At 46.6% G+C, this 57,671-nt stretch carries 46 protein-coding genes, 2 tRNA genes and 1 other annotated feature (2 of these 49 cut by a window edge); of the genes, 14 read left to right on the top strand and 34 right to left on the bottom strand.

Annotated features, from left to right (window positions below; translation table 11 throughout):
• Window positions 1-138, top strand: the final stretch of a protein-coding gene (locus QWZ05_RS15915; protein ID WP_264878010.1) for a U32 family peptidase. It extends 741 nt beyond the left edge of the window; the window shows 138 of its 879 coding nt (coding positions 742-879); its start codon lies off the left edge, out of view; it ends in the stop codon at window positions 136-138.
• A gap of 85 nt (window positions 139-223) precedes the next feature.
• On the opposite strand, the gene QWZ05_RS15910 is transcribed toward QWZ05_RS15915, so the two are convergent.
• The 6 genes from QWZ05_RS15910 to QWZ05_RS15885 form a co-directional block, all read right to left on the bottom strand.
• The gene (locus QWZ05_RS15910) at window positions 224-1,555 is read right to left on the bottom strand and encodes an MATE family efflux transporter (protein WP_264878009.1); all 1,332 of its coding nucleotides are present in this window, start codon (window positions 1,553-1,555) and stop codon (window positions 224-226) included.
• A gap of 67 nt (window positions 1,556-1,622) precedes the next feature.
• A complete protein-coding gene (locus tag QWZ05_RS15905; RefSeq protein WP_264878008.1) occupies window positions 1,623-2,036 on the bottom strand; it encodes a MarR family winged helix-turn-helix transcriptional regulator in 414 nt (137 codons plus the stop codon).
• A 131-nt stretch (window positions 2,037-2,167) separates the two neighbouring features.
• A complete protein-coding gene (nlpI, locus tag QWZ05_RS15900; RefSeq protein ID WP_290299384.1) occupies window positions 2,168-3,073 on the bottom strand; it encodes a lipoprotein NlpI in 906 nt (301 codons plus the stop codon).
• A 173-nt stretch (window positions 3,074-3,246) separates the two neighbouring features.
• The gene (gene pnp / locus QWZ05_RS15895; RefSeq protein WP_264878006.1) at window positions 3,247-5,364 is read right to left on the bottom strand and encodes a polyribonucleotide nucleotidyltransferase; all 2,118 of its coding nucleotides are present in this window, start codon (window positions 5,362-5,364) and stop codon (window positions 3,247-3,249) included.
• A gap of 316 nt (window positions 5,365-5,680) precedes the next feature.
• Window positions 5,681-5,950 (bottom strand): 30S ribosomal protein S15, encoded by a 270-nt coding sequence (gene rpsO, locus QWZ05_RS15890; RefSeq protein ID WP_164649023.1) that lies wholly within the window; start codon window positions 5,948-5,950, stop codon window positions 5,681-5,683.
• Between the two features lie 185 nt (window positions 5,951-6,135).
• On the bottom strand, window positions 6,136-8,286 hold the full coding sequence (locus QWZ05_RS15885; RefSeq protein WP_290299380.1) for a metallophosphoesterase family protein: 2,151 nt from the start codon (window positions 8,284-8,286) through the stop codon (window positions 6,136-6,138).
• A 302-nt stretch (window positions 8,287-8,588) separates the two neighbouring features.
• Between QWZ05_RS15885 and mtnN the strand changes: the two genes are divergently transcribed.
• The 4 genes from mtnN (at window position 8,589) to QWZ05_RS15865 (ending at window position 11,868) form a co-directional block, all read left to right on the top strand.
• Complete coding sequence (gene mtnN / locus QWZ05_RS15880; protein ID WP_264878004.1) at window positions 8,589-9,284, top strand: 5'-methylthioadenosine/S-adenosylhomocysteine nucleosidase; 696 nt, start codon at window positions 8,589-8,591, stop codon at window positions 9,282-9,284.
• 19 nt (window positions 9,285-9,303) lie between these two features.
• Window positions 9,304-10,254 carry a cobalamin biosynthesis family protein gene (locus QWZ05_RS15875; protein ID WP_264878003.1) on the top strand — a complete coding sequence of 317 codons (951 nt, stop codon included), beginning with the start codon at window positions 9,304-9,306 and terminating at the stop codon, window positions 10,252-10,254.
• 61 nt (window positions 10,255-10,315) lie between these two features.
• Window positions 10,316-11,173, top strand: a complete 858-nt coding sequence (btuF, locus tag QWZ05_RS15870) for a vitamin B12 ABC transporter substrate-binding protein BtuF (RefSeq protein ID WP_264878002.1) — start codon at window positions 10,316-10,318, stop codon at window positions 11,171-11,173.
• 68 nt (window positions 11,174-11,241) lie between these two features.
• Window positions 11,242-11,868: a TRIC cation channel family protein gene (locus tag QWZ05_RS15865; RefSeq protein ID WP_264878001.1), complete on the top strand. Its 627-nt coding sequence runs from the start codon at window positions 11,242-11,244 to the stop codon at window positions 11,866-11,868.
• A 90-nt stretch (window positions 11,869-11,958) separates the two neighbouring features.
• Here QWZ05_RS15865 and deoD read toward each other — a convergent pair whose 3' ends face one another.
• From deoD to QWZ05_RS15815, 10 genes are all read right to left on the bottom strand, one after another.
• Entirely contained in the window at window positions 11,959-12,678 is a 720-nt protein-coding gene (gene deoD / locus QWZ05_RS15860) for a purine-nucleoside phosphorylase (protein WP_264878000.1), read from the bottom strand.
• Between the two features lie 80 nt (window positions 12,679-12,758).
• Window positions 12,759-13,979, bottom strand: a complete 1,221-nt coding sequence (locus QWZ05_RS15855) for a phosphopentomutase (RefSeq protein ID WP_290299375.1) — start codon at window positions 13,977-13,979, stop codon at window positions 12,759-12,761.
• 40 nt (window positions 13,980-14,019) lie between these two features.
• The gene (gene deoA, locus QWZ05_RS15850; protein WP_290299373.1) at window positions 14,020-15,348 is read right to left on the bottom strand and encodes a thymidine phosphorylase; all 1,329 of its coding nucleotides are present in this window, start codon (window positions 15,346-15,348) and stop codon (window positions 14,020-14,022) included.
• A gap of 102 nt (window positions 15,349-15,450) precedes the next feature.
• Complete coding sequence (deoC, locus tag QWZ05_RS15845) at window positions 15,451-16,227, bottom strand: deoxyribose-phosphate aldolase (RefSeq protein WP_290299369.1); 777 nt, start codon at window positions 16,225-16,227, stop codon at window positions 15,451-15,453.
• Between the two features lie 206 nt (window positions 16,228-16,433).
• The gene (locus QWZ05_RS15840) at window positions 16,434-16,604 is read right to left on the bottom strand and encodes a XapX domain-containing protein (protein WP_164649033.1); all 171 of its coding nucleotides are present in this window, start codon (window positions 16,602-16,604) and stop codon (window positions 16,434-16,436) included.
• 295 nt (window positions 16,605-16,899) lie between these two features.
• Window positions 16,900-18,162, bottom strand: coding sequence for a NupC/NupG family nucleoside CNT transporter (locus QWZ05_RS15835; RefSeq protein ID WP_264877996.1), 1,263 nt, complete (start codon window positions 18,160-18,162; stop codon window positions 16,900-16,902).
• A 216-nt stretch (window positions 18,163-18,378) separates the two neighbouring features.
• Window positions 18,379-19,152: a TatD family hydrolase gene (locus QWZ05_RS15830; RefSeq protein WP_264877995.1), complete on the bottom strand. Its 774-nt coding sequence runs from the start codon at window positions 19,150-19,152 to the stop codon at window positions 18,379-18,381.
• Window positions 19,142-19,210 (bottom strand): DUF5363 family protein, encoded by a 69-nt coding sequence (locus QWZ05_RS22420; RefSeq protein WP_494338389.1) that lies wholly within the window; start codon window positions 19,208-19,210, stop codon window positions 19,142-19,144. The genes QWZ05_RS15830 and QWZ05_RS22420 overlap by 11 nt, the downstream gene beginning before the upstream one ends.
• A gap of 90 nt (window positions 19,211-19,300) precedes the next feature.
• Window positions 19,301-20,074 (bottom strand): peroxide stress protein YaaA, encoded by a 774-nt coding sequence (yaaA, locus tag QWZ05_RS15820; RefSeq protein WP_290299365.1) that lies wholly within the window; start codon window positions 20,072-20,074, stop codon window positions 19,301-19,303.
• 95 nt (window positions 20,075-20,169) lie between these two features.
• Window positions 20,170-21,612, bottom strand: a complete 1,443-nt coding sequence (locus QWZ05_RS15815) for an alanine/glycine:cation symporter family protein (RefSeq protein WP_264877992.1) — start codon at window positions 21,610-21,612, stop codon at window positions 20,170-20,172.
• A gap of 768 nt (window positions 21,613-22,380) precedes the next feature.
• Here QWZ05_RS15815 and QWZ05_RS15810 point away from each other — a divergent pair.
• On the top strand, window positions 22,381-22,560 hold the full coding sequence (locus tag QWZ05_RS15810; protein ID WP_264877991.1) for a DUF3545 family protein: 180 nt from the start codon (window positions 22,381-22,383) through the stop codon (window positions 22,558-22,560).
• A gap of 98 nt (window positions 22,561-22,658) precedes the next feature.
• On the opposite strand, the gene QWZ05_RS15805 is transcribed toward QWZ05_RS15810, so the two are convergent.
• The 3 genes from QWZ05_RS15805 to nfo all read right to left on the bottom strand — a co-directional run bounded on the left by QWZ05_RS15805 (window position 22,659) and on the right by nfo (window position 25,239).
• Complete coding sequence (locus QWZ05_RS15805; RefSeq protein ID WP_264877990.1) at window positions 22,659-23,210, bottom strand: hemerythrin domain-containing protein; 552 nt, start codon at window positions 23,208-23,210, stop codon at window positions 22,659-22,661.
• Between the two features lie 105 nt (window positions 23,211-23,315).
• Entirely contained in the window at window positions 23,316-24,011 is a 696-nt protein-coding gene (ung, locus tag QWZ05_RS15800; RefSeq protein ID WP_264877989.1) for a uracil-DNA glycosylase, read from the bottom strand.
• A 355-nt stretch (window positions 24,012-24,366) separates the two neighbouring features.
• Window positions 24,367-25,239, bottom strand: coding sequence for a deoxyribonuclease IV (nfo, locus tag QWZ05_RS15795; RefSeq protein ID WP_264877988.1), 873 nt, complete (start codon window positions 25,237-25,239; stop codon window positions 24,367-24,369).
• Between the two features lie 326 nt (window positions 25,240-25,565).
• On the opposite strand from nfo, the gene grcA reads away from it, so the two are divergent.
• On the top strand, window positions 25,566-25,943 hold the full coding sequence (gene grcA / locus QWZ05_RS15790) for an autonomous glycyl radical cofactor GrcA (RefSeq protein WP_264877987.1): 378 nt from the start codon (window positions 25,566-25,568) through the stop codon (window positions 25,941-25,943).
• Window positions 25,944-26,214: 271 nt separating this feature from the next.
• On the opposite strand, the gene thrC is transcribed toward grcA, so the two are convergent.
• From thrC to thrA, 3 genes are read right to left on the bottom strand one after another with little or no spacing between them, the layout of a single operon-like run.
• On the bottom strand, window positions 26,215-27,495 hold the full coding sequence (gene thrC, locus QWZ05_RS15785) for a threonine synthase (RefSeq protein ID WP_264877986.1): 1,281 nt from the start codon (window positions 27,493-27,495) through the stop codon (window positions 26,215-26,217).
• Entirely contained in the window at window positions 27,492-28,460 is a 969-nt protein-coding gene (thrB, locus tag QWZ05_RS15780; RefSeq protein ID WP_264877985.1) for a homoserine kinase, read from the bottom strand. The genes thrC and thrB overlap by 4 nt, the downstream gene beginning before the upstream one ends.
• A 1-nt stretch (window position 28,461) precedes the next feature.
• A complete protein-coding gene (gene thrA / locus QWZ05_RS15775) occupies window positions 28,462-30,921 on the bottom strand; it encodes a bifunctional aspartate kinase/homoserine dehydrogenase I (RefSeq protein WP_264877984.1) in 2,460 nt (819 codons plus the stop codon).
• Between the two features lie 30 nt (window positions 30,922-30,951).
• Window positions 30,952-31,071, bottom strand: a sequence feature (Thr leader region).
• A gap of 332 nt (window positions 31,072-31,403) precedes the next feature.
• On the opposite strand from thrA, the gene QWZ05_RS15770 reads away from it, so the two are divergent.
• Window positions 31,404-31,868 carry a hypothetical protein gene (locus QWZ05_RS15770; protein WP_264877983.1) on the top strand — a complete coding sequence of 155 codons (465 nt, stop codon included), beginning with the start codon at window positions 31,404-31,406 and terminating at the stop codon, window positions 31,866-31,868.
• A 47-nt stretch (window positions 31,869-31,915) separates the two neighbouring features.
• Here the strand turns inward: QWZ05_RS15770 and QWZ05_RS15765 are convergent, their stop codons facing one another.
• A complete protein-coding gene (locus QWZ05_RS15765) occupies window positions 31,916-32,413 on the bottom strand; it encodes a putative 4-hydroxy-4-methyl-2-oxoglutarate aldolase (protein ID WP_264877982.1) in 498 nt (165 codons plus the stop codon).
• Window positions 32,414-32,445: 32 nt separating this feature from the next.
• A complete protein-coding gene (locus QWZ05_RS15760) occupies window positions 32,446-32,838 on the bottom strand; it encodes a DUF3293 domain-containing protein (RefSeq protein ID WP_264877981.1) in 393 nt (130 codons plus the stop codon).
• Between the two features lie 331 nt (window positions 32,839-33,169).
• On the opposite strand from QWZ05_RS15760, the gene arcA reads away from it, so the two are divergent.
• The gene (arcA, locus tag QWZ05_RS15755) at window positions 33,170-33,886 is read left to right on the top strand and encodes a two-component system response regulator ArcA (RefSeq protein ID WP_264877980.1); all 717 of its coding nucleotides are present in this window, start codon (window positions 33,170-33,172) and stop codon (window positions 33,884-33,886) included.
• Window positions 33,887-33,999: 113 nt separating this feature from the next.
• Here the strand turns inward: arcA and QWZ05_RS15750 are convergent, their stop codons facing one another.
• The 3 genes from QWZ05_RS15750 to mnmL all read right to left on the bottom strand — a co-directional run bounded on the left by QWZ05_RS15750 (window position 34,000) and on the right by mnmL (window position 37,811).
• Window positions 34,000-34,446 carry a hypothetical protein gene (locus tag QWZ05_RS15750; RefSeq protein ID WP_264877979.1) on the bottom strand — a complete coding sequence of 149 codons (447 nt, stop codon included), beginning with the start codon at window positions 34,444-34,446 and terminating at the stop codon, window positions 34,000-34,002.
• A complete protein-coding gene (arcB, locus tag QWZ05_RS15745; protein WP_290299354.1) occupies window positions 34,443-36,797 on the bottom strand; it encodes an aerobic respiration two-component sensor histidine kinase ArcB in 2,355 nt (784 codons plus the stop codon). The genes QWZ05_RS15750 and arcB overlap by 4 nt, the downstream gene beginning before the upstream one ends.
• Before the next feature lie 75 nt (window positions 36,798-36,872).
• On the bottom strand, window positions 36,873-37,811 hold the full coding sequence (mnmL, locus tag QWZ05_RS15740) for a tRNA modification radical SAM protein MnmL/YtqA (protein ID WP_264877977.1): 939 nt from the start codon (window positions 37,809-37,811) through the stop codon (window positions 36,873-36,875).
• Window positions 37,812-38,369: 558 nt separating this feature from the next.
• Here mnmL and gltB (QWZ05_RS15735) point away from each other — a divergent pair.
• The 5 genes from gltB (QWZ05_RS15735) (at window position 38,370) to QWZ05_RS15715 (ending at window position 51,030) form a co-directional block, all read left to right on the top strand.
• Window positions 38,370-42,908, top strand: a complete 4,539-nt coding sequence (gene gltB / locus QWZ05_RS15735; RefSeq protein WP_290299352.1) for a glutamate synthase large subunit — start codon at window positions 38,370-38,372, stop codon at window positions 42,906-42,908.
• The gene (locus QWZ05_RS15730) at window positions 42,908-44,377 is read left to right on the top strand and encodes a glutamate synthase subunit beta (protein ID WP_264877975.1); all 1,470 of its coding nucleotides are present in this window, start codon (window positions 42,908-42,910) and stop codon (window positions 44,375-44,377) included. Before gltB (QWZ05_RS15735) ends, QWZ05_RS15730 begins: the two co-directional genes overlap by 1 nt.
• Before the next feature lie 313 nt (window positions 44,378-44,690).
• Window positions 44,691-49,154 (top strand): glutamate synthase large subunit, encoded by a 4,464-nt coding sequence (gltB, locus tag QWZ05_RS15725; RefSeq protein ID WP_290299349.1) that lies wholly within the window; start codon window positions 44,691-44,693, stop codon window positions 49,152-49,154.
• A 19-nt stretch (window positions 49,155-49,173) separates the two neighbouring features.
• On the top strand, window positions 49,174-50,586 hold the full coding sequence (locus tag QWZ05_RS15720; RefSeq protein WP_290299347.1) for an FAD-dependent oxidoreductase: 1,413 nt from the start codon (window positions 49,174-49,176) through the stop codon (window positions 50,584-50,586).
• Between the two features lie 15 nt (window positions 50,587-50,601).
• Window positions 50,602-51,030 carry a DUF1499 domain-containing protein gene (locus tag QWZ05_RS15715; RefSeq protein ID WP_264877972.1) on the top strand — a complete coding sequence of 143 codons (429 nt, stop codon included), beginning with the start codon at window positions 50,602-50,604 and terminating at the stop codon, window positions 51,028-51,030.
• Between the two features lie 118 nt (window positions 51,031-51,148).
• Here QWZ05_RS15715 and truB read toward each other — a convergent pair whose 3' ends face one another.
• The 7 genes from truB to QWZ05_RS15680 form a co-directional block, all read right to left on the bottom strand.
• Window positions 51,149-52,099, bottom strand: coding sequence for a tRNA pseudouridine(55) synthase TruB (gene truB, locus QWZ05_RS15710; RefSeq protein WP_264877971.1), 951 nt, complete (start codon window positions 52,097-52,099; stop codon window positions 51,149-51,151).
• Complete coding sequence (rbfA, locus tag QWZ05_RS15705; protein ID WP_264877970.1) at window positions 52,099-52,515, bottom strand: 30S ribosome-binding factor RbfA; 417 nt, start codon at window positions 52,513-52,515, stop codon at window positions 52,099-52,101. Before rbfA ends, truB begins: the two co-directional genes overlap by 1 nt.
• A 117-nt stretch (window positions 52,516-52,632) precedes the next feature.
• Window positions 52,633-55,320 (bottom strand): translation initiation factor IF-2, encoded by a 2,688-nt coding sequence (gene infB, locus QWZ05_RS15700; protein WP_264877969.1) that lies wholly within the window; start codon window positions 55,318-55,320, stop codon window positions 52,633-52,635.
• A 21-nt stretch (window positions 55,321-55,341) separates the two neighbouring features.
• Window positions 55,342-56,829, bottom strand: a complete 1,488-nt coding sequence (gene nusA / locus QWZ05_RS15695) for a transcription termination factor NusA (RefSeq protein WP_264877968.1) — start codon at window positions 56,827-56,829, stop codon at window positions 55,342-55,344.
• A 39-nt stretch (window positions 56,830-56,868) separates the two neighbouring features.
• Window positions 56,869-57,324 carry a ribosome maturation factor RimP gene (gene rimP / locus QWZ05_RS15690; RefSeq protein WP_264877967.1) on the bottom strand — a complete coding sequence of 152 codons (456 nt, stop codon included), beginning with the start codon at window positions 57,322-57,324 and terminating at the stop codon, window positions 56,869-56,871.
• A gap of 208 nt (window positions 57,325-57,532) precedes the next feature.
• Window positions 57,533-57,609: transfer RNA gene (locus QWZ05_RS15685), tRNA-Met, on the bottom strand.
• 55 nt (window positions 57,610-57,664) lie between these two features.
• Window positions 57,665-57,671 (bottom strand) — tRNA-Leu (locus tag QWZ05_RS15680) (it continues 77 nt past the right edge of the window).

Genomic DNA, 57,671 nt, shown 5'->3' with positions numbered 1-57,671 from the left:
CCACTTGGCGTGAGCACCTTCTCAGAGCTTGAGCAGTTCCGTAACAATGAAACAGGTCAACATCCACAGAAGATCGCAGACCGCCAATGTAATGGCTATTGGCACCAATTAGCGGGGCTTGATGTGAAAAACATCTAAAGTGAAGAGCACTTGCTCACCTGTATTTAATGTTAAGAGCCTCATCATGAGGCTCTTTGTCTATTTAACTATTTGAATAGGGGCATTAAGCTGCCACTGGCTTATAGAGCAATGTCCGTTTTACATCTTTCCACAGCATCCACCCCACCACGCAACTTAGAGCAATATTCGATAGCGGGAAAGCTAGCCAGATCCCAGTCACGCCCCAAATCTTTGGCATGATATACAAAAATGGCAACTGAATAAGCATATTGCCGATGGTCACAAACATCGCTTTGCTGCCTTTGTTTATCGCTTGATAATATGCGCCTGCAACCACTAAAAATCCGTCAAGAAACAGCGCAAACATATGTAAACGAATTCCCATTACCGCCCCATCTAAAAGCGCCTGATCTTCGCTATTAAAGATTGCGACAAACTGATACGGGAATGCATTCAGTACAACGACAAACAGCACACCCAACACCACTGAAGTGGTCATCGCAACTCTCAGCAAGGTTCGTATATTTTGTTGGTTTCCGGCGCCGTGGTTATAACTCACCAATGGCTGCATACCATTAGCGACACCTTCTGCTGTTAGATAATAGACAGTAACGATGTAGCCTAAAATCGCATAGGCTCCAATGAGCACCGGGCTACCATAGCTAGCGAACAGACCATTGTGTAGCGCTACCATCATTGACCCATAGGCGTACATGAAGAAGCTTGATGTACCAATGGCTGCGATCTGTGGAACAATCGGCCATTCAATTCGTAGGTCACGCAATGATATTTTCAAGGTTGCCCGACTCGAGAAAAAGTAACACACGCCAAGTACCGTCACGATCATTTGTGCGAGTGCAGTCGCTATCGCTGCCCCTTGAAGCTCCCACCCTAGCCAGGCAATAAAGAGGTAGTCGAATAGGATGTTGGCTATGGCACCAATCACCATGAGCAACGTGGCAAGGTTGGGACTATTATCGTTGCGCAATAAAAAAGGCACAGCGATCGATCCCAGCGAAAACACACAGCTATAAATCAAGATCGAAACATACTGCCAACCAAGGTCAAATACCCGTCCTTGTGCCCCCTGCAGACGCAAGAAGTCATCCGCCAAGAAGTGCAAGCTCACGGCGATAACAGGAGAAATCAGCACCAGTAGCATTAGTCCTGTGACCAAAATACGCTTGGCTTGCGGCGTATTGTTTTCGCCCTGTTTAATTGAGGCCAATGCGCCAGTACCAACCCCCACCAGCATGCCAAGCCCTAAAATAGTGCCTATCAACGGCCAAGCGACATTGATACCTGCTAAACCATCAGCCCCAACATATCGACCGATAAAAATACCATCCACCACTTGATAGAGCCCGTTAACCAGCATGGCTGCAACAGTCGGAATGGTATAGCGCCAAAACTGGCGTGTGACTTGTGAACTCATAACGTATTACTCTGTTAGCAAGGCTAACTAAATGGATAAATGTTGATAGTGAATATGTACAGTGCGGCTAGCTGAGGGATTTTTTCAATAAGACTTCCAACTGCTGCGCTTCACTATGAGTCAGCTTCGCTCGGATTTTCTGTGCGATATCGCGGTAGACGACATTCTCTAGTGCCCAACTCTCTATCACCTCACTGCTCAATACAATCCGCTTTGAACGAGCATCTTCAGGACAAGATGCCCGAGCAACTAGGCCCTTCTTTTCGAGCTTTGCCACCATATTCGATGCAGAAGGCTTAGTCACGCTCATCTCAAGCGCTAGGTCTGTTATGCGAACCCCTTCAGCCCCAGATTCTTTAACCACTCTTAAGTAATCAAACTCGTTGAAGCTCAAGTTTAGTAACGCATCTTGCGCGGCATAGCGTCGCCAAGCTTTTGCGCTGTAACTTTCTAATTCGATCAGCCTTGCTTCTAAAGACATTGACTAGCCACCTTTGTTAGTTAGGCTAACTATATTAATTATCTATCTTTTAATTGGCAATTATTATTTTACATATATCAAAAAACCGCCCTGAGGCGGTTTTTGTAGTAAGCAGAGTATGTTGCTCACGTTTAATTTACTTGCGCTTGTTGCTGCTCTTGACGCAGCTGATTATAAATCCGTCCAAGCTCTAAGAAAGAGTAGCGATGTTCAACATATTCATACACATTGAACGACATCGCTAGCTTGTAGAGCGAGATCGCATCAGCATACTTTTTCTCTTGCTGGTAGCGTTTCGCTAAATAGAAATACGCTTCCGTCAGCTGTTCGGCTAACACCATGTTGTCAGTGCTAGTTGAGTAAATCACCTTAAAAGCTTGCTCTTCTGAAACTTCATTGAGCATCAAGGCAACAAGCACCCAACCCCACTGTTCATCACGATCTTGATAACGCGCCATCAGCTCTGCACGCGCCTGCTCAGGTTCAACTTCACTTTTGATGATGTAAAGCCACAAAGCACGGAAAGAGTCATTCGGGTCTTCATCAAAGTGGGCTTGCATATCCTCAAGAGCGAGATCAACTCGCCCACCGTAATAGAGTGCAATCGCGCGGTTACGCGTTGCATAGCTATTAGTCGGATCAAGCTCTAACGTCGAGTCAAACGCTTCGTATGCAGCATCAAACTCGGCAATCTGAGTGTAGTACACACCAAGCAGATTAAAGATATCTGGCTGAGCTGGGTTGAGGCTCAAAGACTGATTGAAATCTAAACGAGCTAAATCACGCAAGCCTACACTGTCGTAGTAGTTACCACGCTCGTAAAGCATTTTCGCGCGAACCTCATCGCTCAAATCAGCACGAAGTAGCAGCTGACTTAATCGAGCTATCTGCACCTCTTGCTGGACACTCGCCTGTAACGGCACAGCCATCGGAGGGTACATCCACTGGCTTTGATTCTCGCTCTCCGACTCCATTGACGCACAGCCGCCAAGTAGCGCTAGCGCAACGCCTAATGTCGCCGTTTTAAACCATTTCACGTAGAAAACTCCTTGTATACCCGAAAGCCATAATGCCGATTAAGCATAGCAGAGCTTCCATCATCAAAACCGAGCCTAAGCTGGTGTGGGTACGATTAAAAAAAGGGGGCATCAATGCCCCCTTTTATATCACGCTTGAGTGCGTTCGGCTAATTTAGCCGACACTCAATAACTTATTCTGCGTCAGCTGCTGGTGCTTCAGTAGACTCAACCGCTTCTTTCATGCTTAGACGTACACGGCCTTGACGGTCAATTTCAAGAACTTTAACTTTCACTTCTTGACCTTCAGTTAGGTAGTCAGACACTTTCTCTACACGCTTGTCAGCGATTTGAGAGATGTGTACTAGACCGTCTTTACCTGGAAGTACAGTCACGAATGCACCGAAGTCAGCTAGGCGAGCAACTTTACCTGTGTAGATACGGCCCACTTCAACTTCTGCAGTGATCTCTTCGATACGACGGATTGCTTCTTTCGCAGCTGTACCTTCAGTTGCAGCAATCTTGATTGTACCGTCGTCTTCGATTTCGATAGTTGTACCTGTCTCTTCAGTTAGAGCACGGATAACTGCACCACCTTTACCGATAACGTCTTTGATCTTCTCAGCGCTGATCTTCATAGTGTGAATACGCGGAGCGAACTCAGAGATATCTTCACGAGCACCAGAGATAGCTTCATCCATTACAGATAGGATGTGCTTACGTGCACCTTGCGCTTGGTTAAGAGCAATTTGCATGATCTCTTTAGTGATACCTTCAATCTTGATATCCATCTGAAGTGCAGTAATACCAGTGTTAGTACCTGCTACTTTAAAGTCCATGTCACCTAGGTGGTCTTCGTCACCAAGGATGTCAGAAAGAACAACGAAATCGTCGCCTTCTTTAACAAGACCCATTGCGATACCCGCAACAGAAGATTTAATTGGTACACCAGCGTCCATAAGAGCTAGAGACGTACCACATACAGAAGCCATTGAGGAAGAACCGTTAGACTCTGTGATTTCTGATACAACACGTACAGTGTATGGGAACTCGTCTACTGATGGCATTACCGCAGCAATACCACGCTTAGCTAGTTTACCGTGGCCGATTTCACGACGCTTCGGAGAACCGACAAAACCAGTCTCACCTACACAGTATGGAGGGAAGTTGTAGTGTAGTAGGAAGTGATCTTTACGCTCACCCGTTAGCTCGTCAATGATTTGAGCATCACGCTGTGTGCCAAGAGTCGCCGTAACAACCGCTTGAGTTTCACCACGAGTGAATAGTGAAGAGCCGTGTGTACGTGGAAGAACACCTGTACGTACGTCTAGCGCACGAACCATGTCTTTTTCACGACCATCGATACGTGGGTTGCCCGCAATGATGCTGCGACGTACCACTGTCTTCTCTAGATCGTGGAAGATAGTGTGGATTTCTTTCGTGTTTGCTTCTGGATCTTCAGCAAGCAGAACATCGTTTACTTCACCTGCGATAGCGTGGATACGGTCGTAACGCGCCATCTTTTCAGTGATTTGGTAAGCTTCTACTAGTTTAGCTTCTGCAAGTTCTGCAATCTTGTTTACAAGCGCAGTATTCTCTTCTGGAGCAACCCAATCCCATGCTGGAGTAGCAACTTCAGCTGCAAACTCGTTGATTGCGTTGATCACAACTTGCTGTTGTTCGTGACCAAATACAACTGCAGATAGCATCTCTTCTTCTGTTAGGTTGTCTGCTTCAGACTCAACCATAAGAACAGCGCCTTCAGTACCAGAAACAACAAGGTCAAGCTTAGATGTTTCTAGCTCTGTGTTGCTTGGGTTAAGAACGAGCTGCCCATCGATGTGACCAACACGTGCTGCACCGATAGGGCCGTTGAACGGGATACCAGAGATAGCCAGTGCTGCTGAAGTACCGATCATTGTTACCATGTCAGGTTGAACGTCTGGGTTTACAGACATTACTGTCGCGATAACTTGTACTTCGTTTTTGAATGCGTCTGGGAATAGTGGACGGATTGGACGGTCGATTAGACGAGCCGTTAGCGTTTCACCTTCAGAAGGACGACCTTCACGCTTGAAGAAACCACCAGGGATTTTACCTGCCGCGTAAGTACGCTCTTGGTAGTTTACTGTTAGAGGGAAGAAGTCTTGACCTTCAACCGCTTCTTTTTTACCAACTACAGAAACGAATACTGCTGTATCGTCCATAGTAACCATAACTGCAGCCGTAGCTTGACGTGCAATAACGCCAGTTTCTAGAGTAACTGTGTGGTTACCGTACTGGAACGTTTTAACAACTGGTTTTTCGAACATTGTTATTCCTTGTGTCTAGGTTCACGCCGTGTTGCGAAACCTAAAAAGAGTGGATTAAGACTCAAGGCATTACGAATTAAACAATCTAGAGTTTAGTTTCTAACTCCCAACCCAAGGGCTAAGTTATCGGTGAGAAGCTGGAAACTAAATTCTATGACTGGCACATATGGCAATTGTAATGCAATGAGCTAATTGAAAATCCTAATCAGGATTTGCCGCCCGTAGTATAACGGCATAAATGAGGTTTGGCTAAATTTAGACAACAAAAAAGGGGCTATAAGCCCCTTTTTTACAAACTATTCTATGCAGACGCTGATTAGCGACGTAGGCCTAGACGTTTGATTAGCTCTTGGTAGCGACCTAGATCTTTACCTTTTAGGTAGTCTAGAAGCTTACGACGGCTAGAAACCATACGTAGAAGACCACGACGGCTGTGGTGATCGCCTTTGTGAGCTTTGAAGTGACCTTGTAGGTGGTTGATAGAAGCTGTAAGTAGAGCTACTTGAACTTCTGGTGAACCAGTGTCGCCTTCAGTGCGCGCGTATTCTGCAACGATTGCTGCTTTAGTTTCTGCATTCAGAGACATAATTCTCTCCTAATAAGAGTAAGGTTAATATTTGTACCGCCAATCTCTGATTCAGCCGGTACGAGGAGCGCGAATTATATGCGAACCCTCTAGGGTTAGCAACCGCTATTTGATTGCAGATAACGAATAAAGCCAGTCACGTTAGACTGGCTTTGAGTTCAACACTTTATTAATACAGTGTCGAATTATAAGCTATCGCGATCGTAAACTGTTTTCAGGTCGTACAGTTCACCTTTTTCAACATCAATCAAGAAGTTGTCAGACGCTTGACCCGTTGCGAAGCGGTCAATCACGTAGAACAGCGTCCCAAAGCGCACTTTGAACACATCGCCCACAGTGGTGTCACCCGCGTCTTCATCTTCAAGCGAGACATCAATTTCCATCTCAGAAAGCGTCTCACTCAATAGCTTATACTGAGTCAGGCGGTCTGCTTCAATGTCACGGAAAGCCAGCTCATCTGCATTACGTAGACGGTAGAAATCTTCCGCTAGGTCTCTACCATTCCATAGAGCAAAGTGAGCCAGAGTTAACCCCTCACTACGAGCCAAGTCACGCGCTTTAAGCTTAGCAATTGCCCATTCGCGCATAAACTGCTCAAGGGTCTCTTCGCTATCGGTTAATTCAACGCAAGGTTCGATATCAGAGATTTCGCTTAGTGCATAGCGTAGCTGACAAACCGAAATATCAGTTTCAAGCTGAGATAGCGTCAACATTTGGTCACCATCCATGTTAAACAACATGGTTTTAATGTCTTCTGGCCACTCCTTTGGAAGGAAGCGAAGACGTGTTAATTCACGAATATGCCAGTCAGTCAGCTCATAATAGGTTTCAGCCGTTAGGATATCTGCATTCCAACGATCTTCTTTATCAATTGCTTGCAGGTGCGCTTGCTCTTCAGCGTAGTGCTCAAATAACTCGTCAAAGCGTGGCACGTCTTCGATGATAGCGGTTTCTACTTCCACTTGATTATCCGGCTTAACTTCCAAGATTTTATAAGCTGGGATATAGCCCGCCAATGACGGCGCTTGAATATTAAACAGGGTGTAAGTTTCACCATCGATAGCATACTGCTTCATACCCGTGTCGTTGAAGTGCATGTGACCGCCTACGTGAATGCTCAAACCCGTTTGTGCCAACGCTTTACTCGTATCATCTTCAGGCTCACGACCCAACTGGAAGTTGCCTTCACCGAAGATATCTTCAATCTCTTCAGAGGCTCCGTTGTAGAAATCTGTCATTGGAAAGTGACTGAATGAGAATAGAACTTTGTTCTGCTCTTTAGCCGCTTTAACCGTATCTTCGATCCAGTCGATAACGTGTTTTTTATGCGTTAACATCATGTTGTAGCCCGCATTTGAACTGCCATCGAAATCATTGCCGTCAGTTGAACCTTCACCCGAGCCCGCTTTTGGCTTGTAAACATTGGCATCAATCGCCATCAACCACAGACCTTCTACCGGCTCAACCAGATAAGTGGAGTCTGGAATATAAGAACAATCCGTAAAGTCATCTTCTTTGTATTCACCACCAGAGCCTTGGTGACAAATCTCATACTGACGCTTTTCAAAGGCGGCTTCTTCTTGAGCAAGTGCGAGTGAGTAGTTTTCACGCGCTTCATCTGAGCTATAAGGCGTTTCGAAGTAAACATACTCAGGCTGAGGGAAGAAACCATGGTGACCTAAGATATCCATAATCTCAAAGTAACCCCACTCCTGCATCTCATCGGTACAGATGGTTTGCATTTCGCTATCATCAACATCTTCATCAGTACAGACCTTATGCCCTGTAGAGAAAATACGGATTTCTTTACCATCTTCACCAAGGAAACCACCGTCTCCACCGCTAGTTGGACCACCTTTACCTGCATCAATCGTAAATGGACGAACAGGGTCGTGGTTACCCGGCGCAGCAAAGAACTCAAGGCCGTGCTTTTCACGGTATTCATCAAAGATACTAACGAGACCACGCATATGGATAGGCTGACCGTCATCGCTAAAGTCACCAGGAAGTGCAACATATTTAATTCCACGAGCAACCACGTCATCGAGAGCCGCTATGATGGCAAAGTAGTTTTCGTTAAATAGACGAGTCGAGTTCATCTGTGCCTGCATGGTACGAATAGTGGCATTCTTACCAGAAATACTGTTAGGCAAGCCGTCAAATGACCCGTCTTCAAACACACCATAAACATCATGAAAATGGATGTCTGGCATAAACGCAACTTTTAGCCCCTCAAGAGGTACTGCTGGTGATTGGTCATCATTACTTGATTCAGAATTGCAGCCTGCAAGTGCTAATGCACCTAAAACGGCAAGAGATACAGCTCTTAATTTCATCTTACTTCTCAGTGGTGAAGGATAATTGAGGGGCAAGGTAGATGGAATAAATGACACTTTTGTTAAGCAAGTATTTCAACTTCTAGCACGTAACTTACGGTGTGATTTTGCTTCACAAAAAATTGCTGTACGCTGAAACGAGATAACACGCCCCCAAAGAAATACACTCATACTTTCAGCATTTTAGTTACCATAAACCAACAACTACTATTGATTTACGTGAACAACAATAGAACTCAATTGGCCTTCTCTGGTATTCTTACCCTCACTATTATTTCATCCCAGACACTTGGAACCCCAATATGAAAATCGGCATCATCGGTGCGATGGAACAAGAAGTTTCTATCCTAAAAAACGCGCTTATTAATCTTGAACATGCAGAAAAAGGCGGCTGTTCTTTCTTCTCAGGTGAGTTGAATGGCGTTGATGTGGTACTACTGCAATCTGGTATCGGTAAAGTAGCTGCGGCGGTAGGTACTGCAATCCTTCTAGATGAATATCAACCAGATGTTGTTATTAACACTGGCTCTGCAGGTGGTTTTGATTCTACGCTGAACCTAGGTGATGTGGTTATCTCAACAGAAGTTCGCCACCATGATGCGGACGTAACGGCTTTCGGTTACGAAATTGGTCAAATGGCTGGCCAACCTGCTGCATTCAAATCAGATGAAAAGCTGATGAAAATTGCAGAGCAAGCCTTGCAGCAAATGGAAGACAAGCACGCCGTTCGTGGCCTTATCTGTACGGGTGATGCCTTTGTTTGCACACCAGAGCGCCAAGCCTTCATTCGCACTCACTTCCCAAGCGTTATCGCGGTTGAGATGGAAGCGGCTGCCATTGCTCAAGCCTGTCATCAGTTCAACACACCATTTGTCGTGGTTCGCGCTATCTCTGATGTAGCAGACAAAGAGTCACCAATGAGTTTCGAAGAGTTCTTACCGCTTGCGGCGCAAAGCTCTTCTGAGATGGTGATTAAGATGGTTGAATTACTCAAGTAATCTCCTGAAGAAGGTTGTCATGGAAGACGTTATCGAACAGCTATATGGCAATGGGATGGTGCTCATTATGTGGGGCGCCATCGTATTACAACTGCTCGTTCCTATTCCTCGGCAAAGCCACCCAATGGAACTGTGGCGCCGCTTTGCCGTACAGCTATCAGACAAAGTAAACAGCACCAACCCAAACCAAGCGATGCTCGCGGGGTGGCTGTCTGTAATGCTGATGCTGCTCCCTGCCGTCACCATACTCATTGCTCTGCAACCTTTGGTTTGGCAAAACGAGTTATATCAACTCGCACTACTGTTACTCGCTCTCGATTGGCGCAACTCAGACGCCTTGATACGTCAACTCAGCCTAGCTATGGCCAATGAGGACAAAACCCAGGCTCGTCAATTGCTAAAGCCGTGGGTAAACCGTGAAACCGATTCCCTCTCCCTACTTGGACTTGGTAAAGCTGGCGCTGAAACCTACTTGCTCGCAATGGGGCGTGGTGTGATTGCTGTGCTTTTTTGGTATTGCTTACTCGGCGGCATTGGCGCATTTATCTATCGCTTGACGGTGGAACTGGCTCGAGTCTGGTCTCCCTCACGGCAAAATTATTTCGCGTTTGGCCGTGCAGCAACGCGCTTGACCGCTGTGCTTGATTACATCCCGCTCAAGCTGTTTAGCCTTTTGATTCTGTGTGGCCACCGCGCCAAACAGAGCGTTGCACTTCTTCAGGTTCAGCATAAATCTTGGCCATTGCCCGGCCCAAGTTGGTTATTGATCTCAAGCGCAGCTAAGTATGAACTGTCACTCGGTGGGCCAGCAATTTATGATGCGAGAAAAAGTGTCAGAGCCAAAATTGGCGGGCGCATTGCCCCTGCCGCCATTCACTTATCGCAACTACGCCAGCTAATTTTCTCACGCCTTATCATTTGGATTCTGGGCTCTAGCTTACTCTTGAGTGTGATTCATCAGGGGCTGTGACGTTAGCAGCAACCGCTCCCCCTCAGCTTGATAAAGAGCCCTGAATGCTATTAGGACTATTATGTTTAAGATATTGTTATGCTTCTCCCTTTTCTACCTGCTTGTTCCGCTTCAAGTATTGGCTCAACAAGATGAAGCAAACCCCAACGCTGCGCAGCGAGTTATTTCCCTTGCCCCCTCTTCCACTGAGCTAGCATATAGTGCAGGTTTGGGCGATAAATTATTGGCCGTTAGTGAATACAGTGATTACCCTGAGCAAGCCAAAGGCTTGGAGCGCGTAGCGAACTATAAAAGCATTAATGTAGAGCGTATCGTGGCACTCAAGCCGGATCTCATTCTTGCATGGCGTGCAGGCAATCCTCAAAAGCCATTAGAGCAGCTTAAAGCGCTTGGTTTTACTGTCTATTATACGGATAGCAAAGCCATTGAAGACATTCCTCGTGTGATTGCCGAACTTAGCCAATATTCAGAGAACCCTGAGGTTGGCATTAAAAAAGCCGAGAACTTTACTCAACAGTTACAGTCCATCAAAGCGCACAACCAACAGCAGCAGCCTGTTCGCTATTTTTATCAACTCAGCGCCGCGCCTATCATCACCGTATCAGATGGCAATTGGCCTGCCGAAGTCTTTGCGCTATGTGGTGGAGAAAACATATTCGCTCACAGCAGTGTCCCCTACCCACAGGTCGGGCTAGAGCAAGTTGTTGTTGCGCAGCCTGAAGTGCTTTTTACGTCCTATCACGACATTTATGATGTTGCGCTGTGGAAACCTTGGGAGAACCAAGTCCCAGCGGTCAAAAATCAGCATATTTGGACACTCACTGCGGACTGGATCAACCGCCCAACAGAAAGAACTTTATTAGCGATAGAGCAAGTTTGCCAATATCTGGATCAGGTGCGCAGAAAACGTTTGCCATAGCGCTTTTCTAAGCTCCTTAAACTGCGTACAATCCGCCTCATTCTCTGTTAGTTATTATGTTCACAGCTATGGACACTCTACTTTTGTATACAGTAGATCTGTTCGGAACTGCAGTCTTTGCAGTCTCGGGAGTTCTACTAGCGGGACGTCTGAAAATGGATCCTTTCGGCGTGATTGTACTAGGAAGTGTAACGGCGATCGGTGGCGGCACCATTCGAGATATGGCGCTGGGTGCAACCCCGGTTTTTTGGATTGGCGATACCACCTATCTGACCGTCATTTTGGTGACGTGTATTCTCACTATGCTAGTGGTGCGCAGACCGAAAAGGCTTCCTTGGTGGGTGCTTCCTGTCAGCGATGCGATTGGTTTAGCGGTGTTTGTGAGTATTGGTGTTGAAAAAGCATTGATGTTCCAAGACTCTTACATGGTGGCGATCATCATGGGGGTAATCACTGGCTGCGGCGGCGGCATCATTCGTGATGTACTCGCCCGTGAGATACCAATGGTGCTTCGAAGCGAAGTTTACGCCACTGCGTGTATTTTAGGTGGTATGTTCCACACAGGTGCTTTAGCGCTGGGTTACGACACAACCACCGCGTTAGCTGCCGGCGTGAGTTCTACACTGATTATTCGCCTAGGTGCAATTCGTTGGCACTTATCTCTGCCAACCTTTGCCATTAAGCCGCAAAACTAGCCCATCCAAATACGACAAAGCCCGAAAGTTCTCACTTCTCGGGCTTTGTTTTATCTAAGCTTTAATCACTCAAAGCATCACTAGATAAGATTACTCTTCATCACCAAGAAGAACAGAATCTAGTGCAATTTCCATCATCTCATTGAATGTGGTTTGACGCTCATCAGAAGTGGTTTGTTCGCCACGTTTGATGTGGTCCGATACAGTACAAATAGCCAGAGCTTTAGCACCATATTCCGCTGCGATACCGTAGATACCTGCCGCTTCCATCTCTACACCTAGGATGCCGTATTTGTCCATTACGTCGAACATTTCTGGATCTGGTGTGTAGAACAACTCAGCTGAGAATAGGTTACCGATTTTCACATCGATACCGCGAGCTTTTGCTGCTTTTTCTGCGTTACGAACCATGTCGTAGTCAGCGATAGCCGCGAAGTCATGATCTTTGAAACGAATGCGGTTTACTTTAGAGTCGGTACATGCACCCATACCAATCACAACATCACGCAGATTCACATCGTCACGCACTGCACCACAGCTACCTACACGAATGACTTTCTTGACACCAAAATCTTTGATCAGTTCTGTTACGTAGATTGAGCATGAAGGGATACCCATACCGTGACCCATTACAGATATCTTACGGCCTTTGTAAGTACCTGTGTAGCCAAACATATTACGTACGTCACAAACTTGAACAACGTCATCGAGGAAAGTTTCAGCAATGTATTTTGCACGTAGTGGGTCGCCCGGCATTAGAACAACGTCAGCGAAAGCACCCATTTCTGCATTAATGTGAGGAGTAGCCATTATTTATTCCTTTATTTCGATTCTAGTTTTCTAGAGAGTAAGAATTTATAGGTGTGAGGCCAGCGCCTCACACGGGTGATTTATAGAAAGTTTTTACCGTAGTCCATTGGGCTTGTACCGAAGTAAGACGCCAATGTTTGACCAATGTCTGCAAAGCTGTCACGCAAACCTAACGAGCCTGCCGGTACTTTTTTACCGTAAACAATCACTGGGATATGCTCACGAGTGTGATCCGTACCCGGCCAGGTTGGGTCACAACCGTGGTCTGCCGTCAGAATTAATACATCATCATCTTGCATGATGTCTAACACTTCATTGATGCGACCGTCAAAGTACTCCAGTGCGCCAGCGTAGCCTGCAACGTTGCGGCGGTGGCCATAAGCTGAATCAAAGTCTACAAAGTTTGTGAACACTATCGTGTTGTCACCCGCTTTTTGAATCTCTTCAAGCGTTGCTTCAAATAGCGCTGGAATGCCTGTCGCTTTCACTTTTTTGGTGATACCACAGTTGGCATAGATGTCTGCAATTTTACCGATAGAAACCACTTCACCTTGCTTTTCATCAACAAGTTTCTGTAGAACAGTCTCTGATGGCGGCTCGACTGAAAGGTCGCGGCGGTTACCTGTGCGCTCAAACTGGCCTTTACCTGCCCCGACAAACGGACGCGCAATCACTCGGCCAATGTTGTGGTCTTCAAGCTCCTCGCGAGCAATCTGACAAAGCTCTAGCAAGCGTTCAAGACCAAACGTCTCTTCATGACAAGCAATCTGGAATACAGAGTCTGCTGAGGTATAGAAGATAGGTAAGCCGGTGCGCATGTGCTCTTCACCAAGGTCGTCCAACACCTGAGTACCTGATGCATGACAGTTGCCCAGGAAGCCATCAAGACCAGCACGAGAAAGAATGCGGTCAGTGAGCTCTTTCGGAAAGCTGTTCTCTTTATCGGTGAAGTAACCCCAATCAAACAGCACTGGGACACCCGCGATCTCCCAGTGACCTGATGGCGTGTCTTTACCTGAAGAAAGCTCTGCTGCATGACCATAAGCACCAATCACCTCTATATCGTCACGAAGACCTGGGGCGAGACGACCCGTAGACTCTTTGTGCGCCATAGCCAAACCTAGCTTTGATAGGTTGGGTAGTGTTAATGGGCCTGAACGCTCATCGTTATCTGCGCGACCTGCAGCGCACTCATCCGCAATGTGTCCCATTGTATCTGAGCCCACATCACCGAACTTATCTGCGTCACCAGCAGCGCCGATACCAAACGAATCAAGAACTAAAATAAACGCTCTTTTCATAACATTATCCTTAGAGCTGGCTTAGCCAACTCAGCAAAATCTATACGTCTTCGGCACGAATTTGTCGATAAACGTCAGGAGTGGGCTGATATTCACCGCCTACCACAATAGCGGCTTTCAGTGCCTGTGCCGCCTCTTGCCACTGCGCTTCGGTGCGTGCGTGAATGATAGCTAATGGCTTGTTCTCATCGGCAACTTCGCCTAGGCGAATAAACTGATCGAAACCCACGGCATAATCGATGCTATCTGTCGCAACGCGGCGACCGCCCCCCATGCCAACCACTGCCATACCAATCGCACGTGTGTCCATCGCACTCACGACGCCCACTTGGTCAGCAAATACAGGCTGAATGATGTCAGCTTTCGCTAGGTAGTTGTCGTAGTTCTCGATAAAGTCGTCTGGACCACCAAGGCCCGCAATCATCTTACCGAAGCACTCTGCCGCTTTGCCGTTATCCAACACCGCTTGCAATTTGTTACGTGCAACGTCACTGTTTGAAGCCAGTTTAGCCAGTACCAACATCTCTGCACAAAGAGCCATGGTCACTTCGTAGAGACGAGGGTTACGGTATTCACCCGTTAGGAACTGAACCGCTTCACGAACCTCAAGCGCATTACCAGCCGAAGAGGCCAACACTTGGTTCATGTCGGTTAAAATGGCGGTGGTTTTTGTGCCTGCGCCATTGGCGACTGCAACGATCGAACGCGCTAGCTCTTCAGAGGCTTCGTACGTTGGCATGAAAGCACCTGATCCCACTTTGACATCCATCACTAGAGACTCAAGGCCAGCGGCCAGTTTCTTAGATAGAATGGAAGCGGTGATCAAAGAGATGTTGTCTACGGTTGCCGTAATATCACGCGTGGCATAAACACGCTTGTCTGCTGGAGCAAGATCGCCAGTTTGACCGATGATCGCCACACCAGCATCTTTCGTTACTTCACCAAACACCTCGTTGGTAGGGGTAATATTGTAGCCAGGAATCGACTCTAGCTTATCCAGTGTTCCGCCAGTATGACCAAGGCCACGGCCAGAAATCATTGGTACAAAACCACCACATGCTGCCACCATTGGGCCAAGCATAAGAGAGGTCACATCACCCACACCACCGGTAGAGTGTTTGTCGACAATAGGGCCACCAAAGTTCATGTGGTCCCAATCAATCACCATGCCAGAATCACGCATTGCACAGGTCAGTGCGATACGCTCAGGCATCGTCATTTCATTGAAAAATATCGCCATTGCAAACGCTGCAATTTGGCCTTCTGAGACGCTGTCGTTAGCGACGCCTTGAATAAAGAATTGAATCTCTTCGTCTGTGAGGACTTCGCCGTCACGTTTTTTACGAATGATTTCTTGAGGTAAATACATCAGTGCCTCCCACGTAACTCGTGGATGTAGAATCAGAGGTTCTATCGCAAATAAGCGATAGAGAGGGGAAAACTCCCCTCATCAGAACAAACGTTATTGCTATTAGTAAGCTGAAGGATCAGCCGTTTCGTCTGTTACATTTAATGTATTTAGAAGGTTTGTTAGCAAGCTAGACGCGCCAAAACGGTAGTGACGAGCATCAACCCAGTTGTCGCCTAGGATCTCGTCAGCCATTGCTAGATATTGCGCAGCATCTTCTGCCGTGCGAACACCACCAGCAGGCTTAAAGCCAACCGTTTCAGCAACGTTCATATCACGAATTACTTCAAGCATCATGCGTGCATATTCTGGCGTTGCGTTTACTGGCACTTTACCTGTTGATGTCTTGATGAAGTCAGCGCCTGCTTCGATACAGATTTGAGAAGCTTTCTTGATCAATGCTTCTTCTTTAAGTTCACCTGTTTCGATGATCACTTTCAACAACACATCACCACACGCTGCTTTACACTGCTTAACCAGTTCAAAGCCAACGTTTTCATCACCCGCAATCAGTGCACGGTATGGGAATACTACATCTACCTCGTCGGCACCGTAAGCCACCGCTGCTTTTGTCTCTGCAACGGCAATGTCGATGTCGTCGTTACCATGAGGGAAGTTAGTTACCGTAGCGATGCGTACATCTGGTGTACCTTGTTCGCGTAGTGTTTTCTTCGCAATAGGAATAAAGCGTGGGTAAATACAGATAGCTGCAGTGTTGCCAACTGCTGTTTTTGCATCGTGACACAGTTGAATTACTTTCGCGTCTGTATCGTTGTCATTCAGCGTAGTTAGGTCCATTAGTTTTAATGCACGTAGTGCTGCTGTGTTTAAATCGCTCATTTCTATCTCCGATCAATATTCAAAATTAGTTCAACAGTGCCTATTGAGTATAGGTAGGACCTGCTGATAATGATGAACGGACTTGGTTCCTTGAAGACTTGGCTCACAACTTGATTATTTCTGTGTTCACCAATTGATTTCCTTTTCACCGCACAGGGCATGTTTGCTTTCTGTGTGGCACTACAATCTAAGATTGCTGTGTCTGTTTAGCCAAAGAATCGTTCCACGATCCATTGGTATGAGATACCGCCAAGATAAACCCCGACGATCCCCATCACACCAGAAAGCACTGGTGGAGCAGGAATAGGCAGTTTAATCGCTGTAAAGAGTACTCCCACAACAAATCCAGCAACGGTAGCAAGGATAATTTCGTTCATTTGTATCACCTGTTTGTTTCCATACTCATAGAGTATAGAGTTTTGTTGCTCGACTGTAGTTTGACGTAAAAAGCAAACGGTTTGTATCTCAAAAAAATATCACTTAAACCATTTGAGCTGAAGCCTTTTCGTATAAGGCCTCAGGACGCAAACGTTTAACTAATACACACGTCATTTTTGTGGTTTACCCCCACCTAAACTCAGTGTCTAGACCCCATAAACAAAAAAGCCCCGCAGCACGCTAATGCTACGGGGCGATATTTAAATGGCGTCTATATAATCTATCTCTACTTGATTAGAAAGATAGGAAGAAGCCAGCAATGGTTGCTGCCATCAAGTTAGATAGCGTACCAGCAATAACAGCTTTAACACCCATACGAGCGATGTCGTGGCGACGGTTAGGAGCTAGGCTACCTAGACCACCGAGTAGAATCGCAATAGAAGATAGGTTAGCGAAACCACATAGTGCAAATGCGATGATCGCTTGAGTCTTCTCAGACATAACTTGACCAGTTGCAGCGACTACTTGAGCATTTTCACCAACGTATGGTACAAAGTTTAGGTATGCTACGAATTCGTTTACAACCGTCTTCTGACCGATGAAAGAACCAGCGATTGTTGCTTCTTCCCATGGCACACCGATAAGGAATGCTAGTGGAGCAAAAATCCAACCTAGAAGAAGCTCTAGCGTTAGGTGTTCCATACCGAACCAACCACCAACGCCACCAAGGATGCCGTTAATTAGAGCGATTAGACCGATGAATGCTAGTAGCATTGCACCAACGTTTAACGCAAGTTGTAGACCAACAGACGCACCGCCAGCTGCAGCGTCGATAACGTTAGCAGGCTTGTCTTCGCCGCCGTCGATGTCATCGCCTAGATCGTCATTTGGCGTGTCAGTTTCAGGTTTGATGATCTTAGCGAATAGTAGACCACCAGGTGCTGCCATGAATGATGCTGCAACTAGGTACTCTAGAGGTACACCCATAGAAGCGTAACCTGCTAGTACACCACCAGCAACAGAAGCAAGACCACCACACATTACAGCGAATAGCTCAGATTGAGTCATACGCGGTACGAATGGACGTACAACAAGAGGTGCTTCAGTTTGACCAACGAAAATGTTTGCTGCTGCAGACATAGATTCCGCACGTGAGGTACCTAGTGCTTTTTGTAGACCACCACCAAGAACTTTGATGACCCACTGCATGATACCTACGTAGTAAAGTACAGAAATAAGTGCAGAGAAGAAGATTAGTGTTGGTAGTACTTGGAAAGCAAAGATGAAACCGATACCGTCAACAGAGAAGTTAACTAGGCTACCGAATAGGAAACCTGTACCGTCTTTACCGTAGTCAATAACGTTCTGTACACCTGCTGAGAAACCAGCAAGTAGGTCACGACCCCAAGGTACGTAAAGAACGAAACCACCGATTAGGAATTGGATAGCGAAAGCGCCACCAACAGTTCGTAGATTAATAGCTTTGCGGTTGTCAGACAGTAGTAGCGCGATGCCAAGTAGCACTGCCATACCAACCAGGCTCATAAACAGGCTCATAGTTTATGATTTCCTTATAGGTTATTTATTAGGCGTATTAGATAATGAAGCTCAAAAGCGGGGCAATTATACTCATCCCTGAAGGTATAAAGTAATGCCACCCTCACACTTTCTGAGAAGATTCATGACACACTCACTCAATATTGTGACACAGATCACGCAAACGTTTAAATGAGCATTCTGTCGATACAGAATATTTCGAGAAAATTCACATTTTCAAAACAGAGAAATGGAATTTTGCCAGATTTTTTGCGCAATCGTTTGCCTTTCGATTTGCTTAAGCTCTGAAAGTGTGCTGAGGATCACAGGTAATCGTTTAGGATGGTTAGGCTGACCCTGAAAATGATTAAGTGGCATGTCAGGTGCGTCAGTTTCAAGCAAAATACCTTCAAGAGGTAACCGTCTGATTGCATTGCGGGTTTTATTCGCCCTAGGATAAGTAATTACTCCACCTACGCCAATCAATATACCTTTTTCTAACAATTGCATCGCTTGCTGATAGCTGCCAGAAAAGCCATGTAACACACCACCATTGTGAATGGGAAATTGCTTTAGATTGCGCAACAGATCGTTATACGCCTTGCGGCAGTGCAACAGAACCGGAAGGCCAAGTTCGTTAGCTACCTGAATATGCTGTTGAAGAATTTGTTGTTGCAAACCCAACTCAACACTCACTAAAGCATCGAGGCCACACTCGCCTATCGCGATAGGTTTGACTGAGGTTTGGTGATAATAGGCGATCAGGTCATCAACCTGCTGTGTGGTGTTTTGATTAAGAAAATATGGGTGACAACCGAGTGCCCAGTCGATCTCGTTGTGATGCGCGGAGAGCAGCTCAAGTCTGTGCCAATTCTCTTCACCAATCGCAGGGATCAGTATTCGTTTAACCCCAACCTCTACCGCCTGACGTAACTGCGCATCAAAATCGTCGGCAAATACGTCAAAATCAAAGTGACAATGGGTGTCAAACAGGGGCGCCTCACTCGTCATGGGCAGGATCTTTCCTATGTGGCACACAGCTGCGTTTATTTTCTGGGGTTAATCCCATCGATGCGCACCAACGATCGTATTTGCCCAGCCACTTCTTCAACCATTGCCACATAGCGTTCACCTTTTTGTCAGCGAGTTGTGTTGAGTATTACTGCTCTTCGCGTTTAAACACCAACTCTTTGTCACTGCTCTCTTCTTCACTGAAGTAGTAACCTGCGACATCAAACTGCGTTAATGCTTCAATTGAGTCAACTTTATTATCAATAATATAGCGCGCCATCATGCCACGTGCCTTCTTGGCATAAAAACTAATTACTTTGTATTGACCGTTCTTACAGTCCTTAAAGACTGGCGTGATCACCGTGGCATCGAGCTGCTTTGGCTTCACCGCTTTGAAGTACTCATTCGATGCTAGGTTGATAAGTACGTTATCACCTTGCTCGCTAATCGCCTCGTTCAGTTTGTTAGTAATGATGTCACCCCAAAACTGATACAAGTTGGTGCCGCGCTCGTTGGCTAAACGCGTGCCCATCTCTAAGCGATACGGCTGCATGAGATCCAATGGCTTCAAGAGGCCATACAAGCCCGACAACATACGCAAGTGCTTCTGCGCATAATCAAAGCCATCGTAATCCAAACTTTCCGCTTCAAGACCGGTGTAAACATCCCCTTTAAACGCCAATATCGCCTGACGTGCGTTCTCTTGGGTAAACGTCTCGCTCCATTGCTCAAAACGCGCTACGTTCAGCCCTGCTATTTTGTCACTCACCTTCATAAGGGCAGAGACATCGCTTGGAGTGAGCTTGCGGCACTCTTTGATCAGCTCAGCAGAGTGCTCAACCAACTCCGGTTGAGTATAGCGCTCTGTCGCGAGCGGGGATTCATAATCGAGCGTTTTCGCTGGAGAAACAACAATAAGCATGACAAGACTTCCTTTATAATCTTTTTTGCTAGAGTACAAAAAAAGCCATGCAATGTCTGCATGGCTTTATCAATCGTTTTAATCGTTAATAGTGATTAAGACTGCTGTTTCTCTTTGGTGTTGTCCCAAATACCGTCTTCTAGCTGAGAGCGAAGCTCTGGGTATTCGTTGGCATCAAAGGTCGGTACTTTACCTTCAGCAAGCTGCTTGTTGTAGTCTTTTGCTAACTTCACCACGATACCAGACAGCAATAGAATCGCCACCAAGTTCACGATAGCCATTAGACCCATAGACACGTCTGCAAGCGCCCAAACCACTGGCAGTGAAGCCAATGCACCAAACATAACCATACCCAGCACAACAATGCGGAACAGACCAAGACCTGCTTTGTGGTTGTGCTCTAGGAAGATCAGGTTTGTTTCAGCGTACGAGTAGTTTGCGATGATCGATGTAAAGGCAAAGAAGAAAATCGCTACTGCCACGAAGATTGCGCCCCACTCACCCACTTGGGCACTAAGTGCACGCTGAGTCAGTTCGATACCTGTCACAGCGGTCTCTGTACCTAGGTACTCGCCTGACATCAAGATAATCGCAACCGTTGCAGAACAGATAACCACTGTATCCATAAAGACGCCTAGCATCTGAACATAACCTTGTGATGCTGGATGTGGTGGATACGGTGTCGCTGAAGCCGCCGCGTTTGGCGCAGAACCCATACCTGCTTCGTTTGAGAATAGGCCGCGTTTAATACCGTTAATCATTGCTTGAGCAATCGCATAGCCTAAACCACCCGCTGCCGCTTCTTGCAGACCAAATGCACTCTTGAAAATCAACATCAGTACGTCTGGTAGCTTCTCAAGATTGGTAAGCATGATAAACATCGCAAGAAGCAAGTATGCCAACGCCATCACCGGAACAATCAGCTCGGCTGTGCGTGCAATGCGCTTAATGCCACCGAAAATAACTACGGCAGATAGTGCGACAACAGCAATACCCACGTACATTTCATCCCAGCCAAAAGCCGTGTTCATTGCACTTGCAATAGAGTTAGCTTGTACTGCGTTGAAAACTAAACCGAAAGCGATGATTAGGAAGATTGAGAATAGAACCCCCATCCAGCGCATACCGAGACCTTTCTCCATGTAGTAGGCCGGACCACCGCGATAGTTTCCATCGTCATCTTTGGTTTTGTATAACTGAGCTAGTGTACTCTCTGCAAATGATGTCGCCATGCCGAGCATCGCAATCAACCACATCCAGAAAATCGCACCAGGACCACCCACAGTAAGCGCAACGGCTACGCCTGCCATGTTACCGGTACCGACACGAGCAGCAAGACTGGTACAAAGTGCTTGGAAAGATGAGATACCAGCTTGGTCTGATTTGCGGCTATTGCGCAGAACCGAGAACATGTGGCGGAAGTGGCGGAACTGGATAAAGCCCAGTCGAACGGTAAAGTAGATACCCACGCCAACAAGAAGATAAACGAGAATTGAGCCCCAAAGGAGATCATTCATCAAATTGATTATGTCTGTCACTGTAACCTCTCATAGGGTCGGCATACGGCGATGAAGTTCCATGCAAGATAGCTCGACATCAACGCTGATTTCCCTGTCATTAGCGCATATTCATGCGATATGAGTTTATATTTGTAGAATTTTTGACGGCGCGATAATGCGCCTACCCACCACAAAAATCAATACGCAAAAGGTTGCGCACCACGCCAAATCACACATTAAAATTACAAACAAGTCACATATAAGTGACGAATTACATCTATATTTTTCATCTCTTCGGTGATTTAGTATCGAATCAGAAATTATCCCTTTTCAAAAAGCGGCACAGAGTACGATGACCCCCGAACACATCTAGCTTCACGCTAGAATATAAAATAGCTCATAAATCTATGTTTGATATTTCATCTCAAAGCAAAAAAAGACGTGCTTCAGTACCTAACGCACAAAATCCCTACTGCCATTTAACATGGTAGTTGCATTGATTTTTTTTTCGAGCAAACGTTCAAGTGTTTAAAAAACACTCAACAAACCGGTATTACAGATAGATTTGATGCTCAAATTTTCATGTTCTGCTGCCATGAAAAAGACAAAATTGTGTGAATTCACCATCAAAAGCGTCTTAAAACTTTCATCCTAGCGAAACAAATGAGAAATAAATCAAAGTTAGCTTGGGGATGTTCGTGATATATCGTTATTGTCGCTTGAGTGATACTGACTATTAGAGCCACTCAGCACATCATTTTGTTGATTGAATACAACATTCGCTAGGAACAACGTCAGAGGTAGCATATGGAAGGCTTGCAATTTGATGAACAGCTAGATATTGAAATCCCAGTAGTAAAGGCGTCACGCTCTAAACCCATCAAGAGAAAATGGCGCGAGATCGAAGCCATTAAAGATAGGCAGCGTCTACAAAAAGAGTTGATTGATATGGATATTTCTTTCGACATCGAAGAACTCGACTACTGATTAAACGCAAAAAGGCACCTTTGGTGCCTTTTTGCTTTCAACGCTAATGCGCTTTTATTCAAGAATGAGCGTTTAATGTGGTAGCTCGTCTGCGGGGGCTACACGCACTCTCTTTCCCCTCGACGCACACGATCAGCCAAAAGCATATATTCATCTGCAATGGTGTCACCAAACACTGGGTCGCTCTCCTCTCTATCCCACTGACTCTCAACAGCTTGCCAGTCTTGAGCAGTAAACGAGTTTGCGATCAAAGGCAGGATAGAGTGCTCTTCAAACTCCAAATGCTTACGCTGAGTATCCAAGAAATCTTCTAACTGTGCGATAAACACATCTTGCGGTATCACCGCGTCAGCCAGAATCATCTCTAGCGTATCCAAGAACGCATGCGACTTCTCTGCAAGTATCGCGTGGTCCTGCTCCAAGTTCTCCATCTCCTGCTTATGGCCATAATGCTCCATATAGTAGTGGTACAAAATGTCCTCTTTGGGATGGTGAATCGAGTTAGAGTGGTTTGCAAGGTAATCCACTATTTCTCTGATAAGGCTATAATTGACCGACTGCTCTTCCTTTAGGGCAACCAGCTTTCTACGTAACATGGCTAACAGGCGTATCATGTAGCCATGCTCACGCCTGATTCGTTCAATCATCATGATGTCTCTCCTTAACACCTACTTTTAGTAAGTATATAAGGGTGTAGACAACTTTTGATTGACTGCGTTCAATATTTGCACAATTCGTTCGGGCAATGTGAAGGGTCAGAACCCCAGACTAAGTTGCTCATCAAGAGAGAAAGGTAAGAGCCAATTCACTGCTACTTTACCTTGCTGCTCAAGTAATGCGTTGGCCTTAGAAAAATGCTGACATCCCAAGAACCCTCGATGTGCCGAAAGAGGTGACGGATGAGGCGCACACAACACATGATGCTTATCGGTATCAATAAAGCGCCCTTTTTTCTGTGCATGGGCCCCCCAAAGCAAGAACACGACACCGCTTTGCTGCTGATTAATCGCCTCAATCACCTTATCAGTAAAGGTCTCCCAGCCACATTTCGCGTGAGAGTGCGCCTTGCCCTGCTCAACCGTAAGCACGGTATTCATAAGCAAAACACCTTGTTCAGCCCAGCTCTGGAGATAACCATGCTGCGGCGTCTCAAAGCCGTCGATATCCTGCGCCAACTCTTTATAGATATTGACAAGAGATGGCGGCGTTTTAACCCCAGGTAGCACCGAAAAGCAGAGACCATGAGCTTGATTCGGGCCGTGATAAGGGTCTTGTCCTAATATCACAACCTTAATGTTGGTAAACGGCGTCGCTGTAAAGGCGCTAAATACCTCGTCTGATGGCGGAAAGATAGCTTTACCCGCGCTACGCTCCTTATCAACAAACTCTACTATTTGTTGAAAATACGGCTGCTGTTTTTCACCATCAATAATCTCTGTCCAGGTCGTCATGCTGATCCTTCGTGTGTTCAATTCTAAAGCGAATTGTAACGCGAAGCGCCGAGCAAATCATTGCCTAGACAGTATCAAATACAGAGAGTCGCTGAATGATTGTGTTATGCCAAACAAGTCGGCTTATCGCCTTGAACGCTGTGGAGTACGGTAGTGACCGCGACCGGTAACTTGACGGTTAGGCACCGCCACTCGGTGCATTGAAGATGTGGTGCGTGGTGAAGAAAATCTGGCTGCTGTCATACTACTCTCTCCTAAATAACAGTGGCGTTTTGAGTGCTGAGATGCACACTCACTTTCTAGTTCACAAAAAGAGATGAAAGAACAATGCCAACTTTAGCGCACCACACAAAAATTAATTTTGGCGTCCCTCACGTATTGCACAAATCTCTTGAGGCCAACGCTCAGAGTCAATCGTTTCAAGGATTAACGGCATCTCATCAAAACGTTCATCTTGTGAAATGTAATCAAAACATGCCCAGCCGATATGCCCTTCTCCCAAAGAGTGATGTCTATCAACACGACTACCTAGCGGCGTTTTTGAATCATTAATGTGCATTGCCTTAAGAAAGTGCATCCCCACAACGCGATCAAACTCGGCAAACGTCTCTTCACACGCTTGATGGCTACTTAAATCATAACCCGCAGCAAATAGATGACAGGTATCAAGGCAGACCCCAACTCGGCTTTTATCTTTCACCCGTTCGATAATATAGGCTAGATGCGCAAAATCGCAGCCAAGGTTAGAGCCTTGCCCCGCGGTATTCTCGATAACAGCAACCACGTTTGGCACCTGTTCATGCGCTAAGTTTATAGACTCAGCAATAAGATCGAGACACGCTTCTTCCGTTATCTGTTTGAGGTGACTACCCGGATGAAAATTCAATAGCGTTAAACCTAATTGCTCGCATCGCTCCATCTCTTCGATAAATGCTGCGCGCGACTTCTCAAGCTTTTCGGCTTCTGGGTGCCCTAAGTTAATCAGGTACGAGTCATGAGGGAGAATATGTCCGGCCGTAAAGCCATAGTTCTCACAGCGCTGCTTAAAAAGACGAATGGACTCTGACGTAAGAGGCTTGGCGACCCACTGACGCTGATTCTTAGTAAAGAGGGCAAACGCGTTTGCCCCAATCTCTTTTGCTCGCATTGGGGCGTTTTCAACTCCGCCTGCCGCAGAGACATGAGCACCGACCCATTTCGAGTTTTGAGGGATTTTTGTTCCTGACATTTGATCTCTCTAAAATTACATGGCAAATGAATGACACGCCTGATAGCGGTCAATCATCATATTGGAAAGCACGCAAATGTAGTAAAATTACTACAAAATAGGCATTTAACTATTTTTTAAGGTTTAAAATCTCGTTTAAACCCTATGCTATACGAGGTTTTATTGATTTAAAACAAAAAATCAAACTTAAAAAAGATGTGGTTTTTTGTTGTTTTTTGACTTAAATCAATATTAAAATAGTGGTTATCAGCTATATAATACGTAGCTCAACAAGAATTCTGAAAACAAACATCAAAAATTTCCACAAAGTGGACTAGGAGAAAGTCATGATCCAAGGTATTCAAATCACTAAATCAGCTAACGACGACCTACTAAACTCAATCTGGCTACTAGACAGCGAGACTAACGAAGCACGCTGTGTTGTAGCAAGCACTGGTTTCGAAGCTGACCAAGTTATCCCAGCTGCAGACCTAGGTGAGTATGAGTCACGTGAAATTGCTATCGAAAAAGCACCACGCATCGAAGGTGGCCAACACCTAAACGTGAACGTTCTTAAGCGTGAAACTCTAGAAGATGCCGTTGCTCACCCAGAGAACTACCCACAGCTAACTATCCGTGTATCTGGCTACGCTGTACGTTTCAACTCTCTAACTCCAGAGCAGCAACGTGACGTTATCGCTCGTACATTTACAGAGTCTCTATAATTTTTAGACTGCTGTAAAACCAAATTGAAAACGGCGCTCATTGAGCGCCGTTTTTTTGTTGGGGTTTAAAAAGAAGGTAGAAGGTAGAAGAATACAGAGTTCAGATTACAGAGGTAAACGAAGCAATTCTGTATTCTGTATTCTGTATTCTGTATTCTGTATTCTGTATTCTGTATTCTGTATTCTGTATTCAAAAATACCCGAAGACTCCCATGATCGCTCACCTCCCGACAAGCGATCCTCTAGCCTTCCCCCTCCAACCTTCTTTCCCCTACTGCACTCTACGCAGCACTGCCTTCAACGCATCAAAGTCGTTCGCTAAATCTTCCGATAGCAGCTCCATTACCGCATGTTTAGCTAGTGGACCTGGCAGTTCAATATCTGAACCTAAGATATCATCCACCACTTCTTTGAATTTTGCGGGATGCGCAGTACACAAGAATAAACCTGTTTCACCTTCAGCCAGTTGCTCTTCCAGCACACGATAAGCGATTGCTCCGTGTGGCTCACAGAGATACCCAAGAGCATTCAGCGCTTTGACAGATTCAGCACTTTGCTCATCTGACACAGCTCCTTTGCCCAAGGTTTCTAAGCCCCACTCTTTAATGCGGCAAAGTTCTTCAATACGAGGCCAGTTGTTAGGCTGGCTCACATCCATCGCATTCGATGTGGTAGCAACCGTTGGTTTTGGTTCCCACTTGCCTGTTTCAAGATAGCGAGGAACAGTATCGTTGGCGTTCGTCGCAGCAATAAAGCGCTTAATTGGCAACCCTAATGCTTTCGCCAATAGGCCTGCCGTCAAGTTACCAAAGTTGCCACTTGGTACTGAAATCACTAAGTTTTCACGCTGTGCTTTGCTCAGCTGAGAAGCCGCTTCAAAGTAGTAACAGATCTGCGCCATTAAACGACTGATGTTGATAGAGTTTGCTGAGTTTAGGCCAATCTCTTCACGCAGAACTTGATCATCAAATGCCTGCTTAACAAGTGCCTGACAAGCGTCAAAGTCGCCGTCTATCGCCACTGTGTGAATATTTTTACCCAGAGTACAGAACAGCTTCTCTTGCAGTGGGCTGATCTTACCTTTTGGATACAAGATAACGACATTGATATCTTCCATGCCATAGAAAGCATGAGCAACTGCTGCGCCTGTATCACCTGACGTCGCGGTCAAGATAGTGATCTTGCCGCCATCCGATACTGCCGCAAGAGATTGCGCCATGAAACGACCACCGAAATCCTTAAATGCGAGCGTTGGACCATGGAACAGTTCCAATGCATAAACGCCATCTTTGACTTGCTTAATCGGTGCTGGGAATTGAAAAGCCGCGTCAACTAGGGCATTCACTTGCTCTGCTGGTAACTCATCACCAATCAACGCTGACAAGACTTTCGTGCTTCGTGATACGAAGTCTTCTGCTAATAAAGCATCAATATCATCAAACTTTGGTAGGTTTGACGGGAAAAATAGCCCTTGGTTACGACCTAAACCTTGGCGTACTGCTTGGCCAAAGGATACTTGTTCATCATTCTCTTTTATATTGTACAGCTTCATAGCTCACTTCCTGTTACTCTCGAACCCATCTGATCTAAACGGCAGATATGGACGAATCCTTCATCATTTTGTACGTAATTTTGTTCTAGCCAACGTGCTACTCGTTCAGCTACATCTTTGTCTTTACAAACACTAAACAGTGTTGGGCCACTGCCTGAGATACCTGTGGCTAGTGCGCCTGCACTCGCCGCATATTGCCTTGCCTGAGCAAAGCCTGGGAGTAGCTTTTCGCGATACGGCTCTGCGATAACGTCTTTAATCATCTTCGCAGCCAGCTCTGACTGACCAGAATGGCATGCATGAATAAAGCCTGCAAGGTGTCTGCCGTGCGCAATCACATCTTGGCGACGGTATTGCGACGGTAAAATGGAGCGCGCTTCCGCCGTTGAGACCTTGATCCCTGGATACGCCATTACCCAATGCCACTCTTCAAAGTTCGGTACAGATTGACTGATCACGCCCAGCTCTTCAAGCATCAACTGCAGGCCACCAAGGTAGCACGGTGCAACGTTGTCATAATGCACGCCACCAGAGATTTGACCTTCCATCTCGCCCATCAAAGCGAGTAGCTCCATCTCATCAAGTGGCTGATCATGGAAACGGTTTAAGGCATCTAAAGCCGCAACGATTGAGCATGCACTCGAGCCTAACCCCGAGCCTATCGGCATGTTCTTTTCCAGCGTCATCTCAACCGGCAGAAGGTCCACTCTTTTCTTCTCAAGCTCACGAGCAAACACTCGCCAGCAGTCATACACAATATTTTCTTGTGGGTTTTCTGGCAGCTTGTCAACAAACTGACCTGACGTGTGCAGCGCAAACGGCTCATCCCCCATCGTCACATGCACGCGGTCACCAAGAAGGGTACCATCTAACGGTGAGACTGCCGCACCTAAGACATCAAAACCGACACTCACATTACCAATAGAAGCAGGTGCATAAACGACAACATCTAGTCCACGACTCATATTAAACTCCTAGCTTCCAACCAAGTGTACGCATCACATCGGAGAACACTCCTGCAGCAGTCACTTCTGTACCCGCACCATAACCACGCAACACCAATGGAATAGGCTGGTAGTAACGACTGTAGAATGCCAGCGCGTTTTCACCATCCTTGATCTTAAACATAGGGTCGTTCTCATCCACTGCAGCAATACGTACCTTACAACGTCCATCGAGAATTTCTCCGACGTAACGCAGCACTTTGCCCTCTTCTGCCGCTTGAGCAGAGAGATCGCGGAAATAGGCATCTGCTTGTGGCAAACGAGCCATAAACTCATCAATAGAGCCCGAATCATCAAAACTTGGTGGTAGAGCTTGGTCGACTTCTACGTCTTCTAGTTCGAGGTTCATGCCTGCTTCACGAGCAAGAATAAGCAGCTTACGCGCAACATCCATCCCAGAAAGGTCGTCGCGAGGATCTGGCTCTGTAAAACCATTTTCTTTGGCGATATTGGTCGCTTCACTTAAGGTCATGCCCTCATCAAGCTTACCAAAGATGTATGAAAGCGAGCCTGACAAGATGCCATTGAACTTCTCTAGTTCATCACCTGCCGCAATTAGGTTTTGCAGGTTTTCAATCACAGGTAAACCTGCACCTACTGTTGTCTCATACATCAGCTTACGGCGTGAGCTTCTAGCCACATCACGCAGCTGATGGTAATAAGCCATACTTGCCGTGTTAGCTTTTTTATTTGGTGTCACTACATGGAAGCCAGCAGCAAGGAAATCAGCGTATTGATTTGCAATCTCTTCACTTGATGTACAGTCGACAAGTACCGGGTTGATGATGTGATTACGTTGAACATGTGCGGCAAGCGCAGCAACAGAGAAGCGCTCTGATACATCTTTCATGCGATCGCGCCAGCTTTCCAGAGGTAAACCATCTCCATCAAGCAATAGCCCTTTACTGTTTGCCAAGCCACAAACGCGAATCACAATCCCTTTATCAGCGAGTTTATCTTGCTGACGCTCAATCTGATCCACCAGCTCGCCACCAACGCCACCAACGCCAACAACAAATACGTCGAGGAAGTGCTTAGAATTAAACAAGTTCTCATGACACGCTTTGATTGCTTCGGCAATCTTATCTTCTGGAATAACCGCTGAAATTGCACGTTCAGAAGAACCTTGGGCAATCGCAACAATGTTGACGTTCACCTCAGCTAGAGAAGAGAAGAACTGTGATGCTACGCCACGAGATGTGCGCATACCATCACCCACCAGGGTTACAATCGCAAGATCATCAATAAATTCAACAGGCTCTAATAGCCCATCTTTTAGCTCGAGCTCAAAGCAATCAGAAAGAGCTCGCTCTGCTTTTAGTTTGTCATCAGACTCAATACAGAAACTGATGCTGTATTCTGAAGACGACTGAGTAATCAGCACAATCGATACACCTGCTGCTGACATCGCGCCAAAAACACGGCTCGCCATACCAACCATACCTTTCATGCCTGGACCTGATACGTTCACCATCAACAGGTCACTCAAGGTAGTTATACCCTTAATTGCGAGATTATCTTCTCCTGTATCTTGGCCGATCAGTGTGCCTGCACCTTGCGGGTTAAAGCTGTTTTTGATTAAACAAGGGATATGGAATTGAGCGATAGGGGCAATGGTTTTTGGATGTAACACCGAAGCGCCAAAATAGGAGAGTTCCATCGCTTCTTGGTAGCTAAGTGACTTCAACAAGCGGGCATCATCGACCAATCGAGGGTCGCAGTTATAAACCCCGTCGACATCTGTCCAGATCTCACAACAGTCTGCACGCAAGCAAGCAGCAAGGACAGCAGCTGAATAGTCAGAGCCGTTGCGGCCCAGCGTCACGAGTTCACCCTTATCATTGCCTGCTGTAAAGCCTGGCATGATATTAACGTGGCTCTTAGGTAGAGGCGCAGCTCTGAAGTTTTGTGAAGAGAGTTCCACATCCACCATCGCTTCAAGCGATGGGCCTTGTGCAATTAGGTAACTAACAGGGTCGATAAGGCTTGCCGCCTGACCTTTCGCTTCTAGTACCGCTTTCATCAGCTGCACTGAAGCTCGCTCACCCTTCGAGATGATTCGAGCATTAACGTTATCTGGGCACATACCCAGCAAAGCAATCCCATGAACGAACTGGCGAAGGTTCTCCATCGATTCAGCAACAACTGAACGAAAACCATCGCTATTTAGACTACCAATGGCGCCTTCAATGTCATTAAATAAACCAAGCAGTGAGGACTCCACCTCTTGAATTTGTTGGTCCACTTCACTGCCGTTCAGCGCCGCATCAATGACAGCCACTAGTTTATTGGTGGTTTTACCCGGTGCAGACAATACGACAGCCACTTCTTCTTGCTGTGCATTGTTGGCAATGATATCAGCCGCTCGTAAAAAACGATCCGCATCGGCTAATGATGAACCTCCAAACTTTAATACTCGCATCCCTTCACTCCAAATGGTCAATTTTGGTTATAAAAAAAGGCCTGTATCGGTTGGGATACAGGCCTTTTCTTGAAATTTCTTTCGTTCAGCAGCCTGCCCCAACAGTCATAATGTCGGTAATAATCGTGGTTGTGGTGATTAGGCTGTGTTGCATTAACATAGTGGTGATTTCGTCAACATTTCCATGAACTTTACTTATGAGTACCGTACTTTTAAGGGGGAAGTCAATCGTTTATTTGCCACAACGGCCAAATAGGCTGATTTTAAACACTTTTTACGACCTTACTCGGTTTGAACCAAGTTTAAAACCAGAGAGAAAAATGAAATCCGCTCCATTTTCGTTTCACTGACGTAACATCAATTTGTGCACTCGTGCCAACTTTATTCCCAAGTCACCCGCTTTTTTTACAATTTCATAGTCGGCTATCCTAAACTGTGCTTTACTAGTTATGCAGTGGGATAGGAAATCAAGGAGAATAAAAATGCGTAAACTTACGTCGCTTTTTTGCGTGCTTTCTTGTGCCCTATCGACAACGGCTTGGGCGGTAGAATTACCTAAGCTGCCAGCCAACGCTTCTGCATCAAATCACAAAATCTTCGTCAATAGCCACTCATCGCAAGCATACAGTCAATCAATGAGCCTCGAGAGTGGTTATGCCTACAGTATTTTTGACAACTTCGATGTCTATGTCGGGGCTCGACTCAATGAAAAAGATAACGGCTTCTTGAGTGGCGTGAGCTATTCCGTCTCTGACCGTATCTCAGTACGCGGTAGCCTTCATAGCTACAAAGACGTTGAGCAAGGTGAGCGCAATGAAACGGAGCAAGGCCTATCTGCTGAGCTCACCAGTCGTTTGCGTTTAAGCGAGAATATCGATGTGCATGCCACCCTTGATTATCAAGAGTGGCAGAGCGGAGTAGAAGTCGGACTGGGTTTCCGATTCTGATTGAGTTAGGTAGCGCTATACGCTAAAACTAGCGCTATTTACCGTAACTAATTGAACACGCGATTTAAATCAAGCTCCTGCTCAGCAATCAAAATGCCGTTCCAATCTGCATAGATATGATCACCAGGTTGAACCATGTAGTTCTGCATCGTGATGGTGACATTCACCTGGCCAAGACCTCGCTTTTCGGTCTTAAACGGACAAGCAGCCAAGGCTTTAACGCCTAGATCCATCTCTGCTAAAGCAGCAACATCACGCACCGCTCCGTAAACAATGATGCCTTCCCATCCATTTTCAATCGCAAGGATCGCTAATTCATCACCCAGTAGTGCTTTTTGACAAGAACCATTACCATCAACAAACAGTACTTTACCGTGTCCAGGCTGAGATAATACCTCTCGTACTTTGGAGTTATCGTGATAGCAACAAATTGTTACAACTTCTCCCCAAAACGCACTTCGTTGACCAAAGTTCTGTAAAGGCAGATCCAGCAGCTTTACCTGTTCAAAGTAGTGGTCACAAATATCTGGCGTAATATCTTTCATACATCCTCCATGAATCAAATAACAAATCCTTTTTAAGGCCAAAAATCCTTCAGTTCTCCGATATAAATTGGCTGTTTATCAGCACAATAAACAAGGTTAACCTGTTGATCTTTTACCCAATAAATCGCATTTTGTTGGTATTTTTCGGCGAGAAGCAATCCCTCTTTCAAACTAAGAAATACCCAATAAGACTCCTCAAACCAATTGTCTTTTTCATTTCCAACCAATAGCTTACAGAAATATCGAGCTTCCAACTCTTTCTGTAATAACTGATTTCTCTTGGCGTTTTCTGCGTCTGGCAATCGTAGACTGTGGGGGTTCCAAGCTGTAATGATGACCGCAGATTGATCGCTCAATTGTGCTTGTTCATCATTTGGTAACTTAAAGCACACATTTACATAAGCATTCAGCAGTGGTCTTTCCATATTCATTACCATTCTTTATAGCGCGTGGCGATTTTGATTGATATTACTTAACAGTTGACTATTGACTCAAATCAAAAAAATGCAGGAATTTAACATCTAGGCATTGTTAGAATGCTGTTAAATCTATAGAATCCGCTCATCATAATCTGGCAGGAATGACCACTCGTTTGTCAAACCTACAGAATACAAAGGCTCCATGGATGGCGGACCGCCAAAGAGCATGTTTTTTTAACAACTTTGGTTTATTATTAGCAATTAGTAGATTACCTGTTAATCAATTGCTTATTTTTTATTTTTAGCATTTATATATAGACAAGTTTAGGAACCGCCAATGCAGACTCCGCAGATTCTTATCGTTGAAGATGAGCAAGTGACTCGCAACACGTTAAAGAGTATTTTCGAAGCAGAGGGATATGCTGTTTTTGAGGCAAGTGATGGTGAAGAAATGCACCAAGTGCTTTCAGCGCATCGCGTCAACCTCGTCATCATGGACATTAATCTACCTGGTAAGAACGGTCTTCTTTTAGCTCGTGAACTTCGTGAACAAGCAAACATCGCTCTTATGTTCTTAACAGGCCGCGACAATGAAGTGGACAAGATCCTAGGTCTAGAGATTGGTGCAGACGACTACATCACTAAACCTTTTAACCCACGTGAACTGACTATCCGTGCTCGCAACTTGCTAAGCCGTTCAATGAACGCTGCAGCTGCACCTGAAGAGAAGCGTGCGGTAGAGAAATACACGTTCAACGAGTGGGTACTTGATATCAACAGCCGCTCGCTTGTCAGCCCTGCTGGCGAAAGCTACAAGCTACCACGCTCTGAGTTCCGTGCACTGCTGCACTTCTGTGAGAACCCGGGCAAGATCCAAACTCGTGCCGATCTTCTTAAGAAAATGACTGGTCGTGAGCTTAAGCCACACGATCGTACGGTTGACGTAACAATCCGTCGTATCCGTAAGCACTTTGAGTCGGTATCAGGTACACCTGAGATCATTGCGACGATCCACGGTGAAGGCTACCGTTTCTGTGGTGAACTTGAAGACTAATTAACCGTCTCTACTTTACTCACACGAGTTAGAAAAAGTTACACGAATAAGAAAAGCGCTGGTCAATGACCAGCGCTTTTTGTTTGATACGTATTGAGCATCTCGTTACTAAATTAGTAGACCACCTCAATCGCTACACCCTTCTCGGCGACAAAACTCTGTTTACCTTCTTCTGTAAAGTAAACAACAACATCAACGGTTTTGTTCTCATCCAATTCAATTGGCAGAGCGAAAGCGGCCTCCCACTGATTTTCACTATGACTGCGCAACTCAAACTGCTGCTGATCGATAAGGTATGTTTCTTTTGCCTGATGCAACTCAACGCGGGTGATGTCTAACTCAGCAGAGAAACCCTCACTTTGCTCAAGCACTAGCGAACCATGAAGGTTCATTTCAGGTGCATCATCAATGGTTGGCATCTTATTGAACCAAAGCGCACTCTTTAGATCTATCGACTGGTTGTAAGCCGCCTCTTGCGCACTGGACGCATCATTGTTACTCACCGACTGGCATCCAAATAGCGCTGCTGACGCCACAGCTAACGCGATCGCTTTCTTCATTTTGATTCCTTCTCCGCTAGCCACTGCTTAAGAATGGCTATATTGTTCTTATATTCCGATTTAATCTTGCCCACCCACTCATCAATATTCTCTGACCAAGCTGGGAAATCAGGGGTTTGCGCTTTTTGCGCCACACCTTGAATGTATTTAAGTCCGACAGAGCCCGCAGCACCTTTAATTTTATGCGCCTCTGAAACTATGCCTTTCTTATCTTTTGCCGTCATGTTCGAGTCGAGAATATTGATATATTCGGGCATCATTTCTTCAAACATTTTTACACTGTCGAGCACCGGCTTTGTCCCAACGATGTCAATGTACGAGTTCAGCATCTCGAGATCGAGCATCTCATCATATTGACTGCTATCAAAGGTGGAAAGTTCCGTTGCCACTGGCGGTTGACACTCTGGCTGCACCTCTTGTTGGAAACAGAAATGCGTAATGACGTGATGAATCGCCGCGACAGACAGTGGCTTACTGATCGCATCATCCATCCCGTTATTCAGATACTCTGTTTTGTCTTTGATGACATTGGCCGTCAAGGCTACAAGAGGCGGTAAACATGCGTATTGACTGCGTAAAGTCGTTGCGATATCAAAGCCGCTCATATCTGGCAGTTGGATATCGAGAAGTACCAGATCATAGTCAGCTGGGGTGAAGCGCTTAAGGGCTTCCTCTCCCGTCATTGCAACCGTCACTTGATGACCCAAGCTTTCCAATAATGAACGTGCTACGGTGACATTGAGCTCAATATCTTCAACCATAAAGATGTTCAAGCTACGTTGCTCGAGCACCTCGACAGGCTGCTCTTGTGGGGCTTGAGCTAAAGGCACTTCAATATCGATAGTAAAAGTACTGCCAAAGCCCTCTTCACTCGATACTGTAATATCGCCATTCATCATATTCATCAGCAACTTTGAAACGGCGAGTCCAATGCCTGTTCCCACCGCATGTAGGTTGTCTTTGCCACTTTTCACTTGATAATACATAGCAAAGATCTTTTCGAGCTCTTTCTCTGGGATACCGATACCCGTGTCTTCAATCTCTATCGTAATATGTGCCATCTCAGCCGATTGAGACGCACTGACGTTCATGACAACTCCACCTTCTTTAGTGAACTTCATCGCATTGCTAATGAGATTCCACAAGACCTGCCTCAAGCGCGTGCCATCGATTTCAATCATATGAGGTAAATCAGTCAGACGCTCAAGGTCAAAGCGTAGGTTCTTTTGCTCAGCCATCAAAGCGGCAATACTTTCTATTTCAACCACAAAATCTTCAAAATTGACAGGGGCTGGCAATAGCTCCAACTTACTGCGGTCAAACTTGTCCATATCAATAATATCGTTAAAGATATTGCCCAATGTCACTGCACTGACATTGATGGTCTGTAGGTGCTTACGCTGCTCACTATTAAGCTGAGTATCTAGCAGCATACGACTGAGACCGACAATACCATTTAGGGGAGTACGCAGTTCGTGGCTAATGGTGGATATAAAAGTGGTTTTATCTCGGCTCGCTTTCTCTAAAGACTCTTCGTGACGCTTACGTTCCGTAATATCTCGGCCAAAACCAACCAGACCCAAATGGCGACCACTCTTGCTATAGAACGGCACTTTACGCAATTCAAAGTAAGCTTTGCGTCCATCTGGGTACTCTAGCCACTGTTCATAGGTGATAGGCTTGTTTTCTGAGAAGACTTTTTGGTCGGTATCGACAATATACTTTGCTGTATCCTTGTCATACACATCCCAAGGGGTTAATCCCACCAGCTCTCGTTCGGATTTACCAATCAACTCTTCCATCGCTCGGTTACATCCAGAGAACAGCCCTTCAGAGTTGCGGTAGTAGATAAGATCAGGAGAGGTATCGATAAAAGAGCGCAGCAGCGCGGTACGCTCTGCCAACTCTAGCTGAGTTCGCTCACGCTGATACACCTCATTTTCAAGGTCTTGAATTGCCTCTTCGCGCGCTTCTTCTGCGCGAACTCGCTCTTCAATCTGCTGGTTTAGTTTGGCAACGTTTTGCTGCAATTGATAATTCAGCTCTTGATCTCGGCTACGCATATCTTTGAGCTTAGAGACCAGCTTGGCTAATCGCTGACGAGACTCCTCTAGTTGATCGACAACCACTGATAGGAAGTAGACCGCCCAGGGAGTAATAAGAAGACCGAAGAACACGGAACGGACGATATCAAGATCATCCACATTGCCTTCGAAAAAGAGCGTGATGCCCACCTGAACGACCACCGCAAGGGCGACCAATGCGATAGCCAACAACATAGAAAAACGGACAATGCCAAGCCTAACCAGTAGATCAACATAATACTGGGCAAGTCCTTTTATTTGCTTCATTAACGACTCCGAACCTAAAAGCACTGTCGGCTAATGTAACACTGTGCAAGTTAGGTTCAATATATTCGTTAATGTTTAGTTTTTTACTGGAGGCTGATACACAAAAGGACGGTCAATCAAGCTCCCCTGAGGGCCGAGCTTATCTAACGAACGACCGATTTCGGTCATCGCGAGCCAACGGTTCTCACACCATAACGGTGAAAGCAGTGTTGGACGACGAGCTGAGGAAGAGACACGATGGAACACTACCTCTGGAGGCGTCATACGGATCATCTCTGATGCGGTCTCAACATACGTTTCAAGCTCAGGGGCTTCTAGGCGCCCTGCTCGCCATGCTTTTGCCATCGTACTGCCTTCAACGATATGCAGCCCGTGCAGTTTTATACCGTCAGTCCCTACCGAGAGCACCTTTTCGAGGGTTTCGATATTGTCTTTGTGTGTCTCTTTTGGCAGGCCAACAATTAAGTGTGTGCACACTTTGATACCAAGCGCGCGTGCTTTCTTGGTCATCTCTTTATAGCACTCAAAGTCATGGCCACGATTAATGCGTTTCAGTGTGTCGTTGTTTGCAGTCTGCAAGCCAAGCTCAAGCCAGATTTCGTAGCCTTGTTCGACATAGTCCGCCAATAGCTCAAGCACAGCCTGTGGAACACAATCAGGGCGAGTACCAACACACAAACCGACGATATCTGCTGATGAGATAGCCTCTTCATACATATTCTTGAGAACTTGGACTTCAGCATAGGTATTGGTATACGCCTGAAAATACGCAAGATACTTCTTGGCACGTTTCACTTCACCAGCGCGGTCTTGAAGTTGCGAGTGAATCGACTGCTGTTGGGTTTCTTCATCAGCAAACGAGGCTACGTTGCAGAATGTACACCCGCCACGGCCTATCGTGCCATCACGGTTTGGGCAACTAAAGCCACCGTGTAGCGTTAGCTTATGAACTTTTTCACCATATCTGCGTTGCAGGTCTTGGCCGATAGTGTTGACGAGTTCGTGTAATTGCATCATTTCACCTGTTAATAAATCTCAGTTCGATTTATGAAAGTAAATTACATCCCTGCAAGCGAAGGTCGCGCATAATACCACCAGCGTAAGAAAATGAGGATAGCTGATAGAAATAAATATTCATCTCAGCATTGATTTGAGCCATTGTTACTCAGTTGTTGCGACTTTTGTGCCACTTTTATGACAAATATTTTGTGTGCTAGAGCCAGTTTTGATTGCCAAACTCCTACTCAAGATTGTAGGATACTTACACGTTTCCGATAATTTTGTAATTTGACAGACAAGATTAAAAGACGAAATGTATGGTAGATACTGCAACCCACCTATATAAATCACTAGAAAGTGATAAATAATCTAGCAATATCTCCAAGGATTGTTTTTCTCGCAAAATTATTCCTGCGAGTAGCGGAATGGAATCAGGCTGCCTACTTGGCGGTTGATAATCATTATTAAAAGGAATCGACCACTCTAAACCGATAAGACGGCCCTGTCTCCAACATACCGAGCAGGCAAACGTTTGGCTGAGTGCGTCCGTTAAGAAACTGGAAGGATGTATCTATGGTAGATAGAGAGCAAAGTGCACAGGGTCTTTATACTCCGGAGTTGGAGCATGATGCCTGTGGTATCGGTTTTGTTGCTCACCTAAAAAACCGTAAATCACATGATGTAGTGACACAAGCACTGGATATGCTTGCTCGTATGGAACACCGTGGCGGTCAGGGCTGTGACCCATGCTCTGGTGACGGTGCAGGTATACTGCTACAAAAACCCCATGAATTCTTATTGGAAGAAGCCGTTAAGCTTGGAATCAAGCTGCCTTCTTTTGAGAAATACGGTGTCGGTGTTGTCTTGTTCCCGAAAGACGAGCACAAGCGTGCTCAATGTCGTGATATTTTGGAACGCAACGCGAAACGTTTAGAACTCGATGTTATTGGCTATCGCGTACTGCCAACCGATAACTCAATGATTGGTGCTGACCCACTCAGCACAGAGCCACAGTTTGAGCATGTGTTCATCTCTGGTGGCCCAAGCATCACACCTGAAGAGCTAGAGCGTAAACTCTACGTCCTGCGTAATTACACGGTTCGTGTTTGCCTAGAAAGCGTCTCTAACATTGGTGATGACTTCTACATCAACTCTATGTCATACAAGACATTGGTGTACAAAGGTCAGCTTACTACAGAGCAAGTACCTCAATACTTCCTCGATCTACAGAACCCAACAATGGTGACTGCTCTTGCGCTTGTTCACTCTCGTTTCTCAACGAACACCTTCCCTCGCTGGCGCCTAGCTCAGCCTTTCCGTTACATTGCACACAACGGTGAAATCAATACCGTTCGCGGCAACTTGAATTGGATGAAGGCACGCGAGGCAATTATCGAGTCTGACCTGTTTACTCAGGCTGAGATCGATATGCTACTGCCAATCTGTCAGGAAGGCAGTTCAGATTCATCTAACTTCGATATGGCGCTAGAGCTCCTAGTTCTCTCTGGTCGTAGCCTGCCACATGCGTTGATGATGATGATTCCTGAAGCATGGCAAGAAAACAAAAACATGGATCCAACACGTCGTGCGTTCTATCAATACCACGCTAACGTGATGGAACCATGGGATGGCCCAGCCTCTGTTTGTTTCACTGATGGCGTTCAAGTAGGTGCAACGCTTGACCGTAATGGTCTTCGCCCTTCTCGCTACACAGTGACAAAAGATGACTTCCTTGTAATGGCATCAGAGTCAGGTGTTGTGGAAATCGCACCAGAGAACGTCGAATACCGTGGTCGTCTGCAACCAGGCCGTATCTTCGTTGCGGATCTTGAACAAGGTCGCATCATCTCTGATGAAGAAGTGAAAGACGGTATCGCTTCTGCACAGCCATACGAACAGTGGGTTAAAGAGAATCTACTAAGTCTGAAGAAACTACCAGACGCAAGTAACGAATTCAGCCAACCATCGCCAGAAAAACTGCTGCACAAACAGCAAGCCTTTGGCGTGAGCTCAGAAGAAGTCAACGAAATCATTGTGCCTATGGCTAAAGATGGCAAAGAGCCGCTTTCTGCTATGGGCGCCGACTGGCCACTCGCGATTCTTTCGCATCAGTCACAGCATCTATCGAATTACTTCAAGCAGCTCTTTGCTCAGGTGACCAACCCACCTATCGACCCGATTCGTGAGCGTATGGTCATGTCTCTGAACACTTACCTAGGTAAAGATCAGAACCTGCTTGCAGAGTCTCCAGAGCACTGTCAAAAAGTCGAGCTTGAATCTCCAGTTCTGTCTAACTCTGAGCTAGAGAAACTACGTGCTATCGATAACGAGCACCTTCAAGCGAAGACACTGGATATTGTATTCCAAGCCAACGAAGATGAAGGGAAACTTGAGCGTGCGCTAAAACGTATTTGCCAATATGCCGAAGATGCCGTTGTTGATGGTTACTCAATCATCCTATTGACCGACCGCGCAACCAACTCTAACCACGCTGCAATTCCTGCGATGCTGGCGGTCGGTGCCGTTCACCACCACCTGATCCGTAAGGGTCTGCGTGCTAAGTGTGACATCGTCGTTGAGACGGGTGATGCGCGCGAAACACACCATTTTGCAACGCTGGTTGGCTACGGTGCAAACGCCGTGAACCCATACCTCGTCATTGAAACTATGGTTGAGCTTCAGCGTACGAAGAAACTGGATCCTGAAGCCAGCATTAAAGACCTATTTGAGAACTACCGTAACGCTATCAATGGCGGCTTATTGAAGATCTTCTCTAAGATGGGTATCTCTACGCTTCAGTCGTACCATGGTGCTCAAATCTTTGAAGCGCTGGGTATCAGCAAGTCTGTCGTCGATAAATACTTCACTGGCACTGTATCTCGTATTCAAGGTCTGACTATCGATGATATCGCGAAAGAAGTACTCGTGCGCCACCGCATCGGGTACCCTACGCGTGAAATCCCAGTTCAAGTTCTTGATGTTGGTGGTGTTTATCAGTGGAAACAGCGTGGTGAGAAACACCTGTTCAACCCTGAGACCATTTCACTGCTGCAACAGTCGACTCGTAATAAAGACTACGCTCAGTTTAAGCAATACGCGAAAGCGGTTGATGACCAAGGTGATAACGCAGCCACGCTACGTAGCCAGCTAGACTTTGTTAAAAACCCGGCGGGCTCTATTCCACTTGAAGAAGTTGAGCCAATCGAAAACATCCTCAAGCGCTTTGCGACGGGAGCGATGTCATTCGGCTCTATCTCCTATGAAGCACACTCAACTCTAGCGGTAGCGATGAACCGCATTGGCGCGAAGTCAAACTCTGGTGAGGGCGGTGAAGACCCTACGCGTTTCGAGCGTAAAGAGAACGGTGATTGGGAACGCTCTGCAATCAAACAGGTTGCTTCTGGTCGTTTCGGCGTAACGTCTTACTACCTGACCAACGCTGACGAGCTGCAAATCAAGATGGCTCAAGGTGCGAAACCAGGTGAAGGAGGTCAGCTACCAGGTGACAAAGTTGATGACTGGATCGGTGCAACTCGTCACTCGACTCCAGGTGTTGGGCTTATCTCTCCACCACCACACCATGATATCTACTCAATCGAAGATTTGGCTCAGCTCATCTACGATTTGAAGAACGCCAACCGCGCAGGTCGCGTAAACGTGAAGCTAGTATCAGAAGCCGGTGTTGGCACGATCGCATCAGGTGTTGCTAAAGCAAAAGCTGACGTCGTTCTTATTGCAGGTTTTGATGGTGGTACAGGTGCCTCTCCAATGTCGTCTATTCGTCACACTGGTCTACCTTGGGAGCTAGGTCTAGCGGAAACGCACCAAACGCTTCTAAAGAACGGTCTACGTAACCGTATCGTGGTTCAGTCTGATGGTCAGATGAAGACACCTCGTGACCTTGCTGTAGCGACACTACTTGGTGCTGAAGAGTGGGGCGTTGCAACAGCGGCACTGGTTGTTGAAGGCTGTATCATGATGCGTAAGTGTCATAAGAACACTTGCCCAGTGGGTATCGCAACTCAAAACAAAACGCTGCGTGAGCGCTTTGATGGCCGCGTAGAAGACGTTGTGACCTTCTTCCAATACATGGCTGAAGGCCTACGTGAAGTGATGGCTGAGCTTGGCTACCGCACTATCGATGAGATGGTCGGTCAATCACATAAACTGAAAGTTCGTGACGACATTCAACACTGGAAATACAAGAACCTAGATCTGTCTCCAGTGCTTCACATCGAGCAAGCTCGTGAAGAAGATGGTGTCTACAACCAAACACAGCAAAACCACAACCTAGAAAACGTTCTAGACCGTCAGTTGATACAAGCAGCAATCCCTGCACTTGAAAAAGGTGAAGCGGTGAATGCCGAGTTCCCTATCATCAACACGGATCGCAGCGCGGGTACGATGCTATCGAACGAAATCTCGAAAGTGTACAAAGATGCAGGTCTGCCACAGCCAATGAACGTTAAGTTCAAAGGTAGTGCCGGTCAGTCATTTGGTGCTTTCCTTGCCAAAGGCGTGAAGTTCGAGGTTGAGGGCGATGCTAACGACTACTGGGGTAAAGGCCTTTCTGGCGGTACGCTAGTGCTTTACCCAGATGCGAAATCAAGCATCGTTGCAGAAGACAACATTGTTGTTGGTAACGTATGTTTCTATGGCGCAACCTCAGGTGAGTCATTCATTCGCGGTATGGCGGGTGAACGATTCTGTGTTCGTAACTCTGGTGCCAAAGTCGTAGTTGAAGGCGTCGGCGACCACGGTTGTGAATACATGACCGGTGGTGTGGCTATCATCCTAGGCTCAACGGGTCGCAACTTTGCTGCGGGTATGAGTGGCGGTGTGGCGTATGTTTGGGATAAATCAGGTGACTTCGAGTCGAAACTGAACCCTGAACTGGTCGACCTAGACCCTATCGAGCAAGAAGATAAAGACTTACTACTCGACATGCTATCTAAGCATGTGGAATTCACAGGAAGTGAAGTTGCACAGTCTTTCCTGGACAACTTTGAAGCAAGCCTAGCCTCACTGGTTAAGGTGATGCCGCGCGACTACAAAGCGGTTCTTCAAAAGCGTAAGGCTGAGGCAGAGCAAGCAGAAGCGGAGGCAGTATAATGGGTAAGCCTACTGGATTTTTAGAGAACGGTCGTGAGCTTCCAAAGAAGCTCGACCCTTCAGTTCGTATCGAAAACAACAAAGAGTTCGTCCTTAACGAAGAGTTTGGTGACAAGATCAACACCCAAGCATCTCGTTGTATGGACTGTGGTGTGCCTTTCTGCCATAGCGGCTGTCCGATTGGTAACATCATTCCTGAATTCAATGACGCGGTTTACCGTGATAGCTGGGAAGAAGCGTGGAACATTCTAAGCTCCACCAATAACTTCCCTGAGTTTACTGGTCGTGTCTGCCCTTCTCCATGTGAGAGTGCGTGTGTATTGGGTATCAACCAAGACCCAATCACCATCTGTAACATTGAGAAGACCATCGTAGAAACAGCCTACCGCGAAGGTTATGCAAAACCAAAAACACCACGTTCTCGCAGTGGCAAGACCGTAGCAATCATCGGTAGTGGCCCTGCTGGCCTTGCAGCCGCTGAGCAGCTCAACAGCGCTGGTCACTCTGTGACGGTATTTGAGCGTGATGAAAAAGTAGGTGGCCTACTGCGTTTTGGTATTCCAGATTTTAAACTGGGTATGGATGTGATTGATCGTAAGATCAACCTAATGGCTGAAGCCGGTGTTGAGTTTAAGGTTAACCAACACATTGGTGTTGATGTGAATGCACAGCAGCTTCGTCAAGAGTTTGATGTTGTACTGCTAACAGGGGGCTCAACGGTTCCACGTGATCTTCCAGTTCCAGGTCGCGAACTGAAAGGCGTTCACTTTGCAATGGAGTTCTTAGGGCAAAACAACCGCCGTGCAAACGATATGGATCTGAAGGGTGAAGAGATTCACGCGAAAGATAAGCATGTTGTGGTAATCGGTGGTGGTGATACTGGCTCTGACTGTGTCGGTACATCTAACCGCCACAAGGCAGCAAGCGTGACTCAAGTAGAGATCATGCCGATTCCACCAGAGAAGCGACCAGCCAACATGCCTTGGCCTCAATACCCAATGATCATGAAGACCACCACTTCTCATGAAGAAGGTTGCGAACGTCATTGGAACATCCTGACAAAAGAGTTCATCGGTAACGATGAAGGTCAGGTAACAGGCCTACGTATTGCTGACATTGTATGGAAAGATGCCGCACCTGGTGAGCGTCCTACTTTTGAAGAAGTCGCCAATTCAGAGCGTGTCATTCCTTGTGATATGGCGTTCCTTGCGATGGGCTTCTTACACCCAGAGCCAACCGGTGTATTAGCGCAGCTCGACATCAAGCTTGATGATCGTGGCAACGTAGCAACCGATGGTTTTGCGACAAACCAAAAAGGCGTTTTCGCTGCCGGTGATATGCGCACAGGTCAATCTCTTGTCGTTCGTTGTATCAATGAAGGTCGTGAATGTGCTATCGCTATAGACAGTTACCTGATGGGTAACTCAAACCTAGAAGCGAAAGCCAATTCAATGATGCTTTCTGCATAATATAAAGATTCCTTCCAGTTAATTTTTGACCAGCCTTATGGCTGGTCTTTTTTCGTCTCTCGTTCTACCCACTCACATTTTGCGCAAATGAAATACTTGACCTCAATAGTCTCTAGTTATAGTTTGTTAAATCGACATTCATTTTGACAACATATTTATCACATAAATACGCACTCACAGTGAAAGTTTAGTCTTAATTCACGCACTAACCGATCACACACAGCGGACATTGAGTCTAAGGATACTGACTTTTCGCTCAAAGTAACCGCGAATGAAACCTGCATGGATGTAGGAAGCAAAGGGAGAGTTTGCAATGGCGTTATATGACCCCTCTTTAGAAAAAGATAACTGTGGCTTTGGCTTGATTGCTCACATGCAAGGTGAAGCCAGCCATAAGTTGGTTCGCACTGCCATCTCAGCACTGGATAGAATGACCCACCGCGGAGGCATTGCCGCCGATGGAAAAACCGGCGATGGCTGTGGTCTATTATTGCAAAAGCCGGACTCCTACCTACGCTTAGTTGCTGAAGATCAAGGCTTTAATCTCGCCAAACAATACGCTATTGGCATGCTGTTCTTAAGCCAAGATCCTGTAAAAGCCCAGTCAGCTAAAGACGTCATCAATCGAGAGTTGGCGCAAGAGACACTCACCATATCTGGCTGGCGTGACGTCCCAACTAACTCGGATGTTCTAGGGCCAATTGCCACGTATTCCCTGCCTAACATTCAGCAGGTGTTTGTTTCTGCTCCCGCAGGTTGGCGTGAAAAAGACATTGAACGCAGACTATATATTGCACGACGAAGAATTGAAAAACAGATATCCGATGATCCTGACTTCTATATCTGTAGCTTATCAACCCAAGTGATCGTGTATAAAGGGTTGTGCATGCCTGCCGATCTTCCGCGCTTCTATCTCGATCTTGCTGATCTGCGGATGGAAGCGGCGATCTGTTTATTCCATCAGCGTTTCTCCACCAACACTCAACCAAGATGGCCCCTCGCACAGCCTTTCCGTTACCTTGCTCATAACGGTGAGATTAATACTATTGAAGGCAACCGACAGTGGGCCCGTGCTCGTGCATATAAATTCGCCTCGCCACTGTTACCTGATTTACAAACTGCCGCTCCCTTCGTCAATGAAGTGGGATCTGATTCATCCAGTCTTGATAACATGCTCGATCTGTTCCTCGCTGGCGGCATGGACATCTTCCGCGCTATGCGCATGTTAGTGCCACCCGCTTGGCAAAATCACCCAGATATGGATGCCGATCTGCGTGCCTTTTATGACTTTAACTCTAAGCATATGGAGCCGTGGGATGGCCCAGCAGGCATTGTACTCTCAGATGGTCGTTATGCTGCCTGTAACCTAGACAGAAATGGGCTGCGTCCTGCCCGTTATGTGATTACGAAAGACAACCTCATCACACTGGCCTCAGAGGTCGGCATTTGGGATTACGCGCCAGATGAGGTTTCTAGAAAAGGTCGTGTCGGGCCAGGAGAACTGCTTGTCGTAGATACTAAGCAGGGCAAACTTTGGCTCTCAGAAGATATCGACAATGACCTCAAATCTCGCCACCCTTACAAAGAGTGGATGGATAATAACGTCCAGTCTTTAAAACCATTGAGCGCCCTACCAGACGATTGCGTCGGTGCTCGCAGCTTTGATGATACCCTGCTTGCTACCTACCAAAAACAGTTCGCCATGAGTAATGAAGAGGTCGATCAAGTGCTTCAGGTACTTGGCGATATGGGACAAGAAGCCGTCGGATCTATGGGCGATGACACCCCAATGGCAGTACTCTCGTCAAAAGAGCGACTCGTGACTGACTATTTCCGCCAAAAGTTTGCTCAAGTCACTAACCCTCCAATTGACCCACTTCGAGAGAAGCATGTGATGTCACTTACCACCAGCATCGGGCAAGAGATGAATGTCTTTTGTGAGACGGATGGGCATGCTCATCGCGTGACTTTTTCGTCACCGGTGCTGCTCTACTCTGATATGCAGCAATTACTCGAACTGGGTGATGAACACTACCGAAACACGATTCTCGATATTAACTATGACCCTGACGTCCACACACTAGAACAAGCGATTGTTTCACTGTGTGAAAAAGCCGAACAGGTAGTGCGTACAGGCACAGTGTTGATCGTGTTGTCCGACAGAGCGCTAGTCAAAGGTAAGCTACCTATACCAGCCGCCATGGCCGTTGGGGCTGTTCAACGCCGTCTGACAGACACCAACCTGCGTTGTGATGCAAATATTGTGGTTGAAACCGCAACTGCGCGTGACCCCCACCAGTTTGCGGTGCTGCTGGGTTTTGGCGCGACGGCCATCTACCCTTATTTAGCCTACGAAACCCTAGGGCGCGCAATCGATACGGGTGCGCTCGACAAAAGCTATCGTGAAGTAATGAGCAACTATCAAAACGGTATCAATAAAGGCTTATACAAAATCATGTCTAAAATGGGCATTTCTACCGTTGCCTCATATCGCTGCTCACAGCTGTTAGAAGCGGTTGGCTTACACCAAAGTGTGGTGGACTTATGCTTCAAAGGCGTCACCACCCGCATTCAAGGTGCAGACTTCGCTGATTTTCAGCAAGACTTGGCCAACCTCTCACGCAAAGCGTGGGCTAAACGTAAATCAATTGACCATGGTGGGCTTCTCAAATACGTACATGGCGGCGAATACCACGCCTATAATCCAGATGTGGTTGGCACGCTACAAACAGCCGTTAAATCAGGTGACAGCAATGACTATCAATCCTTTGCTAGCCAAGTCAATCAACGCCCAGCAGCGACACTTCGCGATCTCTTGCGTTTAAAAAGTGCGTCAACACCACTCCCACTAGAGAACATTGAGCCAACTCGAGAGCTATTCAAACGCTTTGACTCTGCGGCAATGTCGATCGGTGCACTGAGCCCAGAGGCTCACGAGGCACTCGCTATGGCAATGAATCGCTTAGGCGGATACTCAAACTCTGGGGAAGGAGGCGAAGACCCACGTCGTTTCGGCACAGATCGCAACTCACGCATCAAACAAGTCGCCTCTGGTCGCTTTGGTGTAACACCACACTATCTCACCAATGCAGATGTGTTGCAGATAAAAGTCGCCCAAGGCGCGAAACCCGGTGAAGGGGGGCAACTTCCGGGACATAAAGTCACGGCTGAAATCGCTAAGTTGCGTTACTCGGTTCAGGGTGTCACGCTGATATCGCCCCCACCCCATCACGATATATATTCGATTGAAGATCTCGCCCAGCTGATCTTCGACCTTAAACAGGTCAATCCCAATGCCCTTGTCTCCGTTAAGCTGGTGTCTGAGCCGGGGGTAGGAACTATTGCAACTGGAGTCGCAAAAGCCTATGCAGATTTGATTACTATTTCTGGCTACGATGGCGGTACTGCTGCAAGTCCCCTAACTTCAGTCAAATATGCAGGCAGCCCTTGGGAGCTCGGGCTTGCCGAAACACAGCAAGCCTTGGTGGCTAATGGTCTGCGTCACAAGATACGTCTGCAAGTCGATGGTGGGCTGAAAACGGGGCTAGATGTTGTGAAAGCGGCGATTCTTGGCGCTGAAAGTTTTGGGTTTGGCACTGCTCCTATGGTAGCAATGGGCTGCAAGTTTTTACGTATATGTCACCTAAACAACTGCGCAACGGGTGTCGCAACACAAGATGAAACACTGCGCCGTGAATACTTCAAAGGCTTGCCAGAGATGGTTGTTAACTACTTCACCGGATTGGCTGAAGAGGTGCGACAGCTGCTAGCCACACTTGGGGTTGAAAAGTTGACTGACTTAATTGGGCGCACCGATTTGCTCGAGGTAGTGGAGGGCTTCACTGCTAAGCAAACCAAATTGGACCTCACCGACATCATTGAGCAACCAATATCGCCAGACAACCATCCACTCTATTGGACTGAACCAAACGCGCCCTTCGATAAAGCAGCACTAAACCAAACAATTGTTGATGATGCGATCAATGCCATCGAGAAAAAACAGTCTATTAACCTGTTTTATCATGTCATCAATACCGATCGCTCAGTGGGTGCAAGACTCTCAGGCGAAATTGCCAAACGTTATGGCAATCAAGGCATGGCGACCTCTCCAGTCAAAATTCATCTAGATGGAACCGCTGGCCAGTCTTTCGGGGTATGGAATGCCGGAGGTGTTGAGCTGTACCTTACTGGTGATGCAAACGACTATGTTGGCAAAGGAATGGCCGGCGGTAAGGTTGTCATTAAGCCCCACCTTGGGACCGCGTTTAAATGTCATCAAGCCTCCATCATTGGCAACACCTGCTTATACGGTGCAACCGGTGGTAAGCTCTTTGCCGCAGGTCTTGCTGGTGAGCGCTTTGCCGTCCGAAACTCAGGAACCGTCGCTGTGATAGAAGGCGCGGGAGACAATGCCTGTGAGTATATGACGGGGGGTATTGTAGCGATATTAGGTGCAACTGGGGTTAACTTTGGCGCTGGCATGACCGGCGGTTTTGCCTATGTGATGGATAAAAATAACGACTTCACCGGCCGGGTTAACAATGAGTCTGTCGAGGCGCTGTCTCTCTCGGACCTTTATATCCATCAAGAGCACCTGCGTGGCCTAATAGTAGAGCACCTCGAAGAGACGGGCTCAGCTCATGCAGAAGAGATACTGGCAAACTTTGACGATTGGATCCCTCAGTTCTACCTCGTCAAACCCAAAGCCGCTGATCTCAACACCTTACTTGGGCATCAAAGCCGAAGTGCCGCTGAACTGCGCGTTCAAGCCCAATAGCCGTCAAGGAGGACGAATTATGAGCCAGAATGTATACCAATTTATCGATGTTCAGCGCGTAGATCCGGCGAAAAAGCCGATAAAGATCCGCAAGATAGAATTTGTTGAGATCTATGAGCCCTTTACTAAGCAGCAAGCAACCGCTCAAGCAGACCGCTGTTTAGATTGCGGTAACCCCTATTGTGAATGGAAGTGTCCGGTTCACAACTATATTCCACAATGGCTAAAGCTTGCCAATGAAGGGCGCATTATTGAGGCCGCAGAGCTCTCTCATCAAACCAATAGCTTACCCGAGGTATGTGGCCGTGTTTGCCCACAAGATCGCTTGTGTGAAGGCTCATGCACTCTCAATGATGACTTTGGCGCTGTCACCATCGGTAATATTGAAAAGTACATTACGGATAAAGCCTTTGAGATGGGCTGGAAGCCAGATATGTCGCAAGTAGAATGGACAGACAAAAAGGTCGCTATCATTGGCGCTGGCCCCGCTGGGCTCGCCGCTGCCGATATTCTGGTGCGTAACGGTGTGAAACCCGTCGTGTACGATCGCTATCCTGAAATTGGCGGGCTGCTGACCTTTGGTATTCCCTCTTTCAAGCTAGAGAAAGGGGTCATGGAAAATCGCCGCCGAATCTTTACTGAGATGGGCATCGAGTTCCAGCTCAATATCGAGGTGGGGAAAGATATCCCGTTGAAGCAACTCGTTGATGAACACGACGCCGTCTTTCTTGGAGTCGGCACCTACAAAAACATGCGTGCAGGTCTAAGTAACGAAGACGCGCCTGGTGTCTACGATGCACTGCCATTCTTGATATCCAACACCTATAAAGTAATGAACCTTGAAGACCATCGCCCTTTTATTGATATGGCAGGAAAAAAAGTGGTGGTATTAGGGGGCGGTGATACCGCAATGGATTGTGTTCGTACTTCAATTCGCCAAGGCGCGGCTAACGTTATTTGTGCTTATCGCCGAGACGAAAACAACATGCCAGGGTCACGTAGAGAAGTGAAAAACGCTCGAGAGGAGGGCGTGAATTTCATGTTTAACCTCCAGCCAGTCTCGATAGAAACGGACGCACAAGGCAAGGCTATTGGTGTCAAGGTGGTTAAAACCGCTCTGGGTGATCCCGATGAAGCTGGCCGCCGCAGGCCAGAAGCTGTGCCAAACAGTGAACATATTCTCGCTGCAGATGCGGTTATCATGGCGTTTGGTTTTCAACCCCATCAAATGGACTGGCTCACCCCTTTGGGGGTCGAAACAGACCAGTGGGGCAGAATTAAGGCCGCTAGCGATCAAGAGTTTCAATATCAAACCAGCAACAATAAGATCTTTGCCGGCGGCGACGCCGTAAGAGGCTCTGACCTTGTGGTCACTGCCATTGATGAGGGGCGTAAAGCCGCAGAGGGCATACTCGATTTCTTAGATATATAATACGGGACAACAACAATGAATAAATACCTGCTTATAGCTGTGAGTGTTTTCTCTCTCACCGCCTGCAGCCAAGGAGTGGAACAAATGACAGACCGAACCGCGCAACCTTGTGGTGATAAGCCCAATTGTGTTTCAACTATCGACGACCGTGAAAAACACAGCATCGCGCCATTTAACTTAAAAGAGGGAACCACACTCGCTCAGGTCGAGGCGATTGCATTAACCCTACCTGGAGCAAAAATAGCGGACAGCGATAGTAACTACCTTCGTATCGAATGCACCTCAAAAATCATGCGCTTTGTCGATGATCTTGAGCTCAAACTTGACGGCACAGCACTAACCGTTCGTTCAGAATCAAGAACAGGTTACTCCGATTTCGGTGTGAATAGAAAGCGCGCAGAACAGCTACGCCAAAAGCTCGCAGACGCTTCAATTCTCGATTAATCAATTTTGACAAGATAAACAATTGAACTGCCGAAAGGCCTGATAGGCCATTAACTACAACAAAGCCGAAGCAATTGCTTCGGCTTTTATTGATTCATGCGCGTTTTAGCAGCCTAGATTAAGACTCAACTTCGTCGCGGAAAACCACCAAACGTTTTGGGGCAACCTTGCCGTCTTTGTTCACTTCCGCTACACCAATAAACAGCTTTTCTTCACCTGAAGTCATACGCAGTGGCGTACCTTCTGGCGCTCCGAATACCTGTACTGGCATACCGTGTTGAACAAGGTCGGTCAGCTCGTCATTCAAGTTGACTTCGGGCAGATCTTGAACTGCTGTGTCCATCGGCATTAACAGAGGATCAAGCAGCTCCTTGGGTGCTTTCTCTTCGCGGTGTGCTTGCTCTAACAGCTCATTAAGCTGCTCGAGTGTCACCATCTTCTCGTATGGGTATTTAGCAACCCCCGTACGACGCAACATAGTCACGTGGGCACCACATCCGAGCATCTCGCCAAGATCGTCGACGATAGTACGGATGTAAGTGCCTTTTGAGCAATGCACTTCCATCTCAACTTCATCGCCTTCAAAGCGATGCAAGATGATCTCGTAAACCGTAATCTTGCGTGATTCGCGCGGCACTTCAATACCTTGGCGAGCATACTCATACAGCGGCTTGCCTTGGTACTTCAATGCAGAAAACATTGAAGGAACTTGATCGGATTCACCACGGAATTTATCAATGCATGCCTCGAGTTTGTCAAGGTTGACATCAATCGGGCGAGTTTCAACAACGTCACCATCAGAGTCTGATGTGTCTGTGCGCTCGCCTAGCTTGGCAATCACACGGTAGCGCTTATCTGAATCAAGTAGGAACTGAGAGAACTTTGTTGCTTCACCTAAACAGATGGGCAACATGCCCGTCGCAAGTGGGTCTAAAGCACCAGTGTGCCCCGCTTTTTCAGCAAAGTAGATTCGCTTTACTTTTTGCAGAGCATCGTTAGATGAAATGCCAGTTGGCTTGTCCAGTAAGATAACACCGTTAACTGGACGACCTTTACGACGACGCGCCATTAGCTCTCTTCTCCTTCAGATGGTTGCTCGTCAGAGCGACCTGATTCTTCGATCTTACGCTTGTCTTCGTTAACAACCTCAGTCACTAGGTTGGACATGCGCATACCGTCAACCAAAGTACTGTCGTAGTAGAAGCGAACTTCAGGTGTTAGACGCAGGCGAATGCGCTTACCCAACATCATGCGAATGTGAACTTCATGCTCACGTAGCGCTGCTAGGCATGACTCTGGCGTCTGCTCACCAACGCATAGGAACGTCACAAACACTTTTACATAAGCAAGGTCACGAGAGACTTCTACGTCAGAAATGGTCACCATTCCTAGACGAGAATCACGAACTTCGCGCTGAAGAATCATCGCAAGCTCTTTTTGCAGCTGCTGGCCAACACGCTGCGTGCGGCTAAATTCTTTTGACATAAATATTTACTCTTATTAGCAAGAATGGGGGGATGGTAAATACCAGCCCCCCATGGTGTATTCAACAACCCATCACTAAGTATCTCAATACAAGATAACTTTAGTCATGTTTGTCCATTAGTCTAGAGTACGTTTAATCTCGACAATCTCGAATACTTCGATTTGGTCACCAACGCGAACATCATTGTAGTTCTTAACGCCGATACCACACTCGTAGCCGTTCTTAACTTCTTGAACGTCATCTTTAAAGCGACGTAGTGATTCTAGCTCACCTTCGTAGATAACAACGTTTTCACGTAGAACGCGGATTGGGTTGTTACGCTTAATTAGACCTTCAGTAACCATACAACCAGCGATTGCGCCCAGTTTCGGTGACTTAAATACGTCACGTACTTCAGCAAGACCAATGATCTCTTGCTTGAATTCTGGAGCAAGCATACCGCCCATTGCTTGTTTCACTTCGTCAATCAATTGGTAAATGATTGAGTAGTAGCGTAGGTCAACGCTTGCAGCTTCAATCGCACGGCGAGCAGAAGCGTCAGCACGAACGTTAAAGCCAAGGATGATAGCGTTAGAAGCTTCAGCCAGTACTGCATCAGTCTCAGTGATACCACCAACACCAGAACCAACGATGTTCACTTTAACTTCGTCAGTAGACAGTTTCAGTAGCGAGTCAGAGATTGCTTCCACAGAACCCTGTACGTCAGCTTTCAGTACTACGTTTAGTTCAGCAACTTCACCAGCAGCCATGTTCGAGAACATGTTCTCTAGTTTCGATTTCTGCTGACGAGCAAGTTTCACTTCACGGAACTTACCAGCACGGTAGTTTGCAACTTCACGCGCTTTACGCTCGTCACGAACAACTGTTGCTTCGTCACCAGAAGCTGGAACACCAGAAAGACCAAGAATCTCTACTGGGATAGAAGGACCTGCTTCTGTGATCTCTTTACCTAGCTCATCGCGCATTGCACGAACACGGCCGTATTCTTGACCACAAAGAACGATGTCGCCTTTGTTTAGCGTACCAGATTGAACAAGTACTGTTGCAACTGGACCACGGCCTTTATCTAGACGTGATTCAACAACCACACCAGATGCCATGCCTTCTTTAACCGCTGTAAGTTCAAGAACTTCAGACTGAAGAAGGATCGCTTCTAGAAGACCGTCAATGTTGGTACCCTGTTTCGCAGAGATGTGAACAAACATGTTCTCACCGCCCCACTCCTCAGGAATAACGTCGTATTGAGCTAGCTCGTTCTTAACGTTATCTGGGTTAGCATCTTCTTTATCGATCTTGTTCACAGCAATAATCAGAGGCACTTCCGCCGCTTTCGCGTGCTGGATTGCTTCGATTGTTTGTGGCATTACGCCATCGTCCGCTGCAACAACAAGAACAACGATATCTGTCGCTTGAGCACCACGAGCACGCATAGCAGTAAACGCCGCATGTCCAGGAGTATCAAGGAACGTAATCATGCCGTTTTCTGTTTCTACATGGTATGCACCAATGTGCTGTGTGATACCACCCGCTTCGCCAGATGCAACGTGTGTACGACGGATGTAGTCAAGTGTAGAAGTTTTACCGTGGTCAACGTGACCCATGATAGTAACAACAGGAGCGCGTGGAGACACTTCAGCATCGTTGTCACGATCTGAAAGTACCGCTTCTTCAAGCTCGTTTTCTTTGCGTAGGATAACCTTGTGACCCATTTCTTCAGCAACAAGTTGTGCCGTTTCTTGGTCGATCACTTGGTTGATGGTTGCCATTGCACCCATCTTCATCATCACCTTGATAACTTCCGTTGCTTTCACTGACATCTTGTTAGCCAGTTCAGAAACAACGACCGTTTCGCCGATAACAACATCTTGTTTAGCAACCGTTGCCGACTTATCGAAGCCGTGCTGCATTGAAGTTGGTTTCGCTAGCTTACCTTTATTACGGCCTTTGCCACCACGCTGGTTGCGACCGCCACGGTTGTCATCACGAGCTGGTTGCTTTTTCTTCTTACGACGGTTACCACCACCTTCTTCTTTACGGTCAGCTGCATCTTCAGCTTCACGAGCATAAGTCGAAGTCGTTACGTGGTAGTCAGAGTTTTCAAGCTCTTTCTTTTTAGTCTCAGCTTCAGACCAGCGAGCTTCGTTCTCTTCAGCAAGCTTACGTGCTTCTTCAACAAGCTTAGCTGCTTCTTGTTCCGCTTTACGTTGTGCTTCTTCTTCCTGACGGCGTTTTAGCTCGTCAGCTTCTTTCTTCGCTTGCGTATTCACATCCGCATTTTTCGCATTCATTTCTTTCTTGGCCTTCTCAGCTTGGGCGCGTTGTGCCTTTTCTTCAGCTTCACGTTTTGCATCCGCTTCTCGTTTCGCTTTTTCTTCGGCTTCGCGCTGTGCTTTCTCTGCAGCTTCACGTTTGGCTTGTTCTTCAGCCTCACGTTTCGCAAGCTCTTCAGCTTCACGTTTTGCTGCTTCCTCAGCCTCACGTTTTGCATCGTCTTCGATAGTGCTGCGCTTCACGTATGTGCGCTTCTTACGCACTTCTACTTGAACGTCCTTACTCTTACCACCACCTGCTGCAACACTTAACGTGCTACGAGTCTTACGCTGGAGCGTGAGTCGAGTTGGTTCAGATTCGCCCGACTTGTCGCCGTGCTCTTTCTTCAGGTGAGACAGAAGCTGTTGCTTCTCATCTTCCGTAACGATATCCGTGTCAGCTTTCTTCATTCCTGCATCAGCAAGTTGTTCTACTAAGCGCTCAACTGGTGTACCAATCTCTTCACTTAAAGCTTTAACTGTGACTTCTGTCATATAGCTCCCTCCTCGCTGAAATTATGCTTCTTCGCCAAACCAACAGATGTTACGCGCTGCCATAATTAGCTCGCCCGCACGCTCTTCGGTTAGGTCTTCAATACCTTCTAAATCATCAATACCTTGGTCAGCGAGGTCTTCAAGTGTTGCTACACCTTTCGCAGCAAGTTTGAATGCCATCTCACGCTCAAGACCTTCTAGGCCTAGTAGGTCTTCAGCTGGCTCTAGGCCATCGAAAGACTCTTCTTGCGCTAGAGCAAGTGTAGTCAATGCATCTTTTGCACGGCTACGTAGCTCTTCAACTAGACCTTCATCTAGACCGTCAACTTCTAGAAGTTCATTTACAGGAACGTAAGCAACTTCTTCTAGTGTTGAGAAACCTTCTTCAACTAGCATCTCAGCAAAGTCTTGCTCGATGTCTAGATGCTTCATGAAGTTCTCAATCGATGCTTGAGACTCTTCTTGGTGCTTCTTCTGTAGATCTTCAACCGTCATTACGTTTAGAGTCCAGCCCGTTAGCTGAGACGCTAGACGAACGTTCTGACCTGAACGGCCGATCGCTTGTGCTAGGTTGTCTGCTTCTACTGCGATGTCCATAGAGTTTGCATCTTCATCAACGATGATAGAAGCAACGTCTGCTGGTGCCATTGCATTGATAACAAATTGTGCAGGGTTATCGTCCCAAAGAACGATATCGATACGCTCGCCGCCTAGATCGCCAGAAACCGCTTGTACACGTGCACCACGCATACCTACACAAGCACCCACAGGGTCAATACGTTTGTCGTTTGTCTTTACAGCGATTTTAGCGCGTGAACCTGGATCACGTGCAGCACCTTTAAGTTCGATCAGCTCTTCACCAATCTCTGGTACTTCTACACGGAATAGTTCAGCTAGCATCTCTGGCTTAGAGCGAGTGATGAACAGTTGGAAACCACGAGCTTCAGGAGCAACTTTGTACAGAAGACCACGAACACGGTCACCTGGACGGAAGTTTTCACGAGGTAGTTGGTCATCACGCAGAATAACCGCTTCAGCGTTGTTGCCTAGGTCAAGGATAACAGTATCACGGTTAACTTTCTTAACTACACCTGTTACTAGCTCGCCTTCGTTGTCGATGAACTGTTCAACGATTTGTGCGCGCTCAGCTTCACGTACTTTCTGTACGATAACTTGCTTCGCTGTTTGCGTAGTAATACGGTCGAAAGTTACTGACTCGATGTCATCTTCGATGTAACCGCCAACTTCAATCGTCTCATCATCATAAAGCGCAGCTTCTAGTGAGATTTCGCGAGTTGGGTTTTCTACTTCTTCTACCACTTCCCAGCGACGGAAAGTTTCGAATTCGCCTGTTTTGCGATCGATTTCTACACGAACTTCAATTTCAAACTCGTATTTCTTTTTGGTTGAAGTCGCAAGAGCGATCTCTAGCGCTTCAAAGATACGCTCGCGAGGAACCGCTTTCTCGTTAGAAACCGCTTCAACTACCGCTAAAATTTCTTTGCTCATTTTTATCTAGCCTCTTAAGCTTAAATGTCTCGTGGAGAACTAAAATTTTGGAATGATGTTGGCTTTTGAAATATTGCTCAACACAAACTCTTCGTTCTGTCCATCAACAGTTAACGTGATGGTCTCGCCATCAACTGAGTGGATAGTGCCCTTCCACTTGCGACGGTTGCCAACAGCCATATTTAGTACGAGGTTAACCTCTTGACCAATACGTTGCTCATAGTGAGCAGCTTTAAATAGTGGTCTATCTAGTCCTGGAGAAGACACCTCTAAGCTATAAGCAACAGAGATAGGATCTTCAACATCCATAACTGCACTCACTTGGTGGCTTACTTCCGCACAATCATCAACATTAATTCCATTTTCGTGATCAATAAAGATACGTAATGTTGAGTGTTGGCCTGCACGAATAAACTCGATGCCTACCAGTTCGTAACCTGAAGCTTCTACTGGAGCTTCAAGTAATTCAATCAGTTGTCGTTCTAAACCTGTCATTTAGACGTTCTCCAGAAACAAAAAAAGGGCATAAGAGCCCAATTTAAATTCCACGCATTATCTGAATTTACAAAATTCAGATAACAAAAAACCCCGAAAAGTCGGGGTTTTTTGTTGCTGGACCCTGATAGATTGAGTATGACTCAATCCGCAGTGACTCGCACTGCCAAACTTGCAACATCTTAATGCTGACACAGCATTTAAGAATTGGTTGCGGGGGCCGGATTTGAACCGACGACCTTCGGGTTATGAGCCCGACGAGCTACCAAGCTGCTCCACCCCGCGTCCGACTAGCTGAGCATTATACGCTCAAGCCTGTTTTTTACAAGTTTGTAAAACATGGTGCC

It is taken from the genome of Vibrio agarivorans, assembly GCF_030409635.1.
Lineage (GTDB): Bacteria > Pseudomonadota > Gammaproteobacteria > Enterobacterales > Vibrionaceae > Vibrio > Vibrio agarivorans.
Note: the sequence above shows the minus strand (reverse complement) of the source record. Positions and strands in the feature narration are given on the sequence as shown.

Excerpts from the sequence above, each read along its gene's own strand:
- yaaA (WP_290299365.1), bottom strand. The coding sequence starts at position 20,074 with ATGCTTATTGTTGTTTCTCCAGCGAAAACGCTCGATTATGAATCCCCG.
- QWZ05_RS15875 (WP_264878003.1), top strand. The coding sequence starts at position 9,304 with ATGGAAGACGTTATCGAACAGCTATATGGCAATGGGATGGTGCTCATT.
- QWZ05_RS15715 (WP_264877972.1), top strand. The coding sequence starts at position 50,602 with ATGAATAAATACCTGCTTATAGCTGTGAGTGTTTTCTCTCTCACCGCC.
- QWZ05_RS15905 (WP_264878008.1), bottom strand. The coding sequence starts at position 2,036 with ATGTCTTTAGAAGCAAGGCTGATCGAATTAGAAAGTTACAGCGCAAAA.
- pnp (WP_264878006.1), bottom strand. The coding sequence starts at position 5,364 with ATGTTCGAAAAACCAGTTGTTAAAACGTTCCAGTACGGTAACCACACA.
- QWZ05_RS15840 (WP_164649033.1), bottom strand. The coding sequence starts at position 16,604 with ATGAACGAAATTATCCTTGCTACCGTTGCTGGATTTGTTGTGGGAGTA.
- gltB (WP_290299349.1), top strand. The coding sequence starts at position 44,691 with ATGGCGTTATATGACCCCTCTTTAGAAAAAGATAACTGTGGCTTTGGC.
- thrB (WP_264877985.1), bottom strand. The coding sequence starts at position 28,460 with ATGAGTCGTGGACTAGATGTTGTCGTTTATGCACCTGCTTCTATTGGT.
- deoC (WP_290299369.1), bottom strand. The coding sequence starts at position 16,227 with ATGAGCGATTTAAACACAGCAGCACTACGTGCATTAAAACTAATGGAC.
- nfo (WP_264877988.1), bottom strand. The coding sequence starts at position 25,239 with ATGTCAGGAACAAAAATCCCTCAAAACTCGAAATGGGTCGGTGCTCAT.
- rimP (WP_264877967.1), bottom strand. The coding sequence starts at position 57,324 with ATGACAGGTTTAGAACGACAACTGATTGAATTACTTGAAGCTCCAGTA.
- mnmL (WP_264877977.1), bottom strand. The coding sequence starts at position 37,811 with ATGCAATTACACGAACTCGTCAACACTATCGGCCAAGACCTGCAACGC.
- QWZ05_RS15730 (WP_264877975.1), top strand. The coding sequence starts at position 42,908 with ATGGGTAAGCCTACTGGATTTTTAGAGAACGGTCGTGAGCTTCCAAAG.
- QWZ05_RS15720 (WP_290299347.1), top strand. The coding sequence starts at position 49,174 with ATGAGCCAGAATGTATACCAATTTATCGATGTTCAGCGCGTAGATCCG.
- QWZ05_RS15805 (WP_264877990.1), bottom strand. The coding sequence starts at position 23,210 with ATGATGATTGAACGAATCAGGCGTGAGCATGGCTACATGATACGCCTG.
- btuF (WP_264878002.1), top strand. The coding sequence starts at position 10,316 with ATGTTTAAGATATTGTTATGCTTCTCCCTTTTCTACCTGCTTGTTCCG.
- QWZ05_RS15865 (WP_264878001.1), top strand. The coding sequence starts at position 11,242 with ATGGACACTCTACTTTTGTATACAGTAGATCTGTTCGGAACTGCAGTC.
- deoA (WP_290299373.1), bottom strand. The coding sequence starts at position 15,348 with ATGTATTTACCTCAAGAAATCATTCGTAAAAAACGTGACGGCGAAGTC.
- thrA (WP_264877984.1), bottom strand. The coding sequence starts at position 30,921 with ATGCGAGTATTAAAGTTTGGAGGTTCATCATTAGCCGATGCGGATCGT.
- mtnN (WP_264878004.1), top strand. The coding sequence starts at position 8,589 with ATGAAAATCGGCATCATCGGTGCGATGGAACAAGAAGTTTCTATCCTA.
- arcA (WP_264877980.1), top strand. The coding sequence starts at position 33,170 with ATGCAGACTCCGCAGATTCTTATCGTTGAAGATGAGCAAGTGACTCGC.
- QWZ05_RS15765 (WP_264877982.1), bottom strand. The coding sequence starts at position 32,413 with ATGAAAGATATTACGCCAGATATTTGTGACCACTACTTTGAACAGGTA.
- rbfA (WP_264877970.1), bottom strand. The coding sequence starts at position 52,515 with ATGTCAAAAGAATTTAGCCGCACGCAGCGTGTTGGCCAGCAGCTGCAA.
- gltB (WP_290299352.1), top strand. The coding sequence starts at position 38,370 with ATGGTAGATAGAGAGCAAAGTGCACAGGGTCTTTATACTCCGGAGTTG.
- QWZ05_RS15760 (WP_264877981.1), bottom strand. The coding sequence starts at position 32,838 with ATGGAAAGACCACTGCTGAATGCTTATGTAAATGTGTGCTTTAAGTTA.
- grcA (WP_264877987.1), top strand. The coding sequence starts at position 25,566 with ATGATCCAAGGTATTCAAATCACTAAATCAGCTAACGACGACCTACTA.
- QWZ05_RS15830 (WP_264877995.1), bottom strand. The coding sequence starts at position 19,152 with ATGACGAGTGAGGCGCCCCTGTTTGACACCCATTGTCACTTTGATTTT.
- QWZ05_RS15885 (WP_290299380.1), bottom strand. The coding sequence starts at position 8,286 with ATGAAATTAAGAGCTGTATCTCTTGCCGTTTTAGGTGCATTAGCACTT.
- QWZ05_RS15750 (WP_264877979.1), bottom strand. The coding sequence starts at position 34,446 with ATGAAGAAAGCGATCGCGTTAGCTGTGGCGTCAGCAGCGCTATTTGGA.
- arcB (WP_290299354.1), bottom strand. The coding sequence starts at position 36,797 with ATGAAGCAAATAAAAGGACTTGCCCAGTATTATGTTGATCTACTGGTT.
- truB (WP_264877971.1), bottom strand. The coding sequence starts at position 52,099 with ATGGCGCGTCGTCGTAAAGGTCGTCCAGTTAACGGTGTTATCTTACTG.
- QWZ05_RS15770 (WP_264877983.1), top strand. The coding sequence starts at position 31,404 with ATGCGTAAACTTACGTCGCTTTTTTGCGTGCTTTCTTGTGCCCTATCG.
- nusA (WP_264877968.1), bottom strand. The coding sequence starts at position 56,829 with ATGAGCAAAGAAATTTTAGCGGTAGTTGAAGCGGTTTCTAACGAGAAA.
- QWZ05_RS15810 (WP_264877991.1), top strand. The coding sequence starts at position 22,381 with ATGGAAGGCTTGCAATTTGATGAACAGCTAGATATTGAAATCCCAGTA.
- QWZ05_RS15910 (WP_264878009.1), bottom strand. The coding sequence starts at position 1,555 with ATGAGTTCACAAGTCACACGCCAGTTTTGGCGCTATACCATTCCGACT.
- QWZ05_RS15835 (WP_264877996.1), bottom strand. The coding sequence starts at position 18,162 with ATGAGCCTGTTTATGAGCCTGGTTGGTATGGCAGTGCTACTTGGCATC.
- rpsO (WP_164649023.1), bottom strand. The coding sequence starts at position 5,950 with ATGTCTCTGAATGCAGAAACTAAAGCAGCAATCGTTGCAGAATACGCG.
- ung (WP_264877989.1), bottom strand. The coding sequence starts at position 24,011 with ATGACGACCTGGACAGAGATTATTGATGGTGAAAAACAGCAGCCGTAT.
- infB (WP_264877969.1), bottom strand. The coding sequence starts at position 55,320 with ATGACAGAAGTCACAGTTAAAGCTTTAAGTGAAGAGATTGGTACACCA.
- deoD (WP_264878000.1), bottom strand. The coding sequence starts at position 12,678 with ATGGCTACTCCTCACATTAATGCAGAAATGGGTGCTTTCGCTGACGTT.
- QWZ05_RS15855 (WP_290299375.1), bottom strand. The coding sequence starts at position 13,979 with ATGAAAAGAGCGTTTATTTTAGTTCTTGATTCGTTTGGTATCGGCGCT.
- thrC (WP_264877986.1), bottom strand. The coding sequence starts at position 27,495 with ATGAAGCTGTACAATATAAAAGAGAATGATGAACAAGTATCCTTTGGC.